The organism is Dokdonella sp. GW821-FHT11D02 (assembly GCF_058808595.1).
In genome coordinates, this window is record NZ_CM179520.1 from 687,370 (window position 1) to 745,040 (window position 57,671).

Sequence of the window (57,671 nt, forward strand, 5' to 3'; positions counted from 1 at the left end):
TCGCGGCCGGCAACGTGCTGCGCGTGCTGCGCGAAGCCGAGGCGACTGCGAAGCGCCTGCAGGCGAGCGAGCGGCCGTCGTCGGCGACGATCGAAGCGCTCGACGGCGCCGCCAAGAAGTCGCCGTGAGAGCACGCGGATGAAGCGAACGATCGCCGTCTCGTTGGTGCTGACCGCCGGCTTCGCGAGCGCAGCGCTCGCCGCCGAGCCCGCCTACGACATCGTGATCCGCCACGGTCGCGTGCTCGACGGCGCCGGCAATCCGTTCGTGCGCGCCGATGTCGCGATCAAGGACGGCCACATCGCGCGCATCGGCCAGTTCGATGGTGAAGGCAAGCGCGAGATCGATGCGCGCGGCAAGTACGTCGCGCCGGGCCTGATCGACATGATGGATCAGTCGAGCGAGGTGCTGCTCAAGAATGGTGCGGCCGAGAACAAGCTGCGCATGGGCGTGACCAGCGTGATCGCCGGCGAGGGCGGCACGCCGGTCGAGGCCGCCGAGATTCCCGACTACTTTGCGCGGCTCGAACGGCAAGGCATCGCGGTCAACTTCGGCACCTACTACAGCGCCGCGCAGGCACGCGTGAAGGTGATGGGCGAGGGCGCCGGCCGCCCGACGCCGGCGCAGTTGGACGCGATGAAGGCGCTGGTCGCGACCGCGATGAAGAACGGCGCGTTCGGCATCGCCAGCGCCTTGATCTATCCGCCCGACGCGTTCCAGAGTACCGACGACTTGATCGCACTGGCCAAGGTCGCCGGCGCCTGCGGCGGCTACTACGCCACGCACATGCGCGATGAGAGCGCCAAGCTGTTGGACGCACTCGACGAAGCGATCGCGATCGGCGAGCAGGGCGGCGTCAAGGTCGAGATCTTCCACATGAAGGCCGCCTACGCGCCGGGCTGGGGCACCCTGATGCCGCAGGCGGTGGCGAAGATCGAGGCGGCGCGCGCGCGCGGCCTCGACATCGCCGGCGATCTGTATCCCTACACCGCCGGCGGCACCGGCCTCGACATCACCGTGCCCAACCATCTGTTCGCGGCCGGCCCCAAAGCGGCTTGGAAGAAGCTGCGCGATCGCACCGTGCGCGCCCAGCTCAAACGCGAAGTCGCGGCCGGCTCGCTGCCCGGCTGGTCGAACCTGGTCGAGGCCGCCGGCGGTTGGGAGCACGTCGTGCTCGCCAACGCCTTCGTGCCGAAGTACGCGCGCTTCCACGGCAAGAATTTCGTGGAGATCGGCCGCGCGCTCGGCAAGGAACCGGCCGACGCGGCCTGGGACATCCTGCTCGACGCGCTGCCGAATCGCGCGATGGCCTTGTTCTTCATGATGAGCGAAGCCGACATCGAAACCGCGTTGAAGCAGCCCTGGACCAGCATCGGCACCGACGCCGCCGCGGCGCAGACGTTCGGCGAAGTCGACGCGCTCGGCCTGCCGCATCCGCGCGCCTACGGCACCTTCCCGCGCGTGCTCGCCGAATACGTGCGCAAGCGCCGCGTGCTCACGCTCGAAGAGGCGGTGCGCAAGATGAGTTCGTGGCCGGCCGCCCGCATGGGCTTGGCCGATCGCGGCGAATTGCGCGAGGGATTGCGCGCCGACGTGATCGTGTTCGATCTCGAACGCGTGCAGGACCGCGCCGACTGGTCGCAGCCGACCGCGCCGCCCGAAGGCATCGACAGCGTGATCGTCAACGGCGAGCTCGCGATCGACGACGGCAAATACACCGGGGCGAAGAGCGGCAAGGTGCTGCGGCACGCTTGTCTGCTTTGAGGCGACTCTCGCTCGATCGTTCGTGAGCGGAGGCATCGGAAGGTCGCTGCAAGTTTCCCCTCACCGGCGCGCGGAGCGCGCCGGCCTCTCCCGCGAGCGGGAGAGGCGACGGCGAAGTCGCTATCGAGCTGCTGCGCGAATGACGCTCAGTGCAGGGTCTTGTAGACCTCTGGATCGAACGCATCGACGGCGATGACTTCGTCGCGCGCGTCACGTGCCTCGTTCAAGAGATCGTACTCGGCGCCGCTGATGACGCCGGCAGCGGCGCCGAGGTCGTCGAGCAGGTAGCCGGGCGCGCGGTCGAGCCGGCCGGCGCGCACCGCGTCGCGCAGTTTGGTTTCGATCGGCACCGCGCGCACCGCCTTGTCGAGCGCGGCTTCGAGCGCGCCGAGGCCGGGTTCGGTCGGCGGCGGTACGAACACGTCGGCGGTGAGAGTGCGGCGCGCCTCGCGGTCTTCGAGGATGTCGCGCGCGACTTCCGCGCCGAGCCGGTCCGACGGCGGCCGGAAGCGCGCGCCGAGCGGGAAGATCGCGAGCTTCATCAAGAGCGCGATCCAACGCACGGGCAGGTTGTCGAGCACGCCGAGCAAAGCTTCCTGCACGCGATACAGGCACAGCTCGGTCGACCAGCGCACCAGCGCGTAGTTCGGGCGTGTCTTCGGTTCGTCGTGGTAGCGCTTGAGCGCGCAGCTGGCGAGGTAGAGGTAGGCGAGCGCGTCGGCGAGGCGGCCGGAGAGTTTCTCGCGCCGCTTGAGCGAACCGCCGAGCGTGCCCATCGCGGTGTCGGACAGGATCGTGAACGCGGCGGAGAAGCGCGACAGATGCTGGTAGTAGCGGCGCGTATCGGGCGTCGCCGGCGCTTCAGCCAGGCGTGCGCCGGTCCAGGCCAAGAGCTTGGTCCGCGTCGCGCGCGTCACGAACAGATTCAGATGGCCGAAAATGGCGCGATCGAATGCGGCCAGATCGTCGTCGGCGACCGCTTGGATTTCCTTCTGCACGAACGGATGGCAGCGGATCGCGCCCTGGCCGTAGACGATCATCGTGCGCGTGAGGATGTTCGCGCCTTCCACCGTGATGCCGATCGGCACCGCGTCCCAGGCGCGCGCGAGCGCATTGCGCGGGCCGCGCTGGATCGCGCTGCCGGCGCGGATGTCCATCGCGTCGGCGATGACCTGGCGCATGCTGTCGGTCAGATAGGCTTTGCAGATGTTGCCGATCACCGCGGGCTTTTCGCCGGCGTCGAGCGCGCCGCAGGTCAAGCCGCGCGCCGAGGTCATCAGATAGGTCAGGCCGGCGATGCGCGCGAGCGGTTCTTCGATGCCTTCGAAGCGGCCGATCGGCGTGTCGAACTGCTCGCGCACGGTGGCGTAGGCGCCGCAGATGCGCGTGGCGAGCTGGGCCGCGCCGATCGACAGCGCCGGCAACGAGATCGAGCGGCCGGCGGCGAGCGATTCCATCAGCATGCGCCAGCCGCGGCCGATCTGCTCGCGCCCGCCGACGACGGCTTCGTCGAGCGGTACGAACACGTCCTTGCCGACGATCGGGCCGTTCATGAAGGGCACGCCCATCGGATCGTGGCGCAGGCCGATCTCGACGCCCGGCGTCGCACGCGGAATCAGCGCGCAAGTGATGCCGCGATCGACGCGGTCACCGATCAGCTTCTGCGGATCTTTCAGACGGAACGCGAGGCCGATCAGACTCGCCACCGGCGCCAAGGTGATGTAGCGCTTCTTCCAATTCAGACGCAGGCCGACCACTTCGACGCCGTCGATGACGCGCTTCTCGACGACGCCCTCCGACTGCGTCGCCGCGGCATCCGAGCCGGCTTCGGGGCCGGTCAGCGCGAAGCACGGAATTTCTTCGCCGCGCGCGAGCCGCTCGAGATATTTTTTCTTCTGCTCGTCGGTACCGTAGTGAAGCAAGAGTTCACCCGGGCCGAGCGAGTTGGGCACCATCACGGTGACGGCCGCCGTCACCGAGCGGCTCGCGATGCGCGTGACCACGCGCGAATGCGCCAGTGCCGAGAAACCCAAGCCGCCGTGTTCCTTCGGGATGATCATGCCGAGGAAGCGTTCGCGCTTGATGAAGTCCCAGATTTCCGGCGGCAGATCGCGCTGCTGGTAGACCTGCCAATCGTCGAGACGGCGGCAAAGTTCTTCCACAGGGCCGTCGAGAAAGGCTTGTTCGTCGGCGCTGAGCGGACGCGGCTGGAACGCGAGCAGTTTGTTCCAGTCCGGCATGCCGCCGAACAAGTCGCCGTCCCACCATACCGTGCCGGCTTCGAGCGCGATGCGTTCGGTGTCGCCCAGGCGCGGCAGCACCTTGGAGAACTTCGGCATCACCCAGCGCGAAACCAGCGCGCGCCGCAGCGGCGGCAGCCCGAACACCAGCGCCAACAGCGCCAGCACCAGGGCGGTCGCGACGAACAGATGCGGCGAAGCGACGCCGACCACGCGCCAGCCGAGCAGCCAGACACCGGCGGCGGCGATCCAGGCGAGGAAGCCGAGGCCGCGGAATGCGAGCGCTGCGAACACCAGCAGGGCAACAAGGAAGGTGATCAGCATGGCGCCTCCTCTGCGTGCAGACGCGCCGATTATGCCTGCGCGTCGGGAACGGAAACGAAACGCGAGCGCGCGATGAGCGCTCGCCACCGCCGTCGCGACGGCGGACCACCCCTCGCGCTTGCGCAAGGGCACAATGGTGACCCCCGCACGTTGGCGCAACGGTGAAGAACCCGCAATGAACGACATGTCATTTTTCCTGCGGCGGCTCTTCGCCGGCCTGCTGGTACTGGCTGCTCCGCTCGCCTCGGCGCAGCGCGATGCACGTCAGGCCTTCGATCTCGCGCTGATGCAGGCACCGACCGCGGTCGTCGTCGACGGCAAGACGCGGCTCGTCTACGAACTGCACCTGACCAACTTCGCCGCCGAGCCGCTGCGGATCGAGCGCGTGGAGGTGCTGGCCGAAGGCACCTCGTCGGCGCTGTTCGAACTGCAGGGCAAGGCGCTCGCGGCCGCGCTCGGCCGTCCCGGCGCGGTGAGCAAGGACGGCGCGCTGATCGCGCCGGGTCTGCGCGCGGTGGTCTACTTCGACTTCGCGCTGGACGATGCGCGCTTGCGTCCGCTGCGCCATCGCATCGCATTCGCGCCCGCCGCGGGCGGTGCGACGACACAGGTCGAAGGCGGCGAAGTGGTGCCGCGCGAGCCGGCCGCGCTGGCACTCGGTGCGCCGCTGCGCGGCGGGCCGTGGATCGCCATCTACAGTTCCGAGTGGGAACGCGGCCATCGCCGCGTGCTGTACGCGATCGACGGCCGCGTGCGCATTCCGGGCCGCCATGCGATCGATTGGGTCAAGCTGGACGCACACGGCAAGCAGTTCGCGCATGACGGCAAGCAGACCAAGGACTGGTTCGGCTACGGCGCCGATGTGCTCGCGGTGGCCGACGCCACCGTCGCCGCACTGCGCGACGACGTGGCGGAACCGCCGCGCGTGTCGATCGACAATCCGCGCGTGCCGATCGCCGACGCCAGCGGCAACTACGTCGCGCTCGATCTGGGCGATGGCCGCTACGCGTTCTACGAGCATCTGAAACCAGGCAGCATCCAGGTCAAAGCGGGCGAGCGCGTGCGTCGCGGCCAGACGATCGGCGCGCTCGGCTACACCGGCGAGTCGAGCGGACCGCATCTGCATTTCCACCTCGCCGACGCGCCCGCCACGCTGGCCGCCGAAGGCCTGCCGTATGCGATCGAGGCTTGGCGCGCGCTCGGTGGATACGAGCGCTTCGAGGCCTTCGATCAGGGGCAGCCTTGGTCGAAGGCGTTGGTTGAAGCGCCGAAGCTTGCGTTTCCGGCGCCGCTGGCGGTGGTCGAGTTTCCGCCCGCCAAACGCTGAGCGCGGCGTTCGCACAAGCGCAGCCGCATCCGATGACGTCAGACTCTTCGATCTCCCCGTCTTCGATGACCGCAGCTCCGACCGCGGCACGTTCGCTGCTCGGCGCGCCGGCCGCCGTAGTCGAAGACGGCCGCCTGCGCGCCGGGCGTTACGAAGGCCCGATTCGCCGCGTCAACATCGGCCGCCGCCGCGATCGCTTTCGTTTGAAGGAGTGGCACTACACCGCGCTGACGACCGACACGCACTTCTTCGCCTTCGCGATCGTGCAGCTCGGCTACGCCGCGAACGTGTTCGCCTACCTCGTGGATCGCGCTCGCCCGCAGTCGTTTCTGAAGATGGAGCGGCTGCTTCCGCTCGGTCGCGGTGTCGTCATCGCGCCGAGTTCGATCGAGGGCGAAACGCGTTACCAGCACGGCAGCGAAGCCATCCGCATTCGCTATCGCGCCGACGGCTTTCAGGTCGAACTCGATCTCGGTCTCGGCGGCAATCGCCTCGTCGGCGCGTTCGACTGCACCGCCGGCCCTAGCCTTTCGATCGTGCATGCGTTGTCCGCGACACGCGCGGCCTATACGCACAAATCGGCGGTCTATCGCGCAGCGGGCGAACTCCGCTGCGGCGATCGCGCGATCCTGCCCGCGACCGGCGCGCTCGCCTCGATCGACTGGACCCGCTCGCTCGCCAATCGCACGACGGTCTGGCAATGGGCTTCGTTCTCAACTCAGGCGCCGGACGCCGAACCGATCGGCCTCAATCTGTCCGCGCGGGTCTACGACGACGCGCACGGCGACTCCGACGAGAACGCTTGGTTCGACGGAGCGCAGGTGCGCGCGCTCGGCGGCGTCGCGTTCGAGCTGCCGAGCGATCCCGCCACGATGCCCTGGCGCATTCGCAGCCGGCGCGCGGACGAAGTCGATCTGGTCTTCACGCCGCTCGGTGCGCGCAGCCAGGCACTCGACTTGATTCTGCTCAAGAGCCGCTTCGTGCAGCCGTACGGGCACTTTCGCGGCCGCGTGCTCGATCGTGCGGTCGAAAATGCGTTCGGCGTGGTCGAAGATCACCACAGTTTGTGGTGAGGCGGAAATCTGCGGCAAACGAGCGGGCCGGCGCTACACTGGCACGATCCGATGCCTGCACCGGGTGCGGGCGCCCCGTCCATCGCTGGTAGATCTCGACCCATGAAAGAAAAGAGCGACATCGTCCAAAACTGGCTGCCGCGCTACACCGGCTCACCGTTGGACGCGTTCGGCGAACACATCTTGTTGACCAACTTCGGCCATTACGTCGAGCTGTTCGCGCAATGGAACGACGTGCCGGTGCAAGGCCGTGACCGGCCGATGCCGAACGCGACCGCCGACGGCATCACCATGATCAACTTCGGCATGGGCAGTCCGAACGCGGCCACCGTGATGGATTTGCTATCGGCGATCGCGCCGAAAGCGGCGCTGTTCCTCGGCAAATGCGGCGGCCTGAAGAAGAAGAACCAGCTCGGCGATCTGGTGCTGCCGATCGCCGCGATCCGCGGCGAGGGCACCTCCAACGACTATCTCCTGCCGGAAGTGCCGGCGCTGCCCGCCTTCCAGCTGCAGCGCGCGGTGTCGACGATGATCCGCGATCTCGGCCACGACTATTGGACCGGCACCGTCTACACCACCAACCGGCGCGTGTGGGAACACGACACCGCGTTCAAGGACTACCTGCGCAAGACGCGCTGCATGGCGATCGACATGGAAACGGCGACGATATTTTCCGCCGGTTTCGCCAACCACATTCCGACCGGCGCACTGCTTCTGGTGTCGGATCAACCGATGATTCCCGAGGGCGTGAAGACCGAGGCGAGCGACCGCGCGATCACCGCGAATTTCGTCGAAGCGCACATCCGCGTCGGCGTCGAGGCGCTCAAGCTCGTGCGTCGCAACGGGCGCAGCGTGAAGCATTTGCGCTTCGAAGAAGATCTCGACTTGGATTGAGCGGAGGATGACGACGTTGCGCTCGCTGTCGATTCTCGGTTTGATCGCTGGCTTCGGGCTGGCGCAGGCGCAGGACATGCCGCCGGTCGCCGACGACGTCGGTATCGTCATGCGGGTAGAAACGACGACCGATCCGCTGTTCCGGATCGGGACACAAGCCGTCCTCGCGTTCGATGTCACACGATACGGACCGCTGCAGCGTGGGACCTACAGCATCGCCGCGCGCGAGCAGGTCGATGCGCTGACCTACGAACGAAATGTCTGGCTGTCGCCTTTTCCCGGTGCGGACTGCCGACTGATCGACATCAGCGGCGAAACTTCGCCGCCGTTGAGCGCGTATTCCCTGTTGGGCGGCGAAACGGCAGTCGGTGAAACAGCGGTTTGTCGCGTCATCCTGCGCGTCGTCGGTCCAGCGCCCGGCGGCGTGTTCTTGTTCGAAGCGCATGGGCATATGACGGCTCAGGGCTCCTTGCCCGATCCGAATACGAGCAACAACGACGCGGTCCTGTCCGTCAGCGCTGCGGTCATTCCGCCGAGGCCGGTGCCGGCGCTGACGTCGATCGCCATCTGGTTGTTGGCGGCAGCGACTTGCCTGGTCGCGCTGCATCGACTTCACCCGTCGTTCTTGAATAGGCGCGCGAAAGCGTGGTGAGCCAGCGAAATCGTTTCGCGATTTCAGAAATCGATGCCGCTTCGGGCGTCTCGGCGGCGCGCTAGTAGCGCAACAGCGCACGCAACGGCAGCTCCTCGCCCCAGCGCGCCCTGCCGGGCAGCGCCGTCAATTCGATCAGCACAGCGGCGCCGATCGCGCGCATGCCGAGCTTGTCGACCAGCGAACGCGCCGCGGCGAGCGTGCCGCCGGTGGCGAGCACGTCGTCGACGATCAGGGCGCGTTCGCCGTTGCCCGGCGCATCGGCGCGCGCCTCGAGCCGGTCGCTTCCGTATTCGAGCTGGTACGCGGCCGAAACCACCGGCGGCGGCAGCTTGCCCGGCTTGCGCAGTGGTACGAAACCGCAGCGCAGGCGGTCGGCCAGCGCGGCGCCGAAGATGAAGCCGCGCGACTCGATCGCGCAAACGACTTGCACCTGCGCCTCGCGCCAGGGTTCGGCGAGCAGGTCGATGCAGTGCGCGAAGCCGTTCGCATCGGCGAGCAGCGGAGTGATGTCGCGGAAGGTGATGCCGGGTTGCGGGAAATCCGGCACCGCGCGGATCAGCTCGAACAGACGCTGCGTGACCTCGTTGGCGCCGCTGGCGACGGCGCTCATCTCAGTAGCGCGCCACCGTCGGATCGACTTCGCGCGCCCACGCGTCGATGCCGCCTTCGACGTTCCACAGATTGGTGAAGCCGTGCTCGCGAAAATGCTCGGCCGCATTGCGGCTGGAGACGCCGTGGTGGCAGATGAAGGCGAGCGCGGTGTCTTTCGGCAGCGCAGTCAGGCGCGCATGCGTATCGGGCGTCAGCACGTCGGCGCTGGCGATCGCGGCGAAGGCGCGCTCGTGATCGGGACGCACGTCGATCAAGCGGATGTCGCCGGCCTCGAGCCGCTGCTTCAGCGCCTGCACGCTGAGCGGCTTCAAGGCCTGCGGCGCCTGCGGCAGGAAGATCGCCAGGCCTTCGCCGTGCGGCGTGCTGGTCCAGTCGATGGTGGCGCCGCGCGCGCGCTGCGCGCTGGCAACGTCGAAGCGGACCTCCAGGCCGTTGGCTTCGACGACGATGTCGTTGTCGCCGGCCTCGCGCAGTTGGAACTGCGGATTGAAGCGGCCGTCGACGACCAGGAACAGCTTCGCATCGCCGGCATCGGCGAGCGCGGCGCGGACGCGCTCGACCGCGGTGTCGGAGATGGTCAGGGTCGGCGGCGTGCGGTCCGGCGCGGGCACGCCGAGCACGCGGTGCAGTTCTCCCGAGTCGAACATCGACTGGATGATGTCGGCGCCGCCGACCAGCTCGCCGTCGACGTACAGCTGCGGAATCGTCGGCCACTGGCCGAATTCCTTGATGCCGGCGCGGATCTCCTCGTCGGCCAGGACGTCGACGGTGGCGTAGTCGTCGAGCAGCGCGTTCAGCCGATCCGTCGCGGCGGCGGAGAAGCCGCATTGCGGCGCATGGCGCGAGCCTTTCATGAACAGGACGACGCGGTGGCTGGCGAGCAGCGCTTCGATGCGCGCGCGCGTGGCGGAGCTGAGCGACATGGCGGAATCCGAACCTTGGGAAAACGCGCATGATACGCCGCGCACGCGCGCTGCGCTGTCCTCGACGGGTTTGCTCAAACCAAGGGCCTGAGCCACCTACTCGGCGTAACGCCTGCGAACGCGGACATCCCTTGCAAGCGCCGCTCGATTCCCGCTCGCGGCGGGAATAGCGGCTGAGGCCAGAACTTTAAGCCGCCGCCGGCAACGCTTCCGGCAAGGACAGCTCGGCCCGTGCCAGCGCGATCGAACGCTGCCGTTCGGTCCAGTGCAAGAGCTCGAGCGCGCCGTCGTGATGTTCGACCAGGGCGGTGCAATGTTCGACCCAGTCGCCGTCGTTGATGTAGAGCACGCCGTCGCGATCGAGGATGCGGCCGTAGTGGATGTGCCCGCAGATGTGGCCGTCGAAGCCGTCGCGGCGCGCCTGCTCGGCGACGCGCGTTTCGAAGTCCTCGATGAAGCGCCGCGCACGCCCGATCGCCTGCTTGATGTGGATCGACAGCGGCAGATAGGCGAGACCGAAGCGCCGGCGCAGCGCGTTGAAGCGCCGGCTGACCGAACAGATGAAGCCCTGCAGCGCGTCGCCGAGCTTGAGCAGCCAGGCCGGCGCGGCGTGTCCGCTGTCGAATTCGTCGCCGTGGCTGACGCGATAGCGGCGGCCGTCGGCGGCGACGTGCACCGCGTTCAAGGCGATCTCGATGCCGCCCAGACGCTGGCCGGCGAAGCGGCGCAACGCGGCGTCGTGATTGCCCGGGATGTAGGTCACCTTGGTGCCGCGCGCGGCGATCGCGAAGATCTCGGCCAACACCGCGCCGTGTTCGTCACGCCAGTACGGACGCTTCTCCATGTTCTCGAGATCGACGATGTCGCCGACGAGATAGAGTCGTTCGCACTGCGTGGAACGCAGGAAATCGAGCAGATAACCGGCTTGGCAATCGGCCAGGCCGAGATGGACATCCGAGATGAAAACGCTGCGAAATTGGGCTCGCGTCATCATGCGTCTCCGCAGGAAACCGGCGTAAGCCTAGGATCGGCCGATCGCCGTTGCGTTGCCGCGGCGTTGCAAGGTCGTGACATGGCATGTCGCGGACACATCCTCGCGCCATGCAATACGCGCGTCACCTGGAGCGGTTAGCGTCGACCCTTAGACCTCGAAGCGGTCTGCCGGTGCGAGCCACGGAGCGGTTCGCTCGAGGTTCGGCGAGGTGTTCGCCGAACCTGCGGATGCGAGTCCCGATCGAGCTTGGACGCGCCGACCGCTCCGACCCATCCCGCGACTCCAGCGAAGCCAGCCCGATGTCGACACCGAACCTGCGCGACAAACTCGACCAGAAGATTTTCGACGCGATCTATTCGCGCAGCCTCGTCTACAACACCTGCTGGGAAGATCCGGCGGTCGATCGCAAGGCGCTCGCGCTGAGCGAAGAAGACAGCGTGCTGGTGATCACCAGCGCCGGCTGCAACGCGCTCGACTACGCGCTGCAAGGCCCGCGCGTGATCCACGCGGTCGACGCCAATCCGCGCCAGAACGCACTGCTCGAACTGAAGATCGCCGGCATCCGCAAACTCGGCTTCGACGACTACTTCGCGATCTTCGGCGAAGGCTTCCACGCGCAGTTCGCCGAGCTGTACCGCCGCGAGTTGCGCGCGGAGCTGTCGCCGTTCGCGCAGGAGTGGTGGGACAAGCACAGCAACTGGTTCACCAGCCGGCGCGGCAGTTTCTATTTTCACGGCTTGTCCGGCCTGGTCGCGCGCGGCGTGCGCGCCTATTTCGCGACGCGGCCGCGCTTGCGAGTGGCGATGTCCGACTTGCTCGGCGCGCGCAATGTCGCCGAGCAACAAGCGATCTACGACGCTCGCATCGCGCCGCAGCTGTGGAGCAAGCCGGTCAACTGGGTCATCTCGCGCCAGTTCGTGATGAGCCTGCTCGGCGTGCCGTATCCGCAACGCAAGCTGGTCGAAGCGCAGCACGACGGCGGCGTGTCCGGCTTCATCCGCCACGCCGTGCAGTACGTGTTCCGCCAGCTGCCGTTGGCCGACAACTACTTCTGGCACGTCTACATGACCGGCCGCTACCGCCGCGACTGCTGCCCCGAATACCTCAAGCAGGCGAACTTCGAGCGCCTGAAGAACGGCTTGGTCGACCGCATCGTGCCGCACACGACCACGGTGACCGAGTTCCTGCTCGCGCACGATGAACCGATCTCGCGCTTCGTGCTGCTCGACCACATGGACTGGATGAGTTCCTACCATCCGCAGGCGCTGGTCGAGGAGTGGGAAGCGATCCGCCAGCGCGCGGCGCCCGGCGCACGCATTCTGTTGCGCAGCGCGCAGGCGCGTCCGGCCTATCTGGATGCGATCCGCATCGGCCCCGAGAACCAGCCGCTGCGCGAAGCGTTCCGCTTCATGGATCACGTTGCCGACGCGCTGCAACCGCAGGATCGCGTGCACACCTACGCCGGATTCGTGATCGCCGATGTCCCGGCTTGAGGCGCTGCGCAACGACGCTGCGGTGCTCGCGCGCCTGGTGCGCGGCATGCCGCGCGCCGCGTCACACGCCGACGCGCTCGGCGCGTTCTACGGACCGCAGTCGCAGCACTACGACCGTTTCCGCGAACGCCTGCTCGCCGGCCGCGCCGAGCTGATCGCGACGCTGCCCTTGCCCGATCGCGCGCACGTGGTCGAGCTCGGCGGCGGCACCGGCCGCAATGCGGAATTCTTCGGCGATCGTCTCGCACGCATCGAACGCTTCGAGATCGTCGACCTGTGTCGGCCGTTGCTGGCGCAAGCGCGCGAGCGCGCGCGCCGAATCCCGCAACTGCACGCGGTCGAAGCCGACGCGACCAGCTATCGGCCGGCGCAACCGGTCGACTGTGTCTTCCTGTCTTACGCATTGACGATGATTCCGGATTGGCGCGGCGCGATCGCCAATGCCATCGCGATGCTCAAACCCGGCGGCGTGCTCGGTGTGGTCGATTTCTACGTCGCACCCAAGCGCGCCGAATTCGCCGACGGCGCGCGCCATTCGGCGTTGACGCGCACGTTCTGGCCGGCTTGGTTCCGCCACGACGGCGTGCGGCTCGATGCCGAACACCTGTCGACGTTGCGGCGTTCTCTGCCGCAACACGAGCTGGTCGAAGCGCGCGCGCCGGTGCCGTATCTGCCGCTGGGGCGCGTGCCGTACTACCGCTTCATCGGGCACAAGCGCGCATAGCGACATCGCGGCACTGACGCGGCGATTCGTCTCTTCCGACTACAGGAAGTTCGCGCGCATTCATCGACCGCCGAGCGGTGCATCGCTGCGCCGCAAAGACAGCGCACCGATCAGCACCGCCAACACCGCATAGGCCGCCGTGAACTGCCAAGCGACTTCGCGCGCGCTGCCCGCGAGCGTCCATGGAAGATAGATGCCGCCGCTCGGCTCGACCGAATGGATGATGCCGAACGCGGTCAGCACGGCGCCGAGCAGGAGGATCAGCGCGGCGTGGCGCAGGCGCGCGTCGATCAGCGCGACGACGAAGCTGGCCCAGATCATCGAGGTGATGATGAAGCCGTTGCCGAGCGTGACCAGCACCGCGAGTTCGGGAAGACCGTGGCCGCTCTGCGTCATCAACGTGCCGAAGCGGTCCGGCGCGACCACGTTCGGATCGCCGAGCTTGATCGCGAGCAGCCGCGCGATCGGTGGAAAGAAGCCGAACACGACCGCGGCGGCGTAGCGTTGCGGCGTCGCCTCGAACGCCTGCGTGGTGATGTTGATCGCGACGAACACCAGGATCGGCGCGAGGATCGCCAGCGGCAGCAGTTCGACCAGGTTGGAGACGTAGCCGAAGATGCCGCCGAGGCCGATGAACAGTCCGGTCGCCAGCGCGTACGCGCTGCGCGCGCCCATCGCCTTGTAGGCCGGCTGGCCGATGTAGGGCGTGGTCTGCGCGACGCCGCCGCAGACACCGGCGACGAGGGTGGAGAACGCTTCGGTCAGGAGGATGTCGCGCGTCGGGTAGTCGTCGCCGGCGGCGCGCGCGCTCTCGTTCACGTTGATGCCGCCGACCACCATCAAGAGACCGAACGGTAACAGCAGCGGCAGGTAGGGCATCGTCAATGGCAGGCCGTCGAGGAAGCCGAGGTTCGGCCACGGCAGCGCGAAGCGCCATTGCCACGCGTGCGGCGGCTGGTAGCCCGAGCCGAGCGCGCCGGTCGGACCGAGACCGAAGTAGAGCAGGGCGCCGACCAGCACCGCGACGAGCACGCCGGGCAAGCCGAACGGCAGGCGCCCGCGTGCGACCAGTGCGTACAGCACGATGCCGAGACCGGCGAAGCCGACCACCGGCACGCGCAGGATTTCCACCAGCGGCAGAAAGCCCATCAGCACCAGCGCGATACCGGCGATCGAACCGAGCAAGCCGGCGCGCGGCACGTGCCGCTGCACCGCGGCGCCGAAGAACGACAGCACGAATTTCAACACGCCCATCACGACCAGCGCAGCCATGCCGAGCTGCCAAGTCGCGATCGCGGCAGCGTGCTCGTCGAGCCCGGCCTGCTTGTACGCGACGAAGGCCGGACCGAGCACGAGCAGGGCGATGCCGATGCTGGTCGGCGCATCCAGGCCGAGCGGCATCGCGGTGACGTCGGTACGTCCTTCGCGCCGCGCCAGCCGCCGCGCCATCCAGGTGTAGATCGCATTGCCGACCAGGACGCCGAGCGCGGTGCCGGGAAACATGCGCTGGAACACGATCTCGGCCGGGAACTTGAACACCCCGATCAAGGCGCCGGCGATGAAGGCGAGGATCGACAGATTGTCGACCACCAGGCCGAGGAAGCCGTTGACGTCGCCGGAGTTGAACTTGCGCGTCGCCGTGGTCGAAGTCATGCGTGCTCGCCTGTCTGGTAGCTTTTATGAGAAGTGCAGCCATGGATAGCTGCGGGTAGACGATCCGCAGGCAACGTCCTTGCTGGCAAAGCAGTGACTCGCAAGATTGCAGCGATCACGGACGATCGCATAGATACATCAAAAGTGCGGCCACGGATGGCCGCGGGTAGACCTTCCGCAGTCATTCCCTAGGCACCCAGGAAATGACTCGCAAGGTTGCAGCGATCAAGGACGATCGCATGAGTACATCAGAAGTGCGGCCATGGATGGCCATGGGTAGACCTTCCGCAGTCATTGCCCGGCCACCAAGGGAATGACTCGCAAGGTTGCAGCAATCAAGGGCGATCGCATGAGTACATCAAAAGTGCGGCCATGGATGGCCGCTGGTAGACGCGCCGCAGTCATCGCCTTTGCCGGCGAAGTAGCAATTAGCAAGGTTGCAGCGATCATGGACGATCGCACTCAGAACGACACGTCGGCAGGCTGCGTCACACGCAACACCGACTGATCACCGCTCGCACGCTTCCACGCCGCGCGAATCGCCTCGACGTCGGCGCGATGCTGCGGCGTGTCCGGATACAGCAGCAGGATCACCTTCGAACGCAGGCGCTCGGGTTGCGTCGCACCGCGGTCGCGCCACTGGCCGTAGATGTCGTAGACGCTGAGGCCATCGGGAAAGCGCGTGGAGACTTCGCGATCGAGAAACTCGCGCCACTGTGCTTCGCTGGTGCCGGCGCTCGCGTCGTCGGCCGGGCCGGTGCCGAAATAGAGCTCGGTGCGCACCCAGCCTGTGGCGGCGGCCGGATGCGCCGGATCGCCGTGCAAGGTCGCGCTGGATTTCGGTGCGGGCGTCGTGCAGGCGGCGAGGCCGAGCAGTACGGCGAAGAGGACGGCGTTGCGTGGTTTCATCGGCCGATTCTAGGCGTTGGCGATGCGTGGCGGAATGGACGTCCGGCCGGCCAAGCGGCCATGAGCTTATGCGCTTTCGGCGCGCCGTCCGCCGCGCCCGGCAGCACACGTCTCACCGAGCCGCGGCAATGCCTCGCGCAAGCTCGCGCAGCGGCGCATGCGGTGATCGCGCCAACATCGGTTCGAGATGATCGAGGTAGGCGGGCGTCGCTGTCGCGATGGAGCGCCGCAGCCAAGGCAGCGCCTCGTCGATGCGGCCTTGTTCGACCAGCACCGAGGCATGGCTGGCCTGGCCGCGAAAGTCGCCGCCTTCGGCCGAGCGCCGGTAGCAGTCGAACGCGGCCGCGCGATCGACCGGCGTCTCCCAGCCGTATTCGTGGTATTGACCCAGGAAGTGCAGCGCACGTGCGTGACCGAGCGCAGCCGCGCGCTGAAACCAGGCGAAGGCGGCGGCGCGGTCGCGCGCGACGCCGCGGCCGTGCGCGAGCTGATGCGCGTGGTTGTAGATCGCCCAGGCGCAATCGCGTTGCGCCGCGTGCCGATACCAGACGGCGGCGAGCGCGTGGTCGACCGGCGTGCCGAGGCCGTTCTCGTGGCAGCGGCCGATCATGTTCATCGCCGATGCCAGACCGGCTTCGGCCGCGATCGAAAACCAATGCAGCGCTTCGTGCGGATCCGCGGCGCAGCCGACGCCGTTGATCAGCAGTTGTCCGTACAAGAGCTGCGCGGCGGCGTCATCGGCCAGCGCGAGCGCACGCAAGCGCAGCGCAGCGGCGGCCGGATCCTCGCGCAGCTGCTGCACGATCTGCGCGTGCCGTGCGCACGCGGTCTCGTCGACCTCGAGCGGCGAGGGCGTTTCGTCGAGGACGTGATTCATGGCGCGCAATGCGGCGCGAGGGCGATGACGCGCGACGAGTCAGTAGCGGAAGTCGGCGGTCAGCATCCAGGTGCGCTCGGCCGCCGGCACGGCGTAGTGGTAGTAGACCTTGTCGTAGTAGCGCTTGGCGAACAGGTTTTGCAGGTTCAAGCGCAGGCCGAAGTTCGGCAACACCTGCCATTTGCCCATCGCATCGAAGCGCCAGTAGTCGGGGATATGGCGCGTCGGCGTGCCGTAGTAGCCCACCTGCTCGTCGCGGTAGTAGGCGCCGCCGCCGACCACCAGGTCGGGACGAATCTGATAAGTCGACCACAGGCTGAAGGTATTGCGCGGCGTATCGACCAACTGGCGGCCGACGCCGGCGTCGTAGTCGTTACCCTTGACCAGCTTGCCGTCGAGATAGGAATAGCCGGCGATCAGGTTCCAGGCTTCGGTAATCGAGCCGTTCGCGCTCAGCTCGACACCGCGTACGCGTGTCTTGCCCACTTGTGCGAGCACGTCGGGCGCAATTTCCACCGAGGCGTTCTCATGCGTCTCGCTGAACACGCTGCCGCTGAGCAGGAGCCGGCGCGAGAACAGCTCCCATTTCGTACCCAATTCGATGCTGCGGGTCTTTTCCGGATTCAAGCCGGAGCGGCTGCCGCTGACGCCGTCGACGTCGCTGGAGACGAGGCTGGCCGGCACGGCCGAGGTGCTGGTCATCAGGTAGATCGAGCCGCTGTCGGCCGGCTTGAAGATCAAGCTGGCCTGGTAGTTGAACAGGGTGTGGTCGTCGGAGATGTTCTTGCTCGGATCGCCCGGTGCGCGTGCCTTGATCTTGTAGTCGTCCCAACGCAGGCCGAAGTTGGCCTTCCAGCGCGGGCTGAAGGTCAGGGTATCGAATGCGTACAAGGCGGCGCTGCGCGTCGTGTAGTAGGTCTTGGCCGGATTGAGCGTGACGCTGCCGGTCCACGGATCGCGCGGGTTGGGGCGATACAGATCGGTGCAGATGTGCTGTTCGCGGCGGGACACGTATTGCGGATCGCCCGGCAGGTAGCAGTTCTCGTTGTCGAACGGGCCGCCGCCGTCGGGCTGCGTGATCAGCAAGCCGTTCCAGTTGCCGTCGCCGGCCTGCTGGAGGTGCTCTTGCGCGACCTCGGCACCGACGTTCACGTCGTGCTGCACGGAGCCCGTGTCCCACCGGCCGAACACGTCGGTTTGGCCGATGTAGGTCTGGTCCTTCGCCCAGCGCGCGAGCGGCAGCCGATAGACCGAGCCGTTGAGGGCATTGCCGGCGGCATCGTCGGGATTGGTGACGACGTAGTTGTTGACGTTGCGGTTGCTGCGCAACTGCGTGCGCCAGGTGTAGCCGTTGTCGAAGTCGCGCTCGAAACGCGCCGACACGCTGTCGGTGCGATTCTCGCGGAAATCGCGCGCGAGCAGGCCGTAGAAATTCTTCGGGTCGACCGCATGCGTTTCGGTGATCGGAGTGCCGGTGTTCAAGTCGATCGGTACGCCGAAATCCGGCGTGCCGTGGTCTTCGAGGTGGTAGTAGCTGAGGATCAGCCGGCTCGGTGAGCCGAGGCCGAACGTGATGGTCGGCGCGAAGCCGGTTTTCTCTGCACGTATCGCATTACGGCCCGGCACGCCGCCGCCCATGTTCATGAGGTTGAAGCGTGCGGCGACGCCGTCGCCGAGTTTCAGGTTCGCATCCGCGGCCACGCGATATTGCTCGGCCGTGCCATACGTCGTCGAAAAATCGACGAACGATTCCGCTCTTGCCGTCTTGGAGACCAGATTGATGCTGCCCCCGCCGTTGCTGCGCCCGGCCATCGACGAGTCGGGGCCTTTGATCACCTCGACTTGTTCGGTGTTGAAGATGTCGCGCGTCTGCACGCCGACGTCGCGCATGCCGTCTAGGTAGACGTTCGCGGTCGAATTGAAGCCGCGGATCGACGGTCGGTCGCCGACCGGATTGCCGCCTTCGCCGGCGCCGAAGGTGATGCCGGGTACGTTGCGCAAGGCGTCCTGCAACGAGTTCGCGGCCGTGTCCAGCAGCAGCGAATGCGGCAGCACAGTCACCGACTGCGCGGTATCGAGCAGGGGTGCGGTGAACTTGGCCGACGCCGGTTCCATCGTCTGACCGTGCACATCGACTTTCTCGAGCTGGGTCGCGCGCGATTTCTCGGCCGGCGGCTCGGTGTTCGATTCCGGCGGCGCATCCTGCGCCATCGCGCAGCTGCCGCTGAGGGCCAGGGCAAAGCCGATGGCACGGGTAAGAGCGTTTTGCGGCGCGTCGAGCGCCAGGCGAGTGGAAGCCAGCATGAGAATTCCCCAAGGAGACGGCGCGTCGACGAGCGACCGCGGTGGCAAGACACCGTCCGCCGATCATATTCGACATTGATTCTCATTCGCAATTAGAGGGCGTGCACGAACTTCGGCGAGGCCTGGGCCGAAATCGGAAAAAAAGCGAACGCGAGCGGCGGCGCCGGTATCGGCCGCAGCGGGTCAGGACAAGAGGGGGAAGGGTGAGACGTGCGCCTCACCGAATGACTACAACGGAGCTTGGCTCAGGACAGCACGTTCGGGCGCTTGGCGCCGACGAAGCGCTTGGCCCAGTAGCCTTCGTTCAATTCGCTCACGCTGATGCGCTTGCCGGTCGACGGCGCGTGGATGAAGCGGCCCTCGCCGAGGTAGATGCCGACGTGCGAGATGCGCTTGCCTTTGACGCGGAAGAACACCAGGTCGCCGGTCTTCATTTCGTCGCGGCCGATCTGGGTGCCGGTCAGGTATTGGCTGGCCGAGTTCTGCGGCAGTTCTTTGCCGAGCGCGTGCTTGTAGACGTAACGCACGAAGCCGCTGCAATCGAAGCCGGTCGACGGCTCGCTGCCGCCGCGGCGGTAGCGGATGTCGCGCAGGGTCATGGCGAAATCGGCGAGCAGGTGGCGCAGGCCGCCGCTCTTGGGCGTCTTCGCTTCGACCGCCTCGATCTTCGGTGCGAGCGCCGCGGGAGCGAGGGTGGAGGCCGGCGCCAGCTCAGTGAGCGGGGCGGCCGTGGTCAGCGCAGCGAGAGGGTTCATTTCCCAGTTGCTGAGGTCGACGTCGACCATCGGACTGGCAATGGCGAAACTGCAGGGGGTAGCCAAAACAGCGAGCAAAAACAAAGACTTCATCCGCTGGATTGGCATGAGGCAGGCTCCCCGTTACGGCTTTGATTGGAGTCGCCAGCCGTACCGGCGAGCGCGCGAAGGGCGGACCTTAGCAAAGGATTTTTGCGAAGTTGTTTGGCTGGCGTTAAGAAAAGTCGACGTTCCGAGAAAAGCGCGCTGTGATGCGGGGACTATCGATGCTGCGCTGCGGCGACGTGCGATGATCCGCGTTCAAGCGCCTTCCGACCTGCCCGATCAGGAGTCCGTTCGATGCCGTCGATCCAGAGCTTCCGCCCGCCCTCCCGCTTGCTGCTCGGCCCCGGTCCCTCGCCGGTGCCGCAGCGCATCCTCGACGCGCTGGCGCGGCCGACGATCGGCCATCTCGACCCGGCCTTCATCGGCATGATGGATGAGCTGAAGGAACTCCTGCGCTACGCCTTCCGCACCGAGCATGCGCTGACCCTGCCGATTTCCGCGCCCGGCTCGGCCGGCATGGAAGCGGCCTTCGTCAATCTGATCGAGCCGGGCGACACCGTCGTCGTCTGCCGCAACGGCGTGTTCGGCGGCCGCATGCGCGAGAACGTCGTACGCCTCGGCGCGACCGCAGTGATGGTCGACGATGCGTTCGGCCGGCCGATCGACCTCGGCAAGGCCGAGGCCGCGTTGAAGGCGAATCCGGGTGCGAAGGCGCTCGCCTTCGTGCACGCCGAAACCTCGACCGGCGCGGTCTCCGACGCGGCCGCGTTGTGCCGTCTCGCGCGTGAACACGGCGCGCTCAGCATCGTCGACTCGGTCACAGGCCTCGGCGGCATCGCGGTCGAAGTCGACGCCTGGGGCGCCGATGCGATCTATTCGGGTTCGCAGAAATGCCTGGCCGCGCCGCCCGGGCTCGCGCCGCTGTCCTTCAGCGACGCCGCCGTCGCCGCGCTGAAGGCGCGCAAGACGCCGGTGCAGAGCTGGTTCCTCGACCTCGGCCTGGTCATCAACTATTGGCAGGGCGCCGGCGCGCGCGCCTACCACCACACCGCGCCGATCAACATGCTGTACGCCTTGCACGAGGCGCTGGTGATGCTGCAGGAAGAAGGCCTCGAAGCGGCCTGGGCACGCCATCGCGCCAACCATCTGCGCCTGCGCGACGGTCTCGCCGCGCTCGATCTGGAACTGTTCGTCGAAGAACCCGCGCGCCTGCCGCAGCTGAATGCGGTCAGCGTGCCCGACGGCGTTGACGAGGCCCTGGTGCGCCGCCGCCTGCTCGCCGACTACGGCATCGAAATCGGCGCCGGCTTGGGCGAACTCGCCGGCAAGATCTGGCGCATCGGTCTGATGGGCGCGGGCAGCCGGCCGGAGAATGTCGATCGTGTGCTCGAAGCGCTCGGGGCGATTCTCGAGCGCAAGGCGGCCTAGCGGCATCCGCGTTCGCTAAGGCGTGGTCTCGACGGGCAGCCACGCGTAGCCGCCATTCGCGCGTTCGAGCCGACCGAGGCCGGGAAACGCGACGTGCGCCGCCGCGATCAGCAAGCGCTCGTCTGCCGCCGCGGCAAAGACCTGCTCACGCGCAGCGCGCGCCCGCGCAGGAGCGCTGTCGTAGCGGATCGTCACCGCAGGATCGGCGAACTGCACGCCGGCGACGTGCAGCAGATCACCGATCAAGAGCAAGCTCCGCCCCTCGCTGTCGACGCGAAACGCGCTGTGTCCGGGCGTGTGTCCGGCCGTCGCCAGCGCGCGGATGCCGGGTGCGAAGGTGTCGCCGGCGTGGAAGGTCCGCAGCCGGCCGGACGCGCGATAAGGTTCGAGCGCGGCGCGCGCGCCGTCGAAAGCGGCCTGCACGCTGGCGTCGACTTTGCCGGCATTGCGTCGATCGAGCCAGAACGCCGCTTCCGTTTCGTCGACGTACACGACCGCGTTAACGAACGCGGCGCGGCCGGCGCGCGCAATGCCGCCGACGTGATCGGGATGCAGATGGGTGAGCAAGATCGTGTCGATCGCCTCGCTGGCGTAGCCGGCCGCGTGCAGACGCTGCGGAAGCCGGCCGAGTTCGGGTCCCTGCAGCTCACCGGCGCCGGCGTCGACCAGGATGCGGCGCGTGCCGGTGTCGATCAGGTACGCGTTGACCGGCGTCGCGATCGTCTCGGGCAACTGGGTGCGCTCGAGTGACGCATCTGCATTCGAGTCGGGGTGACCGATCAGCAAGCGGGCGGCCGGCAGATCGAACAGCCCGTCGCACAGCGCGACGACGGTGAATGCGCCGAGCTTCATCGTGTAGTAGTCGCAGGGCGCGGATGTCGGCGTGGATCCGGCGTGCGCTGGTGCCGCGTCGGCCGCGGCGCAAAGGCCGCTCGTCAGGGCGAGCAAGGACGCGATGAGAGGTCGGTGTGAGGATCGGGTCGGACACATGGCGAGAGGCTTGCGAGGAGGGGACGCAAGCATCGGTCGCGGCGCGCAGCGCGAACACTGACGGATTTGAACCCGCGCCCGTTCAATTCTGTTCGGGCGCGTGCGGCTCCGCGTCGCCGAGCATCGCGACGGCGAGATCGGCCAGCGCGCGCAGGCGATCCATGCGCCGCAGATCGCGGTGATAGCCCATCCACAAATCGCGCTCCGGCGGCGCTGCATCCAGCTCGATCCGACGCAGCCCCGGCGTCCGATCGCCGAGCGCGCACGGCAGCACGGCGATGCCGAGACCGAGCGCGCACAGCCGCGCCTGCAGGTCGCGGCTGTTGCTGCGCAGGGCGACCTGCGCCTGCGGCAGTCGATCCTGCAGCCAGATCGTGTCGGGATAGTCGTAATGCGTGGTGTCCATCAGCACGAGACGGCAATCGCTGCCGTCGCTGGTCATAGGAGTGGCAGCTCCCTCGCCCGCGTACACGGCGTAGCGGATGCGCAGCAGGCGGCGCTGCACGATGTCGGCGCCGACGAACGGCACCACGCGGAACGCGATGTCCGCTTCGCGCCGGCTCAAGTCGAACGGGCGCGCGTCCGCGCTCAGTTCCGGCACGAGGCGCGGATGGCGGCGGCCGAGTTCGCGCAAGACCGGAGCCAGCACCGAGCTTGCAAACCAGTCGGGTGAGGCGATGCGCAGCACGCCGTCGAGGCTGTCGTCGTCGCCGGCGAGCCGTCGCTGCAGCGAGAGTGCGCCCGCTTCCATCGCTTCGGCCTGCTGCAGCACGGAGGCGCCCGCGTCGGTCAACAGAAGACCTTCGTTGTGGCGCTGAAACAAGGTCTGGCCGACCGCGGCTTCGAGCGCGCGCAATCGGCGCCCGATGGTCGGGTGGCTCAGCTGCAAGGCGCGCGCCGCGCCGCCGAGCGAACCGCTGCGGGCGACCGCGAGGAAGATACGGATGTCGCTCCATTCCATCGGCGGTCGCGTCGGGTCGTGCTACGGCTCGTCGAGGACGATCCGCGAAGCAGGCACGGTCGCGGAGATCAAGCCACGCGGCGTTTGCTGCCGGCCTTCTCGGCCGCACGCACCAACTCGCGTTCGATCGCCGCGAACGCCTGCTCGAGCACGGCCGGTTCCGGCAGCATCGTCACGCGGAAGTGATTGCGCGCCTGGATATTGAAGCTCGAGCCCGGCACCAAGATGATGTTCTCGCGTTCGAGCAGGCTCAGTGCGAAGGCTTCGTCGTCGAAGCCCGGCATGCGCTCGGCATCGACACCGGGGAACGCGTACAGCGCCGCGTGCGGCGTGACCATCTTCAAGAACTCGCTGCGCGCGACGCCGCGCAGGATCGCCGCACGCGCCTCGTACAGGCGGCCGCCGGGCTGGGTCAGCTTGCCGATTTCGTTCGGACCTTCCAGCGCGGGCTTGATCGCCCACTGCGCGGTCACGTTGCTGCATAAGCGCAAGGAAGCGAGCAGGTCGAGCGCGTGCAGCAGCGGTTTGATGCGTCGTTCCGCGCCGGTCAGCGAAAGCCAGCCGACGCGATAGCCGCACGCCAAATGCACCTTCGACAAGCCGCCGTAGCTGATGCACGGCACCTCGCCGGCGAGCGGCGCGAGCGGATCGAACTTGGCGCCGTCGTAGAGCACGCTGTCGTAGATCTCGTCGCACAAGAGCACCAAGCCGTGGCGCGCTGCGATCTCGACCAGCGCCTGCAGCACCGCGCGCGGATACACAGCGCCAGTCGGATTGTTCGGATTGATCACCACCAGCGCCTTGGTGCGCGGCGTGACCAGCGCGGCGATCTCGTCCGGATCGGGCTGATGCTCACGCTCGGGCGGGCAGTGGTAGTGCACCGGCACGCCGCCGTTCAAGCGCGTGGCCGCGGTCCACAACGGATAGTCCGGCGCCGGCACCAACACTTCATCGCCGGGATCGAGCAGGGCGGACAAGCTGAGACCGATCAACTCGCTGACGCCGTTGCCGAGGAAGACGCGTTCGGCCGCCGCGGCGGCGCCGTTGCGGCGATGCTGCGAAGCGATCGCCTCACGCGCTTCAAGCAAACCCTGCTGATGGCAGTACGCCTCGCTCTGCGGCAGCTTCTCGGCGATCGCATCGCGCAAGTGCTGCGGCACGCGAAAACCGAACAGGCCCGGGTTGCCGATGTTCAGGCGCAGGATCTGCCGGCCTTCGGCTTCGAGCTCGTGCGCGCGTCGGCTCAAGGGCCCGCGGATGTCGTAGCGCACCTGGTCCAGGCGGGCGCTGACCGCCACCGTCTGCTTCATCGAAAGTCCCGCGTTTGACGTAGTGAATGATCTTGACCGGCGATCCTAGCAGCGCCGCTGCGGCGCTGCATCAATCCGCCCGCGCACAGGACGAATCGTCATCACGCCGACAGGCGGCGGCCCGATCGCGGCTAGAATCGCGCCGATGCAGACCCCGAGCGAAGACGAGCACCGCCTCATCCACATCGGCTGGCGCGCGCTGCCGTCCGCCGAACCGATCTACCCGCCGCATTTCCCGGCCCGCGTCGTGGCGCAGCATCGCGCCGGCTACCAGCTGCACGACGGCGAAGCGGTGTTCAACGCGCAGCCGGCGGCGAAGTTCCTCAAGCGCGATCTGGACGCGACCGCGCGGCCGGCGGTCGGCGATTTCGTCGTCGTCACGCCGGCCTCGCCGCCGGTGATTGAACGCATCCTGCCGCGGCGCACCGAACTCAAGCGCGGCGCCGCCGGCGAAAGCCACAAGCAGCAGATCATCGCGACCAATGTCGATGCGGTGTTCGTGCTCAGCGGCCTCGACGGCGACTTCAATCCGGCGCGCATCGAACGCTATCTGCTCCTGATCCAGGGGAGCGGCGCCGAGCCGGTGGTGGTGTTGACCAAGGCCGACCAGAGCGCCGATGCCGAAGCGGCCCTAGCCGAGTTGCGCCAGCGCTTGCCGCTCGCGGTCGAGATGTTCGCGCTCAACGCCAAGTCGCCCGAGGCCGTCGCGCCGCTGCTACGCTGGCTCGGCCCCGGCAGCACCGCGGTGCTGGTCGGCTCCTCTGGCGCCGGCAAATCGACCCTGACCAACACCCTGCTCGGCGAGACGCGCCAGGCCACCGGTGAGGTGCGCGAGCACGACAGCCGCGGCCGTCACACCACCACCCATCGCGCCTTGCTGCCACTGCCGAGCGGCGGCTGTTTGATCGACACGCCCGGCATGCGCGAACTGAAGCTGACCGGCGACGAGGAACTCGACGAAGGCCAGTTCGCCGACATCGACGAACTCGCGCAAAGCTGCCGTTTCGGCGACTGCACCCACATGAGCGAACCCGGCTGCGCCGTGCAAGCCGCACTCGCCGACGGCCGCCTCGATCCGGCGCGCTGGCAGAACTATCTGAAGCTGCGTGACGAACTCGCCGCCGCCGCCGATACGCTCGAAGCGCAACTGCGCCGCAAGAGCGAAGCGCGCGTGTTGACCAAGGCGCTCGGCAAGCGCCTCGGCGAGAAGTACGGCAAGCGTTGAGGCGGGTTCTGCGCGGGCGGTGAATCGAAGAGACGGCGGGGATCATTCCCGACCTTCCTGCGCCGCTGCGCGTTCGCGCGAGGCTCGGAACGAGTCCGTACCGTTCGCGGCCGGACACAACGGTGCTCGCATGGGTCAGCGATAAGCGCTACTCGGCCGCCGCCCACACCGCGGTACTGCGCGGCGTGTCCGCGCGATAGTCCGAGTACGCGCGCTCGAAGAATTCGCGCCCCAGCGCTTCGGCCGCTGCGATCGGATTGCGCGGATCGTGCACGACTTCGCCGCGGCGATTGCCGACGCCGTGCACGACACCGACGAAAGACGAGTGCGTGTAGCGCGCGAACTCCTGCAGCTGATGCACGATGCCGAAGGCGACGCCGGGATAACTCTCCTCCGACGCCACGCACAGACCGAGCCGCTTGTGCTGCATCCCGGCCAGCACCTCGTCGTGACGCGGATGGCTCGCCACGTAGTACTCGAACGAGCGATCCAGAAACGCCTTGGTCTGCGCCGACATGCCGTACCAATACACCGGCGTGCAGAACACCACGCCGTCGGCCGGCAGGAAGCGGTCAAGGAACAGTTCTGCGTAACCGTCCTCCGGCGCTTTCGCGTGCGGGTTGCGCGTGTCGTGCAGCAGATGCGCGATGCAGTCGTCGAGAAAGCGCAATTCGGCATGGGTGCCAACCGCCTCGGCACCGCGCCGCACCGCCTCGGCCAGTGCCGCACTGTTGCCGTCGCGGCGCGGGCTGCCGACCAGGATGAGCAAATTCCGTTTGTTGTCGTGATAGGTGTCTGCGGATGCCACGATCGTTCTCCGATGCTGGAATGAAGCGATCTTCGAGGCCGATCGGCCGCATTGGCAAACGAGCAGAATTTCGCCAAGATGAAATAGATTCATCCAGGAGCTAGCGCATGTTCGAACGCCTTCCGCTGACCGCTTTGCGTACGTTCGAGTCCGCCGCGCGCCAGCGCAGCTTCAAACTCGCCGCGGCCGAACTGCACGTGACACCGACCGCCGTCTCGCATCAAGTGCGCCGGCTCGAACACGAACTCGGCGTGCGCCTGTTCCAACGCCTGCCGCGCCGAGTCGAGCTGACCGCGCAGGGCCGCCAGCTGCACGAGCGACTAAGCAATGCCTTGCTCGACATCGCCGACACGCTCGCCGCGATCCGCTCGACGCCGGCCACCGGCACGCTCACCGTCACGACGACGTACTCGTTCGCGGCGCTGTGGCTGGTGCCGCGGCTGCATCGCTTTCGCGCGGCGCATCCCGACATCCAGGTGCGCGTCGAAGGACGCCCCGAAGTCGTCGATCTGCAAGTCGAACGCGGCATCGACCTCGCGATCCGCTACGGCTCGGGCCCGACGCCCGGCTTGGTCGCGCCGTGGACATTGCAGGAGAGCTTCGGCGTGTACGGCTCGCCCGCCCTCGTCGCGACGGCATCGAAGCGCGCGCCGACCTTGATCTCGGTGGCGTGGCAGGACTCGACGCTGTACGAGGACGGTTGGCGGCAGTGGTGCGAGTTGGCTGGGGTTGATTGGCTAAGCCGCGCTTCGTTGCTGGAGTACAAGGAGGAGCATTACGCCTTGCAGGCGGCGATTGCGGGGGAGGGGCTGGTGTTGGCGAGTTCGGTGATGGTTACGGGGAGCGTGCAGGCCGGTTTGTTGCGGCCGTATCGCGAAGATCTCTGTGTTGCTGGCGGCTACTATCGTGCTTTGTGCTTGCCGGGACGCGAGCGGCACGCCTCGGCGCGTGTGTTTCTTGAGTGGTTGCTGGAGGAAGTGGAGCGGCGGGAAGAAGTGCCGGTGCGGGCGGGCATCTGAATGCCGCGCGCGACTCGGCAGCGGGCCGCGCAAGGCTGCGTGCATGCTGATCACCGCTGACGCTCTCCGTCGCCGTTGGAGGCGGCGAAAACCCCTATTTTTATACGGGATGACGCGCTATTCGCCTATGACCAACACGGCGATGACTCGACGTACACTCGCGAAAAAAAACATAGCCTCCAGGTCGATACGATACGTAGGCATTGCCCGTGAGCCGAAAGAATCTGGCCAGGTGTATGAGGGGTGAGAGTAGCGCCAAAGGCGCAATGAAAAGACTGCAATCGTTCCGTCGCGACAGTGAAGTTTTCACCGTATAGGTTTTTGATGCAGCGTTAGAGCTAATTATTCTTCGGGGATCTTATGTTCTCTAGAGCTATCCGCGTCCTCATTTTGTTGCTCTCGTGCCAATGGCTCGATGCTCAGGCAACCGATACCGCCAATTTGACCTGGTACACAACGCATTGGTACGGCGGTGGTGGCTTTTATAAGCCGACGGAAGATCCTATTAGCCCGATGGTTTTGTACGGAAATGATTACAACGCCGCGATGGTAGCCAGTGTCGGTTATCCGGCTGTGTGCAATTTTTTTGCAGACGAATGGGTTACCAACGAACAATCAGAGGGCCTTTGCACCGGATTCTTCAGCACGCCGAAGGATCCTCCCTGCAAGATTCCATTCTTAAATGCTTACATGGTTCACTTGAATCCACCAGGGTGTTGGGCCGAATCAGGAATTGGGACGGCAACGTACATTAAGTGTGGCGATCCGGCCCTCGCGTTTTATGGGATGGGCCAGGAATGCCCTCTGGAACAGGATAAGGACTCCTGCGAAAACCCCAATCACCCGCCGGATGCGTGCTCCACTCCCACCACCGGAAACCCAATTTTCATAGGCTCCGGTAAGAAGATTGAATCGACGACGGACTACGCGGGAACTCCGGATCTGACGTTTGTTCGCACTTACCGCTCCAGTCGCGTCGTCAGCGGCGTGACCGGCTTCGCTGGTGGAACCTTCAGCAATTTTCACTTGCGACTGGTCAGCAATACGACCTTGGATCGCCTGTACGCGTATCGCGGCGACGGCTCTGTGTTCAAGTTCGACATCGTCGGTGGAACAGTGCAGCCCGACCCCGATGTCGCCGACCGCATCACGCCGATCGTCGATGGAAATGGCAAGCCCAACGGCTGGAACTACTATCGAGCCTTCAACGAAGATATCGAAACTTACGATCGCGGTGGCCGGCTCATATCGATCCTGCGTCGCAACGGGCAATTGGTTCGGTTGACTTATCGAGGCGGCGCCGGAGAGATCTACCCCGGCGGGGCGCCCAACTGCGCGACCACCCCTCCCGATTTCGTGATCAACGGAACCTATGCGCCGTGGTGCGTGACCGATGCGCACGGGCGCCAGCTCAACTTCAACTACGACACGGAAGGGCGAATGACCCGTCTGGTCGATCCGGCCGGTCAGGTTACGACGTACGACTACAACGGCCCCAGCGCGGCGTTCCCAAATACTGCCGGCTCTACCTTGGCGCTGTTGACGAAGGTGACGTATCCGGATTCGTCGTTTCGCACTTATCACTACGACGAGCCCGCGAACAGCCCATCGGGAACGCACGGTCTGCTCACCGGCATCAGCGACGAGAACGGCGCTCGCTACGCCACGTTTCGCTACAGCGTGAACGGCTACGCGGCGGACACGCTTCACGCGGGCAATGCCAATCGCTATCAACTGAGCAACGCCGGTGGAAGCAGCATCACCGTCATCGGTCCGCTCGGCCTGGCCCGCACCTACGGTTTCGAAACCCTTTGGAGCACGCAGCGCAACACTACGGCGGTTCAGTCGTTGCCGGGTGGCGGCACTGTTTCGCAAACGCTCGGCTACGACGCGAACAGCAACGTCACGAGTAGGCTGGACTTCAACGGCAATACGACGAGCTATCAATACGACCTCGCTCGAAATTTGGAGATCAATCGGGTCGAAGCGTCGAGCACGGCGGGCGCCGGATCGCCCAAGCGCACGATCGAAACCCAGTGGCATTCGAACTTCCGCGTGCCTCTCTCGCGCACGATCAAGAACGTCAGCAACATCCTCGAAGCCAAGACGACCTGGACCTACAACACCCGCGGCCAACAAACCGCCCGCTGCGAGCACGACCCCGTCGACGCAGCCGCGATGAACTACACCTGCAGCGCCACCGCCGCCCCGCCGGCCGGCGCCAAGGTCCGCCGCACCGTCACGACGTACTGCGAACAAGCCGACCTCACCGCCGGCACCTGCCCGCTGCTCGGTCTGGTGCGCTCGGTCAACGGCCCGCGCCCGGCCAGCGACACCGGTATGAGCGCCGGCCAAGACGACCTCACCACCTACACCTATTACCAGACCGACGACACCACCTGCGCCAGCAACGGCGCCTGCCCGCATCGCAAGGGCGATCTGTGGAAGGTGACCAACGCGCTCGGCCAAGTCACCACCTACGTCACCTACGACAAGAACGGCCGCGTCACGCGCACGCAGGATGCGAACAGCACCGTCACCGACTTCGTCTACCACGTGCGCGGCTGGCTGACCGACCGCATCGTGCGCGTGAACGCGAGCGGCTCGCCCGGCGTGGGCGATGCGACCACCCACATCGACTACGACGCGGTCGGCAACGTCAGGAAGGTGACTCAGCCCGACGGCGCCTTCCTCGCCTACACCTACGACGACGCGCACCGGCTGACCAAGATCGCCGACAACCAGAACAACACGATCGACTACTGCCCCGGCGGCGTCGGCAATGCGCAGTGCTTGGACGCCGCCGGCAACCGCCGCGTCGAGCAGGTCAAAGACCCGTCCGGCGCGATCAAGCGCAGCCTCGGCCGCACGTACAACCAGCTCAGCCAGCTGATCCGCCTCAGCAACGCCGCCGGCGCCGCGGTCGAGCAGTCGCAAGGCCTCAGCGACACCGGCGTCGCCGACGGCTACGACGGCAACGGCAACCGCGTGCTGAGTCAGGACGGTCTCGGGTACACCACCAAGCAGCGCTACGACGGCCTCAACCGCCTGGTCGAGACGCTGCAGAACTACGGCGGCGTCGACACTGCCACCGCCAATACCAGCACCGGCTACGCCTACGACTCGCGCGACAACCTGCGCCAAGTCACTGACCCGGACAACCTCAACACCGTCTACGACTACGACGGCCTCAACAACCTGACCGGCCTGCACAGCCCCGACACCGGCGACAGCAGCTACACCTACGACCTCGCCGGCAACCGCAAGAGCCAGACCGACGCACGCGGCGTCACCAGCAGCTACACCTACGACGCACTCAACCGCCTCACCGCCATCGCCTATCCGACCACCAGCCTCAACGTCGGCTACGCCTACGATCAGGCCAACGCGACCACCGGCTGCGCGACCTCCTATCCGCTCGGCCGCCTGACCAAAATGACGGACGCCTCGGGCAGCACGACCTATTGCTACGACCGCCGCGGCAACATCACGCGCAAACAGTTCACCAGCGGAACCGTATTTACGACGAGCTATACCTACACGACGTCCGACCGGCTCGCCTCGATCACGTATCCCGGCGGCGCCATCGTGGCCTACACGCGTGACGCGCTCGGCCGCATAACCGGCGTGACCTGGAAGGCGAACGCAACCGCCACGGCGACAACCATCGTCAGCAACGCGAGCTACTACCCGTTCGGTCCGTTGAATGTGCTGACTTTCGGTAACGGCCGCACCCTAACCAAGAGCTACGACCAGAACTACGCGATCGACGCCGTGCAGAGCTCGAACGCGAACGGCCTGGCGCTGGACTTCGGCGTCGACGTGATGGGCAACATCGTCAGCGCGAAGCCGCCCGGCTCATCGAGCCCGACCCTGTACACCTACGATCCCTTGTATCGGCTGAAGACGGTCGCACCGAGCCCGCCGGCGACCGGCACGATCGAGGCCTACACCTACAACAAGACCGGCGACCGCCTCAGTGCCCAGCTCGGCAGCAATCCCGCCGTCAGCTATGGCTACGGCGCGACCTCGCACCGTCTCGCCAGCGTCGGCGGCGTCGCGCGCACCTACGATGCGAATGGCAACACGCAGACCGGCATCGCATCCAATCTGAACATGACGTACGACGCGCGCAATCGCCTCAGTGGGGCAACGAAGGGGACGATGGTTGCGAGCTACAAGTACAACGGTCGCGGCGAGCGTGCGATCAAGTCGCTCACCTACAGTGGGCTTGGTGAGGCCCCGACGCTCTATGTGTATGACGAGGGCGGCCAATTGCTCGGGGAATACTCCGTCGGTTCCCCGTTGGCCGAGTACGTCTATATCGAGAACGTGCCGATCGCCGTCATCAAGGACGGAGCGATGGTGTACTTGGAAACCGATCATCTCGGCACGCCGCGGCAAGTGTTCGATCCGGCAACCAATGCAGCGAAGTGGGCTTGGAGCTTCTTCGGCAATGCGTTTGGGGCGGATGTGCCGATTCAGAGTCCTGGAGGTGGGGCGGTGTATGCGATGAGTTTGAGATTCCCAGGGCAGTATTACGACGCCGAAACTGGATTATCTTACAACTATTTTCGAGATTATGAGTCTGCAACGGGAAGATATATTGAAAGTGATCCCATTGGGCTAACAGCTGGGTATAGTACATTCACATACGTAAAATCCAATCCAACGAGATATTTTGATCCTTTGGGGCTGATATATGGGTGCCCCTCGGACAAAGTCCCCGTAATGATTGATCCTCACGGAAATGGAAGTGGAACCTTCCAGTGCGTGCCTAATCCTGGCGCGCCAATACCACCCCCTACCTGTGCGCCGGGATATTCTCCACAGCGGATAGGGCCGCCCCTTGCGTATTCCGATAGCTGGCCAATGTGGATGTGTGTTCCGCCACCACAGACGTCTTATGCTAGCTGCATTGAAAAATGCATTGGTAAATTTAATCCATGGTGGACAACTCCTCTTACGGGAGGAATTGGAGTTGTCGGCGGTACAGTCACCACCGGCACTGTCGCGACCGCGTCACTTTGGGGTGGGGCTGCCGCTTCATCATGGGGCGTGGCATCCAGTCTTGGATGTGCAATCTCATGCGGGGGCGACTCTTGCGGGTACGACAATCTTTAGTGTCTTGGCCGTCGAAATATTCGATAGATAGATAGTTATTTATATTTATGAGAGAAAAACAAAGAGCTTTTGACTATTTTTTGGTCGGAGTTACTTCGTTTGCGTGTTTCATTATTTTTTTAATATTTAATATGAGTTTACAGTTTACTATATTCCTAGTTATGTCATTATTATTTTTTTATCTTGGCGCTAAGCAACTGAAGAAATAAAATAATGGTAAGAATAAAGAATAATGTCTGGACATATTCTAAATAGATCAAATAAGCGTAGTCAGAGTAACTTTCTTTAGAGAAGCGCTAGGCACGATCGATATAGGGGCTCGCTGCGGTCGTCGCAGCCTAGCGCCGTGCTCGGCGCTTCAAGGCCAAGCCCTTCGGGCGCGCTACGCGCGGCCTTGACCCGCCTGCGCGCGGCGCTGGAAGGGGACGCCCACAGCGATCCCTTCCGGGCCGCGGGCGAACGGAGAAAGGCCATGCACGATGAACTCACTCTGCAAATCCAAGACCTGCGCTACGCGCTCTCGCGACACGTGCCAGCGATGAAGCGCCAGGTCCGCATCGAAACCGGCTACGGCTCGGTCGAGTTCTACGGCACGCAGGCGCGCAAGATCGCCGCGCTGTGCGAAGAACTTCTGCGGCGGCGGCTACAACGCGCCGAACGGCAAAGCGGGTTGCCACGCTAGCGCATCACAATCGCACCAGGCGCCTCCATGCCGCCTGGTGCTTTTTTGGCTTCGACCCAGGATAAAGAAAAAGGTACTCTGACCCCGATACGGCCATGGCGATCATCGCCGATAGTTGCCGGAAAAGTTTCTCTGGCTCCGTTATGGCCCGTATTATGATTACAAAGTTGACTGCGGTGCTTTATGCGTAACGTATTGATTTTAATTATTCTTATAATCTCTATGAGCTCCTATGCCGATGATCGGCATGTGCCACTTCCGTTTGAAATTGACGGAGGACGAGCGGCTCTTGAGGCGTTGGGGAAGAAAAATCGACTTAAGGGTGGCTTTGCCATTCAAGCGGTGAATGAGAACGTGATGGTTCTATACCGTAGCGCCGGCTCGGGGCGGGCCCTCGTGGACATTTACGTCTACGGCTGTGTGCCTTCATGGTGTAGCCTTATTGCACTAAGAAGAAGCCTTCCTGTTGACGTGAAGATGCACGAACCTTTGAATGCAGAAATTTTGCGCGATGGCTACGTTCTTTCTGTGCGTTCTGGGGGCGGTATTGAGCAGTTTCGAGTAGCAATTCCTGGCGACAAATATAAGTAACTGAAATGGTTGTGCGTCGTCCGATAAGTATGGTGTAGGTATGGTTGGCTTTATCGAAGGAATGGAGTGCGTTAAGTAGTTTGTTGTGGGAGATGGGGGTCATGGCGTTATTGCAGTATCGCGTGCTATCTTTTAAGGTTGCATTTGTCGGTATTGCAATTGGATTTCTTTTGTATTTACCAAACTTTATAGGCTGCGAATTACTCGGTATAATTGGATTTTGGATCGGATTTCTTTCTGTTGTATCAGGAATGCTTATTCGTTTGGTGTCATTAATTTTAATTAAGTGATTAATTTTATGTGGGATGGAAACGGAGTCGGAGAGATGCGATACGCGGGCCGCGCGGTTGCGCAGCGTCCTAGTTCCGCTTCGATGGACGCTTGAAGGCGAGTACTGCCGAGCGTGCGCCGCCGTAGCACGTAAGCGCGTATCCCCGAAAGCCGGTCGAGGCTGAGCGCCTCCTCGAAGGGAATGCTGTAGGCGACGCGGCGTTCGTCTTCGCCCTTACCAACTGCAAGGCGAATAGCACCCGTCCATTCACCTCGCTCAAGCCAACGCCTATCGTATCCCCGCCGGCGCATCGATGACCCACAACGTCGTACTTCCGCTCGCATCAGGATCCGTCGGCGACGACTCGAACGCGATCTTGCTGCCATCGGCCGACCAGCCCGGAGCGCCGTCGAGGCCGCAGCTCGACGTGACTTGCGCGGTGGGTCCGCCGGTCGCGCGCACGACGAACAGATTCGCGACTTCGATCTCCTCGCCGCCGCCCGAATAGACGATGTACTCGCCGCTCGGCGACCACGAGGGATCGGTGGCTTCGCTTTCGTGGGTCACGCGGAACGCACCGCCGCCGTTCGTGTCGATCGTGTACACGTCCGGGTTGTCTTTGCCGATGGTCTTGCGCTGAAACACGATCTTGTCGCCGCGCGGCGACCATTGCGGTTGCGCGTCGTTGAAGCCTTGCGTCAGTTGCTGCAGGTAGCCGTCGCCGATGCGCACCTTCCACAGCTCGCCCGGCGAATTCGCAGGGGTTTGCGCGTGCGATTCGAACACGATCCATTGACTGCCGTCGGCGAGAACCGGCGAAACGGATGGCTCCCAGGCAGCGTATCCGCGCCGGTCGGTGATGCGCCTCGGCGGGGTTCCTCCGGCGGCCGAAACGAGATAGATCTCGTCGCGATCGTTGGAGACGTCGGAGGAGTAGGCCACTTCATTGGTCGTCGCGTTCCAGCATTGTCCCGGCAGGTTCACGCTCTGCGCATTGGTGGGGCTCAGCGTGCGCGCGCTGCCGCCGGCGAGGGGGACGGATTTCACGATGCCCTTGCCGGTGTTGTAGCGCGTTGTGAAGTTGGTGAACGCAAGCGTGGTGCCGTCGGGCGAGAAGCACGGGTTCTGCAGGCTGCCGGTGACGCCGGTCACCGGAATCTGTCGGGCCGTGTCGAAGCGGCAGGTGGGCGCGGCGGTCTGCTGCGCGTTCGCCAGCGACAGGCCGGTGCTGGCGACGACAGTCAGTAAAAGGGTTCCCTTCTTCATTCTCAGGCTCTCCTAGGATGCAAATCGATGGGCGCCGGTGCGGTGGACGCCGGCGAGAGGCTTACTGCGGGATCGACCATTCGGCGCGGCGGCCGCGTCGGCGGTGGGCCGGATCGGTGCGATCGTCTGGCTGTGCGTTGGGCTCGCTATGCGACTCGTGTGCAACGATTCGGGAAATCTCGACGCATACGAATCGACGGCGCGAGCCCACGGATCGGAGTCTCCAGGCGTAGTGCGGAATCGCCACCGGGATTCGCCGTCAGGCGCCGATCGCTGACACGCCAATGGGTGATGCGCGTCGCACTATTCGCTTTCGTGCGGAAGCTTCTCCGTCCCCGCGTGTTGGGGAGAGCTGTCGCGCGGAGGATCGAAGCGTTGCGCTTCGATTTCCCTCACCCGCGCCTGCGGCGCGACTTCGCCATCCCAGCTCCGTATCCGTTCGCGCATCCTGCGCTCACCCTCAGCCGCTCGTAGCGGCTCTGACCTCTCCCGCTCGCGGGAGAGGTCAGAGCGAGAGAGCTTGATGGGGAAAGAGCGAGCTGTTGCGTGGGATCAATGGAAGAAGGAATCCGCCTCTAGCGAAGGCAGCCGGATTAGCGAAGCACCATCCAACCGTCGGATTTCGCAGGCACGCCATCGAACCCGTCCTTGAAGATCACGTCGTCGGGCTGCTGCACCTCGAACGCCCCGATATCCGCCGCCGCGCCGGAAACGCGCACGAAGCCTTCGCCGCGCTGGTCGACCGCGAGCTTGGCCACATTGTTGCCGGCATCGATCGCGGGACTGTTCAAGCCCAGCGCGAGTGTGGGTGTCGGGCCGCCGTTCGCGGCCATCGGCAGCAGCTGCGGATCGGCGTTGAGGGTGTCCGTCGGCATCGCCAGCGTGCTGCCGACGGCCTGGGCCAGGTTGTTCGCGCCGGTGATCGCCACGGCGCCGTCGGCGTCGATGTCGGCGGCGAGGGTGGCGCCGTCGCCGGCGGCATTGTTGGAGACGATCGAACTCTGGATGTCCAGAATGCCGCTGCTGTCGTAGATACCGTCGAGGCGGAACATCAAACCGCCGCCGCCTGCGCCGGCGTTGTTGAACGCTACCGTGCTGTTGGAAAGATACAGCGGCCGCGAGGTCGCGATGCCGCCGCCGTGCGCGGCGGAGTTGCCGGCAATCGTGCTGTTGGTGATCGTCAGCTTGGTGTCCTGCGGCGGCGGTGGATCGCCGTAGGGGCTGAACACGGCTTTGAAGATGCCGCCGCCGTCGCCGTCGGCGCGGTTGTTTTCGATGGTCGAGCCGGTGATGGTGGCGACGCCGTGCACGTAGATGCCGCCGCCCGGCGCGTCCTGGCCCTCGTCGGTCGCCTCGACCGAGTTGTCCGAAATGGTGCTGTTGATCAGGGTCAGATTGCCGCGCGCATAGATGCCGCCGCCGAGCGTGGCGTAACCGTCGTCGCTGGCCAGATGCGAGGTGACGCGATTGCCCGACACGGTGCTGTTGATCAGAACGGCGGTGTCGCTGGCGTAGAAGCCGCCGCCGATCGCGGTACTGGAGGGACCGGTTCCCTCACTGACCGAATCGGTGATGCTGCTGTCGGTCAAGAGCACGGTGCTGGCGTCGAGCGCGCCGCCGAACACGATCGGTACCGTGCCCCTGGCGTAGCAGTTGGTCACCGTGACGCGATTCAAAGCCACCGTGCCGCCGGTTGCGTGCACGCAGCCGGCTAGGCCGCCGGTATAGGTGCCGTCGGCGATGGTCAGATCGTTGATCGTGAAGGTGCCCTTGTCGCTGGAGAAGCCGCCGACCACCAGCACCTGCGATTGGGTGGCGGCGGTGATGGTCAGCGCGCCGCGGCCCGGCCCCTGCAAGGTCAGATCGTAGAGCGGATGTTCGCCGAGCACGCTGGTGTCGAGCGCGCCCTGCGTCAGCGTGATCGTGCTGCAGGCGAGCTGGCTGAGATCGACAGTGTCGCCTTCGACGGCGCCGGCCAGCACGTTGCGCAAGGTGCCGGGATCGGCATCGTCGGCGCAGCTGGTGACCGGCAAGACGCCGGCCGGGCGCGAAGGTTTGGCTCTCGGCGCTGCGGCGGGCAACGCTTGGCCGGTCGCGACGGCATGGCGCTGCTGCAGACGCAGCGCGTAGCGATCGGATAGGGCGGACGCGTCGTGCGAGTGTGCGGCCGCCAACAGCAGCGCGAGCGATGCGGCGAGCGGGGTCAGGCGCGGAGCGAAGGGTTGCGGTCGAGCGTTCTTCATCATCGATTCCCAATGGGACAGGGGGCGCGCCTCCTCCAAGGCAGCGCTCGATCCTAGCAACTGCTCTGTTATCTTCCCATGCGAAACGTCCTGCCCGAGACGCGAGGGAGATCCGGCTTGGTCACGCAGTCCGCACACGCCGAGCTTTACGGCGCGCTCGATCACCGCCTGGTCGCCGCCACACGCGGCATCCGTCTGCTCGCTTCCGTCAGCTGGCCCGCCGCCGCCGAACTCGACTTCGTCGCCGCCTGGAAACGCGGCCAGGCCAAGCTGCCGCAGATCGTCTATCCGGCCTGCGATTTCGACGACACGCGCGCGTCGCTGGCCGATGTCGCGCGCGCCGCCGATCCGGCGCATCCGCTCGGCGACTACGTGCGGCGCACGGCGGAATCGTGGCGTGTCGCCACCGAATTGCTCGACGCGATGGGCACGCCGCGCATCACCGAACACTCCGCCGCGCTGTTCGGCCGCCCGGACGACCGCGTGCCCGGCGCGACCCTGACCAATGTCGACGCCGCGCGCCACTTCATCGAGATCGCCGACGAATACTCCAGCGACGCGCCGCTGGAAGAAGTCTCCAGCGAGGTGCCGGCCGAGGTCTTGCAGGCCGACCTGCAGCACGAGCTCGACGCGTTCTTCGGCGCCGACGTGGTGCGCGTCGAAACCGATCCGGACCTGATCGCGAAAGCCGCCGCCGGCGCCACCCGCATCCGTTTGCGCTCGGCCACCAGCTTCAGCGACTACGACCGCGACCAGCTGCTCAATCACGAAGCCTTCGTGCATTCGCTGACCGCGTTGAACGGTCGCGCGCAGCCGCATCTGAAGTCGCTGGCGCGCTCCTCGCCGCGCATCACCGCGACGCAGGAAGGGCTGGCGGTGTTCGCCGAGCTGATGTCCGGCTCGATCGACATCGCGCGCATGAAGCGCATTTCCCTGCGCATTCTCGGCATCGACATGGCGCTGCGCGGCGCCGACTTCATCGAAGTGTTCCGCTTCTTCCTCGACTCGGGCCAGAACGAGGTCGACAGCTTCACCTCGGCACAGCGCGTGTTCCGCGGCGCGCCGCTCGGCGGCGGCGCCGCGTTCACCAAGGACGCGGTGTATCTGCACGGCCTGCTCTCGGTACACACCTTCTTCCGCTGGGCGCTCAAGCACCAGCGCATGTCGTTGTGCCGCAACCTCTTCGCCGGCAAGCTCGCTCTGCGCGACGTGCTCGCGCTGGAACCCTACTTCGACGACGGCACCATCGCGCCGCCGCGCTGGCTGCCGCCGTGGGTGCAGCACGCGCACGGCCTCGCCGGCATCCTCGCCTTCTCGCTGTTCGCCAATCGCATCCGCGTCGATCGCGTCGAGGCCGAGGATCTGGTGCTGGGGCTGTGAGCGCGGAGCCCGACCCGGCCGGCGCTTTGTCAGGGTTCGCGCGCCCGAAAACGTAGGGAAGGGAAAGAGCCCAAGTCGGCGGCGATGTTCGATCGCCGGCGGCGGAGGCCCCTACCCCGGAGGCGAGACGATGAAGCATTGGATGGTGGCGTCGGGCATATGGCTCGGCATGACGGCGGTCGCAGCGACGCAGGCCGCGCAAGGCGAGCCGTACGATCCGCTCGAGGTGGCGGCGGCGGCGCTGCAGCCGGCGGCGGCGCCGGTGGCGCTGCGGCGCGTCGAATCGGCGCCGCTGGCGGCGGGGCCGGACAACACCTGCGATCCGAACGGCCTGTGTCTGCGCGTGACCGTGAGCCGCGATCTCGATCCGGCCGCCTGCGGCGAGGAAGTCGCGATGGACGTCACCGCCGGCGACCAGGTCAACTTCTGCTACACCGTCAGCAACAACTCCGACACCGCATTCGAATACCAGACGGCGTCCGACAACGTCGGCCGTGCCGAGCGCCAGCTCTTCCTCGCGTTCAAGCACCGGATCGAGCCGCATTCGACCTATCGTTTCAACCGCATCGAGACGATGCGCGAGACGATGCGCGCAACCACGACCTGGACCGCCGCGGCGGCCGTGCCCGAGTACAGCTACGACGACACGACGCCGTTCGAGTGGCTCGACATCGTCGGCGCCGGCGCCGACCTAGACATCGGTGACTCAGCGCAGACCTCGGTCGAGATGCCGTTCCCGGTCAATTTTTACGGCGTTCCCTCCCGCTATCTCACGGTTTCCAGCGGCGCCATCGCGTTCGGCTCGATGCACTCGCCCTACCTGCCTTGGTCCTGGCCTCTGCCGATTGCCTGCATCATCAACTACGCCGGCGTCTGCCCGATGATCGCGCCGTTCGGGCAGGGCTTCGCCGATTCGTACGGCGGCGGCGTCTATGTACGCACGCTCGGCGCCGAGCCGAACCGGCGTTTCGTGGTCGAATGGTACGACCTGCCGTTTTTGTCCCTGGCCGACGGCCAAATCCGCCCGACCGCCGGCGGCGTCACCTACGAACTCGTCTTCGAGGAAGGCAGCGACGAGATCCTGTTCCAGTATCTGGACACGAGCTTCGACGAGCCCGCGCATCCGGACTACGACGACGGCGCCCTGGCCGTGATCGGAGTGAACTTCGGCGGTTGGCCGAACGAGGCACGCGTCGCCACGGCGTACTCGCAAACGACGCCCTCGCTGCACGACGGTCTGGCGATTCGCTGGACACCGAGTGCCGTCGCCAGCAGCCGTACGACGGCCCGCGCGACGGTGAACGTATGGACTCCGAGCGCGGTCGTCAGTGCCGAGTCGATCGTGGCGACGGTGCCTTCGCAAGGCGCCACGACGCACCCCCTGGTCCTGTCGAACTTCACCTTCGCGCCCGGCTTTGAAGGCGCCTTGCGCTGGTCGTTCGGCCTGCCCGATTCCGGCGCGCATCTGCCGTCGTCGCCGCGCTCGTCGCAGAGCCACGACGTTGCGGCGACCGAGCTGCCTTCGTCGGCGACGCTCCAATTCCTGCGTGCCCGTCGCGAGGAAAACGCCCGCCTGGCCGCTTCCGGCAGCCCTCTTCGTTATCCGCAGCCGCAGCCGCGATCGGCCGCGGCGGAAGAGCGTGCCTCGACCTTGGGCGCGGAAGGGATTCCGGCCTATGTCGCGATCGAAACCTTGAAGGCTACGACCGACGAATTGACGGTGGCGCAGCTCGGGCGCTGGAATTTCGCGACGCCGCAGACGGTCGATGCGGTCAGCGACACCGTCACCTCGCAAAGCTGGCTCGGCGGGCAGTACCAGCTCGATTTCATGGGCGACGACTACACCACCGTGTACGCGATGAACGGTCCGGACCTGATGGCCTACAACACCAGCTCCGGCACCGGCGTGGCGACGACGCGCTTCGACTTGCCCGATCAGATCAACATCAACCACATCAGGAGCTTCAACTACCTGGCCTCGGAGGGCGTCTTCTATTCTCTGCTGTGCCACGGGGGTTCCGGTTGCCGCGTGTACAAACTCGATCCGCGCACCGGTTCGGTGCAGGAAGGCCCACGCCAGGGCGGCATCCAGGGCATGACGGTCGTCTGCCAGGCCTTGGCGGCGACAGGCGAGTTGTACGGCGTGAATCTGGTGCCCGGCGGACAATTGCTCGCGATCGATCGCGTGACCGGCCTGGCGCGCGTCGTCGGCGACATGCACGTACTGAACGACACGCGCACCTTGAACGGCTGGTCGATGGACTTCGACGATTCCACCGGCCAGCTGTACCTGACGGCGTTGGACTCGCAGAACCTCACATCGGTGCTGCATACGGTCGACACCGTCACCGGCCTGACGCAGGAAATCGGACGCTATCGATGGGTGGCAGGAGAAGGCGCGGACATGCGGGCGATAGAGGGCCTCGCGATCGCCCGAAACGCGCCGTTCGCGCCGTGTACCGACCTCGCCGCGACGCCTTGGTTGAGCGTCGAGCCTTCGAGCGGATTGCTCACCGGCGGCGCGGTGGACATCGACGTCCGTCTCGACGCCAATGGACTGGCCGACGGCATCTACACGGCGAACCTCTGCCTCAACACCAACGATCCCGATCGGCGCCACATCCTGATTCCGACCACGCTGGTGGTCGGCGACGCCGGCGCGGAGGCGATCTTCCGCAACGGCTTCGATTGACCGGGCGCCCGCTCAGAAGCCGTTGAGTCCGACGAAGCGCGGCCGCGGCCGCGCCGGGTCGAGCTGGGCCAAGCCGGACTCGGCGCGTGCGCGCCGCGCCGCGTCGAGGGCGGGACGGCCCAGGCTGCGAGCGAGTTCGTCGGTCAGCAGATCGGTCTGCCAGACCTGCGGCTTGGCCTCCTCGCCGAGTGCGGCCACCAGTTCCGCGCGCTTGGCGAGCAAGCGCTCGACCGCGGTGGCATCGCGCGTCTCCGTTGCCTCGGCCCAGAGCCGGTGGATTTCGCTGCGCAGAGCGTAGGGTTTGTCCGCGCCCTGCACCGCGCCGTAGTGCCGCGCCGCCTCGGCCAGGTGCGTGCGCGCCTGCGCCGGGTCGCCGGCGGCCAGAAGCGCGCGGCCGAGGCTGTCCTCGGTCGCGCCGAGCAGCAGGGTCGAATGCTGGCCCAGTTGGTCGGCCAGGGCGCGCGCGTCGCGCAGCGACTGCTGCAGCGATTGTTTAGCCGCGTCGATCTCGCCCCGTTGCAGCTGCGCCTCGGCTGTCAATTGCTCGGCACGCAGGCGTTGCGTGACGGTACGCCGCGCGGAAGGGAGAACGCGCTCCGCCTCCTCGCGCAACAGAACCAGCGCCTCTTCGAAGCGGCCTTCGTACAAGGATAGGCGCGCGCGCGCCAGCACCAGCCCCCACTGCGCCGCCGGACTCCACGGCTCGCTACCGCTGGCCGCTTTCGCGACCGCCTCCAGTTCCTCCCGCGCCTGCGTGTAACGACCGTCGGCCAGATAGCACAGGGCCATCGTCTCGTGCATGCGCGCGACGGAGTTGTGCGAGGGCGTGTTCAACGAATCGTAGCGCTGCACCAGCGGCTCCAGCACGGCGATCGCGGCGCGCGTCTCGCCGAGCATGGAATAGGTGTAGGCGAGGTTGGCCCGCGCCGCCATTCGATCGATCTCTCCGGCGACGGCCCGGTCCGCATCGATGCGCAGCAGTTGTTGGTACCGGGCCAGCGCATCGCGGTGGTTGCCGCGCTGGTTGGCCAGGCCGCCGAGGTTGTTCAGTACGCGCAGATAGTCGTCGCTGCCGCGGTCGCCGGCTTCGCCGAATTCCGTCAATGCGGTACCGAGGTCGGTCTGAGCGCGATCGAGTTGTCCGAGTCGAATGAACGATTCGCTGCGCACCGTGAGCAAATACGGAAACCAGCGGTGCTCGCCGCCGACGGTCCTGCCGGCCAAGGACAGCGACGCGTCGATCGAATCGGCCGCCGCCTGGTAGCGGCCGAGTTCCTGCAAGGCCTGGGCGGAAGCGACCACGCCGAGCAGATAGTCGACGGCGTATTGCTGACGCACCGGCGCAAGCGCCGCCACCGCCTTTTGCGCCGCGTCATGCGCGAGCTCGGCCTGACCCAGATCGAGCAGCACGCCGGCGATCTGCGTCTGCAGCGCGGCACGCGTGGGCGCATCGAGGTCGTCGCGTCGGTCGAGCTTGCCGCGCGCGCGATCGAGCAGCTCGACCGCGCCGAGCTTTTCGCCGCGCGTGCGGTCCGGATCGCCTTCGCGAAACGCCTCGCGCAGGAATTCGAGCAGGCTGGCCGAGCGCCGCTGCTGCTGCTCGACCAGCACGCGCTGCGCGCGCTCGCTCAGCGCGCGGTTCACCGCCACTACGCTGGTCGCGACCAGGCCGAACGCGAGCACCGCGATCGCGGCGGCGGCAGCCGCGTTGCGCCGCACCAGCTTGAGCGCGCGATAGGCGAACGAGCCGCGGTGCGCGGCGACCGGCAGTCCGCGGCTCCAGCGATCTAGGTCGTCGGCCAGCGCCTGCGCCGAGTCGTAGCGTTCCTGCGGATCGTCGGCGATCGCCTTGGCGACGATGCGCGCGAAATCGCCGCCGAGGCTGCGCCGCAAGCGCCGCGCGCGCTCGTTGCGCGCGCTGGCGATGCGCTCCGCCGCGCCCGGGTCGCGCTGCATCAGGGTCACGAACGCTCGATCGACGCGCGTCGGCGCATCCGCGCTGCTGCGCAACGTGCGCGCGCCGATGCCGGCCGCCAATTCGTACAGCACCAGACCCAGTTGATAGACGTCGCTCGCGGTGGTCGCGGCCTCGCCGCGCAGTTGTTCCGGCGAGGCGTAAGCCGGCGTCAAGGCGAGCGTCCGCGTCGCGCCCGCTGCGGGTTCCTTTGCATCCAACCATTTAGCGATGCCGAAATCGAGCAGCTTCGGCGCGCCGTCGGCGTCGATCAGGATGTTCGACGGTTTCAGGTCGCGATGCAGCACCAGGTTCTTGTGCGCGTAATGCACGGCGCGGCAGACGTGGGCGAACAGCCGCGCGCGCGCGGCGAGGTCGAGCCGCTGGCGGTCGCACCAGGCGTCGATGTGTTCGCCGTCGATATAGTCCATCGCGAACCAGGGCCAGCCCTGCTCGCTGACACCGGCATCGATCAGGCCGGCGATGTGCGGATGCACCAGGCGCGCGAGGATGTCCTGCTCGCGCCGAGCGCGTTCGCGCATCAGCGCGAGGTCGGTGCGCACCAGCTTCAGCGCGACCTCCTTGTGCACCTCGTCGATGCGCTCGGCCAGGTAGACCTCGCCCATGCCGCCGCTGCCGATCACGCGCAGCAGCCGGTAGCGGCCGATCACGTCGCCTGTGCGCGTCATCGCGGCAACCTCGGCCGGCTCTTCGGCGCGCTCGGCGTCGGCGCGACGCAGCATTTCGCGCAGGTGCTGCGCCAGCGCAGCGTCGTCGCGTTCGAGCGCGGCCAGGCGCGCTGCTCGCGTGGCGGCGTCGGCGTCGTACAGCGCGTGGAATTCTTCGCGCTGGCGGCGCAGGCGCGCGTAGTCCGCCTCGCTCATGCCGCGCTCATGAAATCGCGCAGCCACAGCTTGGCCAGCGCCCAATCGCGATACACCGTGCGTTCGTCGACTTCGAGCACGGCGGCTACCTCCGGCACGCTGAGCCCGGCGAAACAGCGCAGCTCGACCACCTGGGCGAGGCGGCGATCGACCTTCTCCAGATGATCGACGGCCGCATCGAAGCGATCGAGCCGGTCCGGTTCGGGGATCGGCAGCTGCAAGGCTTCGATCAAGTCCACGCGTTGCAGCTGGCCGCCGTGTTTCTCGCGCGCGGCGTGGCGCGCGCGGTCGACCAGCAGCTGCCGCATGATGCGCGCGGCCAGATTGAACAGATGCGCGCCGCTTTCGATCTGCAACTGCCGTTCTTCCAGCAAGCGCACGCAGACGTCGTGCACCAGCGCGGTCGGTTGCAGCGTCGGATGGCCCTTGCGCCCGTTCAGCGCCTGCGCCGCCATCGCGCGCAGGTCGGCGTACATCAGGGTGAGCAAGCGATCCAGTGCGGCGAGGTCGGCGTCGCCCTGCCAGCGCTCGATCAGGCGATCGACTTCGTGCGTACTCGTCATCGAGATCCGGCGAAACTTGGGGTGGACAGAGAGCGGCCGAGGCATTCTACTCGGCGCCTTCCCTCTGTCTGGATACGACCCCCATGCGCAGGCATCGACTGTCTCTTCCCGCGGCCTTGCTCGCGCTCGTTTCGACCACGGCGGCGGCAAGCGAATCGGCGCTGCAGACGATGCAGCCGCTACTGCCCGAGATGACCGCCTGGCGGCGCGATCTGCACCAGCATCCGGAGCTGTCCAACCGCGAGACGCGCACCGCCAAATTCGTCGCCGACGAGTTGAAGAAGCTCGGCTACGAGGTGCGCACCGGCGTCGCCAAAACCGGCGTGGTCGGCGTGCTCAAAGGCGGCAAGCCGGGACCGAAGCTGGCGATCCGCGCCGACATGGACGCGCTGCCGGTGACCGAAGAAGTCGAGCTGCCGTTCGCCTCGAAAGCGAAGGGCGAGTATCTCGGTAAGCCGGTCGGCGTCATGCACGCCTGCGGCCACGACGCGCACATGGCGATGACGCTCGGCGTGGCGGCGGCGCTGGCGAAGCTGCGCAAGGACTTGCCCGGCGAGGTCATGCTGATCTTCCAGCCAGCCGAGGAAGGCGCGCCTCCGGGCGAGGAGGGCGGCGCGCCGCTGATGGTCAAGGACGGCGTGTTCAAGGACTTCAAGCCGGACGCCGTGTTCGGCATGCACGTGGTCAGCGCGCTGCCGGTCGGCATCGTGGCGGTGCGCGCGGGCGGCGCGATGGCCAGTTCCGACACCTTCCACATCACCGTGCGCGGCCGTCAGAGCCACGGCGCGACGCCGTGGAAGGGCATCGATCCGATCGTCACCGCGGCCGAGATCGTGACCGCGTCGCAGACCATCGTCAGTCGCCAACTCGACATCAACAAGGAGCCGGCGGTGGTCACCTTCGGCATCTTCGACGGCGGCCAGCGCTTCAACATCGTGCCGGACAAGGCCGAACTGCACGGCACCGTGCGCGCGTTCGACGACGGCATGCGCCAGCAGGCGCTGGCGAGCCTGAAGAACATCGCCGAGCACGTCGCCGCCGCGCACGGCGCCACGGTCGAGGCGCAGATTCCGCTCTCGGCCGACAGCAGCAATCCGGTCAACTACAACGATCCGGCGCTGACCGCGCGCGTGCGCGCCAGCCTCGAACGCGCGCTCGGCAAAGAGCACGTGCAGGAAGCACAGCGCTGGACCGCGTCGGAAGACTTCCCGCATCTGGGTCGCTCGATCAAGGCGCCGAGCGTGTACTTCTTCGTCGGCGCGACACCGGCCGGACAGGACCCGGTGGCGGCGCCGTCGAATCATTCGCCGAAGTTCTTCCTCGACGAAGGCGCACTCGGCAGCGGCAGTGCGGCGATGCTGCAGGCCGCGCTCGACTTCCTCGGTTACGGCTCGGCCGCGCCGGGCTGAGCGGCGCGCACGAACTTTTCCAGCCGCGGCAGCGCGTAGTCGCAGCTGCGCTCGACGATGGTGTCGAGCTGCTTCCAGTCGAACAGACCGATGCCGCTGACCGGCATGCGCAAGTAAAGATCGGCGCGCGAGGCGCGTGCGCGCACGCCGCTTTCGCTGGTCAAGACGGCGCTGGCGAACAGGATGTCGATCAGCGTCACCGGCGGCCGCACCGCCTGGTTCAGCAGCGCCTCCTGGTCCGGTCCTTCGATGCCGGTGGCGAGCAAGCTGCCGTCGGTGCTGACGTCGGAGGCGATGATCGGGCCGCGGCCGAGTTGCAGCATCACGTCGGTCGGCAGGCTGTTGGTGACGGCGCCGTCGACCAGGAGTTCGCCGTGATAGGCCACCGGTGGTGCGAAGCCGGGCACCGACATGCTGGTGCCGACCCACACGGCCAAGGGGCCGCTGTCGTGCACCATCGTGGTCGCGCGCGACAGGTTCGTGCTGACCGCGAAGTAGGGCAGGCGCAGTTCCTCGATCAGCCGTTCGCCGAAGATCTCGCGCAGACGCTTTAAGAACTTGCGCGCACGGATCAGCGACACGCGCGGCAGCACGTAGTCGTTCAAATAGTTGTGCTCGACGAAGGTCTCGCGCGCGATGCGCAGCATGTCGTCGCTGTCGGCGCCGCAGGCGCGCAGCGCGGCGAAGAACGCACCCATGCTGGTGCCGCCGACCAGATCGATCGGAATCTTCAGCTGCTCCAGCGCGCGCATCAGGCCGACGTGGGCGAACGCGCGCGCGCCGCCGCCGCCGAGCACCAGACCCAGGCCGCGCCCGCTGAGCTGGCGCGCGAGGCTGGCGTAGTCGTCGCGCTGCGCGTTGCGCGGCTGCGGCCGCACGAAAAAGTGCGCTCGCGCGCCGCTGAGCCGGCGCCAACCCTGCACGTCGCCGGCACCGGCGCCTTCGGCACGCAAGATCAACAGCTCCACCGGCGCGCGCAGATGCAGTTGGCGCAGGCGTTCGAGCAGGGCGCCGTCGCGCGCCGGCTCCGCGCTGTCGATCGCGACCAGGATGCGATCGGCCTGGCGCAGGCAGCGTTCGGCCCAGTAGGGATCGTCTTCGCGCGCGAGCAGGAGCAAGTTGTGACCGGAATTCTCCAGCCGCTCGATCCAGGCCATACGCTGCGCGTCGAACTCGATCGCGCGCAGCGGCGTATGCGCGGCGCCGGCGCCGAACACCGCGTCGATGGTGTCGGCGCCGATCAATTCGGTCGGCGCGCCGGCTTCGCCGAGCGCGGTCTGTAAAAGCTGCGCCGGGCCGCTCAGGTCGAGGCCGCCGCCGGCGATCAGCGCGAAGGTCTGGCCGCCGCGCGCAGTGTCGAGCGCGGTCTGCCGCTGCGTGCGGCGCATGCGCCGCACGATCGTGCGCGTGGCCGCCAAAAGCACGCTCGGATAGGCCTGCAGGAATTGCAGCAGCGGTGCACGCGGCAGGCGCAGCAGCAGGCTGTCGCGCAGCGCGAACACTTCGGCGCTGTGCGCTTCGCCCGACAGCAAGCCGATCTCGCCGATCGGTTCCAGCCGCCCGATGTCGCCGGCGATGTCGCCGCCGGGCAGCTGCGCACGCAAGCGGCCGAGCGCGACCAGGTACAGATGCTCGGCTGGTTGGCCGATCGCGAACAGCACCTCGCCGCCACGCAACTCCAAAGGCTCGCACAAGGCGGCCAGATCCTGCAGCGCGCTCGCCGGCAGTCCGGCGAAGAGAGGGCATTGAGCGAGTACCGCGCTGGCGTCCATGGAACTCCGCTTCGGTCCGCGGCAGCGCGGCGTCGCCACGACGCCCGGCCCGAACCGTATGGCGCCTTCCAGATTCGGGTGCCGCGGCGGCGCTTTCAAGGGGCGCGTCGCGCCGCGTTCGTGCCGCGATGATCCGCGCCGCCGCGATCTTGCGCGTTAGGACAAGAGCGGACACAGCACCGCCGTCACGCAGGGATCGATCGCCGCCTCATGAACCCGCTTCTCTTCATCTCGACACGCGGCCTCCTCGCCGTGCTCGCCCTGTTCTGCTGCAATGCCGCGCAGGCGGTCTGCTACGTCAACGCGAATGCGGCCGGCGCGAATACCGGTGCGAGCTGGACCGATGCCTACCTCGACCTGCAAGCGGCCGTGCGCGATGCGTCCTGCGCGGAGAGCTGGGTCGCCGCCGGGACTTACAAACCCGGTAGCGCACGCGCCGACAGCTTCCGCCTGCGCCCCGGCAGCGCGCTCTACGGCGGCTTCGCCGGCGGCGAAACCGCGCGCGAACAGCGCGATCCGCTCGCGCATGAGACGGTGCTCTCCGGCGACATCGGCAGTGCCGGCACGGCCGACAACAGCTACCACGTGGTCGTGCTCGACGGAACCACCGCGGCCGGCGCGATCACCGCCAGCACCGTGCTCGACGGCTTCACCCTCCGCGACGGCAACGCGAATGGGCTCTTCCCCGACACGCTCGGCGGCGGTCTCTACTGCACCGGCGCGGCCAGCGGGCGCCGCTGCGATCCGACCCTGGCGCGGCTGCGCTTCCTCGCCAACGCGGCCGCGTACGGCGGTGCGATCGCATTGCGCGCCGATGGCGCCGGCAGCGCCAGTCCGGCGTTGTCCGACCTGGTTTTCAGCGGCAACAGCGCCAGCCGCTACGGCGGCGCGATCTACGTCTGGGCCGAATTGAACGGCGTCGCCAGCCCGCGCATCGAGCGCGCGACCTTCGACGGCAACCGCGCCGACAAGGGTGGCGCCATCTACAACACCAGCGGCAGCCAGGGCGGCACGGCCAACGCAACCATCGTCAACGCGAGCTTCCACGCCAACGACGCCAGCCTCGGCACCAGCATCGGCAACGGCGGCGCGATCTACAACGCCGGCGTCGGCGGCCGCAGCGCGCTGACGCTGACCAATGTGACCTTCAACGCCAACACCGCGAACGGTGCGAATCACATCGGCGGCGCGATGGTCAACGAAGGCGCCGGCGCCACGCCTCTCATCGTCAACGCGATCTTCTGGGGCGACCAGGCGAATGCGCTGCCGGAGTTCTACAACAGCGTCGGCGCGCAGCCGACCATAGCCAGCAGCTTGGTGCAAGGCGGTTGTCCGAGCGGGGCGCTCTGCACCGACGTGCGCGATCTCGATCCTATGCTCGGCGCGCCGGCCGACCACGGCGGTTTCGGCGCGACCCAGCTGCCCGGCGCGGGCAGCCCGGCGATCGACGCCGGCGACGACGCGCGCTGCCCGGCGCTCGACCAGCGCGGCACGCCGCGGCCGATCGGCGCGCACTGCGACATCGGCGCGGTCGAGATCGTGCCGCCGCACGTCTGCTACGTCGACCGCGCGGCAAGCGGCGCCAACGACGGTTTCGCCTGGAGCAGTGCCTACACCGACCTGCAATCGGCGCTGCACGAGCCGAACTGCAGCGAAGTCTGGGTCGCGCGCGGCGTCTACAAACCGACCGCCGGCAGCGATCGCTCGATCAGCTTCAACATTCGCCCCGGTCTGCCGCTCTACGGCGGTTTCGCCGGCGGCGAAAGCGCGCGCGAGCAGGCCGATCCCGGTGCGAACCGCAGCGTGTTGTCGGGCGACATCGACCATGACGACACGGTCGACGCCGACGGCATCGTGCGCGACGCCGCGCAGATCGCCGGCGCCAACAGCTACCACGTCGTCCTGATGGACGGCACCACGGCCGCTGGACCGATCGGCAACGACACCGTGCTGGACGGCTTCGTCATCAGCGGCGGCACCGGCCGGCAGTATTCGATCTACAACGGCTCGGTCGGCGGCGGCCTCTACTGCAACGGCATCGGCAACAGCAACGGCCACGAATGCAGTCCGACTTTGTCGCGCCTTTGGTTCAGCGGCAATCGCGCGGACTGGGGCGCGGCCTTGCTGGTCGACGGCGGCAATGGCCAAGGCAGCAGCGGCGGTCGTGCCGCACCGCTGTTGAGCCGCAGCACCTTCAGCGGCAACCTCGCGCGCAACGCCGGCGGCGCGGCCTACCTCTCGGCCAGCGCGATGCGGCTGACGCAATCGACCTTCAACGGCAACCGCGTCAGCAACGGCGGCGGCGGAGCGCTGCGGGTCGTGCAGGGCAGCCCGAGCTTCGATCAGCTGACCTTCGCCGGCAACCTCGCCGCCGGTCCCGGCGGCGCGATTTCGTCCAATACCGCCACCTTCACTCTGAACCGTTCGATCCTCTGGGGCGACAGCGGCAGCAACGGCGAGCTCTCGATCGTGGGCGGCAGTCTCGCGCTGTCCGACAGCCTCGTGCAGGGCGGCTGCCCGGCGAACGCCAACTGCAGCGGCGTGATCGCGACCGATCCGCAGCTCGGCGCGTTGCAGGACAACGGCGGCGCCGCGCCGACCCAATTGCCGGGGATCGGCGGCGCCGCGCTCGATGCGCTCGACGCCGGCGTTTGCGGCAACGCGCCGTACGACACCGATCAACGCGGCGTCGCGCGCCCGCAAGGTCCGGCCTGCGATCTCGGTGCGGTCGAGCTGCGCCAGGCGCAGTTCGTCGTCGCTGTCTCCGGGTCCGGCGCGGTCAGCGCCGACATCGACGCGAGCGCGCCACCGGCCAGCGGCGCCATCGTCGATTGCGACGAGCAAGGTGTTGGCTGCATCGCCGGCTACGCGATCGAACCCGCCGCGACCACGGTCGTGCTGACGCTGACGCCGGCGGCACATGCGCATCTCGACAGCGTCTCCGACACCTGCGGCGCCGATCAGACTTCGATCGGCGTGCGCGACGGCGACACCTACACGATCGCGCCGCTGACCGCCGACTGCGCCGTGCTGGCGGTGTTTGCGCCTGACACGCATTCGATCGGCGGCCGCGTCGATGGCCTACTCGGCAGCGGCCTCGCCTTACAGCTCAACGGCGGCGAAACGCTGTCGATTGCGAGCGACGGTAGCTTCGCGTTTCCGAGTGCGCTCCAATTCGGCGCGAGCTACGAGGTCACCATCGCCGGCCAGCCGACCTCACCGTGGCAGACCTGCAGCATCGAGCGCGGCAGCGGCACCGTCGGCGATACCGACGTCGACGACATCGCGGTCACATGCACGACCAATCGCTACGCGATCGGCGGCCGCGTCGACGGCCTGACCGGCAGCGGCCTCGTGCTGCGCCTGAACGCGGACGAGAGCCGGCCGATCGCGGCCGACGGCGCGTTCGTGTTCGCGACATCGCTGGCCAGCGGCAGCGCCTACACGGTCGACATCGCGCAGATGCCGCAAGGACAAAGCTGCACGCTCGAACACGCCACCGGCAACGTCGCCGGCAGCGACATCGGCGACATCCAAGTACGCTGCGCCGCGTTGCCGGCACGCTTGGTGCTGACGCTGGATGATGGCCGCGACTACGCGCGCTACGGCCGCGTCGTCGATTACACGCTGCGCCTGCGCAACGACGGCTTCAGCGACGCGATCGACATTCCGCTCGACGTCACGCTGTCACCCGCCTTCGACGCCGCGTTCGCGCATTGGCAATGCTTCGGCGGCGAGGCCGGCGCGACCTGCGCAGCGTCCGGCGACGGTGCTTTGAGCGATCGCGTGAGCTTGCCGCCGGGACGCAGCCTGACGTGGCTGATCAGCGTACCGGTGCGCTCCGACAGCGACGAAGCCGAAGCGACCTTCGCGCTCGCGCTCGGCGGCACCGCGCCGCAGACGCTGTCGGACAGCAATTATCTGGTGCTGCTGCGCGACGGCTTCGACCAGCCCTATGGCGACGGCACGCAAGTGCTCGGCGTCGAGGCCGAGGCGCTGCTCGCCGGCACGGCCGGCCACGCGTTCGCGTTGCCGCCACCGAGCGGGCAGCGTCTCGACGACGTTCTGATCGTGCGCGGAAAGAACGCCGAGTTGCGCGTGCAGCGCACACCGTTCGATGCGGCGAATTCATTGCTGCGGTTGTCGTATCGAGACGATGACAATCGCGAGCGCGTTACGCCGTGGACGCTCGCCGCCGATACCGTCGCGCTCACCGGTTCGCGTGCGCAAGGAGTGAGCGTGTGGCGGCTCGACGGCGCGCAGAAAGAAGCGATGTTGCAGTCCGACGATCCAGAGTAGCCGGGGGGATGCCGCCCCGCATCGGCGCTGCCGGTGCGGGGCGGTTTTTTATCCGGAATTGAGCACTGCGCGTCGGCTTCGTGCGGCACTTCGCATTTTTCGATCGACGACACGATTCTTCATTCTGTCGACGTATTCATCGGCTAGCGTCCGCCCGGTCCGCACCGTAGGCGGGCAAGACGCAGTATGGGGTTGCATCGAGTCGCACTCGCATCGGTATTCCACAGCGGACGCCAACGATACCCATGTCCATCAAGGAGCAGATGATGAAACGCACGATTCGCTCGACAATCGCAATTTCCCTCGCACTGGCCGGCTCGTCATTCGCCACTGCCGCCACCTACGTGGCTCCGGGAGGCGCGCTGTCGCTTTCCGGTCCGGTCACTTATCAGGTGTCGGTCAGTGGAAATCCGAGCCAAGATTATTCGTATACGTGCGACACCACGATCAATGCAGCTTTCTACACGGAAAATCTGTCGCAAGTGTTCTACATCCAGCCGCAAACGTTGGCGGTGGACGACTCCTGCAAAGACGGCATCAACGGACCGGTCATCGACAGCACCGACAGCAGCTGGAATGGCAACTTTTTCAATTCCGGCACGACCGTCTACAGCAATATGACCGTAGGCAACCTGGTCATCAAGAAGAAGAGCGGAGGCTTCGGCCCGAGGCCGCCGTACGCGGTTTGTCAGGGAGCGTTGAATGGCCTCACCTGGTCCGGGAGCAATGTGTCGACGGGCGCTGCCGCCACCAAGATTCTGATTCCCACGACGAGCCTGTCCGGCACGCTGGGTTCGTTCTCCGCAACGTGCATCGTCAGCGGCACGCTCTACGTATCGCCGTTCCAGAGCTTCACCAACTGATCGCGGCTTTCGTCCGGGCAGCGCCTGCTGCCCGGGCGGATTCGTAGCTCGCGCGAGATTCTGCGCCGACGTACTGAAGTCGCCTGCGGCGAGAAAGAATTTGCCGGCGATGCATCCCGCCGTCGATGCGCTGAAACTCCAATCCAGGCTCTCGCTGGCGCGATCCGAGATCGCTACAGCCGCGGGTGGCAGCGCAATCAGTTGGCAGCCGCGGGATCTTGCGCGTCGAGCAGACGCCGAAACGCCGACGCCGCCGGATAAGCGCGTTCGAGCCGCTCTCCGTATTCGCGCCGCAGCGCGTCCGCGCGTGCACCTTCGCCGGCCTCGCGCAACGCATGCGCGTACGCCATGGCATAGCGCGCGGTGCGCGGATGCTCGGCGCCGACGTCGCGCAGCGTGAGTGCGTAGGCGGTCTCTTCGAAGCGCAGCGCGGCGGCGCGGTCGCCGCGTGCGCGTGCGATGGCCGCACGCACGCCGGCGGCGCGTGCGTGGATTTCCGGTTCGATGCGATCGCCGACCGCGTCGACTTGGTCGAGCAGGGTTTCCGCTTCGGCGTAACGGCGATTCGCTACGTACCAATCGGCCAGCGGCAGGCGTGCATATGCCAGTTCGATCGTATCCGCGTGCGCGGCGCCGCGTGCGGCGATGACCGCTTCGAGCAGGCTGCGCGCTTCGGCATCGGCCTGGCCGGCTTCGATCAGAGCCATCGCCAGATCCACACGCATGACCGGCAGGCGGTCGTTGTCCTTGCCGGCCACGGCGGCTTGATGCGTCTCCAGCGCCTGGCGCAGCAGCGGCACCGCGGCGTCGAATTCGCCGAGCAGGTATTTCAGCAAGCCGGCATTGAACAGGACCTGCGCGTACTGCGTGCTCTGCGCGCCGCTGCGGCGCAGGACGATCGGCGTGCCTTCCGCCAGCACGGCGCCGGCTTCCTCGAACAGTCCGTTTTCGGCCAGCGTTTCGGCGAACACGACCAGATCGGTGGCGTAGGCCGCGCTGTCGGCGCCGAACAGCGTGCGCGTCAGCGCGATGCGTTCGCGCTTGATCGCCAGTCCCTTGGCGTAGTCGCCGTGGTAGTACAGCACCGATTCGTAGTCGCGCAGCGCCAGCCGGTAGTCGTTGCTGCGCGTCGCGCCGGCGTCGGCGTACAAGGCCAGCGCGCGTTCGCACAGCGGCAAGGCCTTGGCCTGCTCGCCGGCATTCGACGTCAGGCGGCAGATGTCGAGCAGGCTGCGCGCGATCACGAGCGGCGCGGCCTGGGCGCGTTCGCGCAAACTCAGCGCTTGCTGCGCGGCGGCCATCGCCTGCGGTCCTTTGCCGGCGGCGTCGAGCGCTTGCGCCAGCGTGCCGTAGGACTCGGCCAGCAGCAGCGCGTCGTCGCCGGCGTGACGTTGGGTCAGCTCGAGCGCGCGTTGCGCGGCGTGCTCGGCCTCTTCGGACGATCCGCGCACGCGCAGGATCGCGCTCGCTTTCGCGCGCAGGCTGCGTGCCGCCGCGAGCGGGTCGGCCACCGCCGGATCGAGGTCGAGCTGCGCCGCCTCTTCCAGCAGCGGTGCGCCGGCGCTGCCCTCGTTGATGCCGCGATAGGCGTTGCCGAGCGCTTCGAGCAGGCGCGCACGCACGCGCGGCTGCTCGGCCAGTTCCTCGTCCACGCGCGCACGGCTCTGGTCGAGCACCTCGCGTGCGCTGAAATCGTGCCGGCCCGATTGGGTCGGATCGGCCAGCGCGAACGCAGAGATCAGGAACTCGGTGGTGCGGCCGGCGACTTGCGCTTGCAGGCGCGCCTCGCGCTCGGCGCGCACGGTGCGCCAGGTGAAGCCGGCGACGACGACAAACAGCACCGCGGCGACGCCGAGCGCCCAGCGATTGCGCCAGACGAAGCGCTGCGCGCGATAGCTCCAGCGGCCGCGCCGCGCCGACACCGGCTGCGCGGCGAGGAAGCGTTCGAGATCGGCCGCCAGTTCGTGCACCGAGGCGTAGCGCTGCGCCGGTTCGCGCCGCAGCGCCTTCAGCGCGATCGCGTCGATGTCGATCGGGATGCGCCGCCCGCGCGCAGGCGCGGTGTCGACGGTTCGCGGCGTGCGTTCGCGCAGACGCTGCTGTTGGCTCGGCGGCGTGATCGCACCGGAGACGATCGCGTTCGAGCGCGCGTGATCGGTGGCCAGATGATCGAACGGACGCACACCGGCGACCAGTTCGTACAGCACCACGCCGAGCGAGTAGACGTCGGTGGCGGTGCCGAGCGGCGCGCCCTCGATCTGCTCCGGGCTGGCGTAGGCGAGGGTCATCGCCTGCGTCGCCGGCGCGGCGCTGCTGTCGTCGAGCAGGCGCGCGATGCCGAAGTCGAGCAGTTTCGGCTCGCCCTGCGCATCGACCAGGATGTTCGCCGGCTTCAAGTCGCGATGGATGACCAGGCGTTCGTGCGCGTAGGAAACCGCGGCGCAGACCTTCAGGAACAAGGCGACGCGCGCGCGCAGGTCGAGCGCGTGCGTGTCGCACCAGCGGTCGATGCGTTCGCCCTCGACGTATTCCATCGCCAGGAACGGCTCGCCGTCGGCATCGCGGCCGGCGTCGACCAGATGGGCGATGTTGCGATGGTTGAGCGAGGCGAGGATGCGCTGCTCTTCGTTGAAGCGCTGCTGTTGCGAGAGAGCGCCGGCGCGCAGGCGTTTGAGCGCCACGCGCTGGCGCGCGCCGCCCAGATGCCGCTCGGCCAGCCAGACCACGCCCATGCCGCCTTCGCCGAGGCGTTCGAGCAGACGGTAGCTGCCCGGTGCGTCGGCCTCGATGCGCCGTTCCGCGGTGAGGCGTTCGGCGACCACGGCGACGCGCTCGGCCAGCCCGTCGTCGGCGGTGTCCTCGGCCGTCGCCAGCAGCCATTCCACTTCTTTGCGCAGCGCCTCGTCGCCGGCGCAGAGCGCCGCGAGCCGCGCCGCACGCTCGCTGCGCGCCAGCTCCAACACCTCGTGCGCGATCGCCTGCGCCTGCGCGTAGCGGCGATCTTGCGGCTGCATCAGGCCAGCTCGCGCTGCAGCCAGGCGCGCGCCATGCGCCAGTCGCGCACCACGGTCGGCCGCGCGACTTCGAGCAGGTCGGCGATCTGTTCCAGTTCGAGGCCGGCGAAGAACTTGAGATCGATCACGCGCGCCTGGCGCGGACTGATCTCGGCCAGGCGCTCGAGCAGCTGGTCGAGTCCGATCAGATCGACGCCGTTGGCGACTTCGAGGTCGATTTCCTCGATCGAGACGCGCTCTTCCGAGCTAGGGCGCTTGCGCGCCTGGCGCCGCCGCGCGTGATCGACCAGCACGCGCCGCATCGCGCGCGCGGCGATCGCGGCGAAGTGCGCGCGGTTCTCGAAGCGGGTGTCGCCATGACCGATCAGGCGCACGAACGCCTCGTTGACCAGGGCGGTGGTCTGCAGCGTGTGGCCGGCGCGCTCGCGCGCGAGTTCGCGCGAGGCGAGCGCCTTCAATTCCTCGTAGATCAGCGGCGTCAGACGTTCGAGCGCCGCGTCTTCGCCCTGCGACCAGCGCAGCAGCAGGCGCGTCACGTCGCTGTCGGCGGAAGCGGTCATCGTCGGTTCCTGTGGCCGGCGCGAGCATAGCAAGCGCCCGCCGTATCGAACGGCGACGGGTTCAACGCCATTTGGCGCGAGCGCGCTGGTCTTCCGGCGACAGGCGGTCCTTGTCGCGGCCCTCGATGGAAAAGTCCATGGTGAAGCGCATCGTCGAAACCACCGGTATGCCGTTGCGCTGGGCCGGCTCGAACTCCCATTCGCGCACCGCGATGGCGAGGTGGCGGCCGAACGGCTCGCGGTCGGCCTGCACGATGCGGATGTCCTTGGTGTGACCGTCGATGCCGATGCTGAACTCGACCTCGGCGCGGCTCATCTTGCCGTTGAGCACCTGGGTGATCGGATAGAGAGGCGTTTTGCCGCGGCGCAGGCGCGCCGGCGTGTCGTATTGATCGGAAGCGGGGCCGACGATCGAGCCCGGTTCCATCCAGCGGTTGGCGCGCTGGCCGGTCGGCGCGGAGGCGCAGGCGGCGGTCAGCGCGACCAGCACGAGAGTGAGCAAAGCCGCGGCGGCGCGGCGCGACAGGCATCGATACATCGGACTTTCTCCCTGGATAAACGCAGCATTCCCGTACCGCGCGGCGATACTGCCATACGCGGCCGCGCTTGCGCGCGGGCGTCCATCGCACTGGCGCTGCTGTCGCCGCAGGCCGTATCGAAACGTCGGAATCGGGGTTCGGGGCGAGTGCTATAGTCGCCGGCGATTCCGCACGCGGAGCGTGCGCTCTCCTCCTCGTAGTCACCATGCCGACGATCGAAGAACTCAAACAAGCCGCTCTCGCCTACCACCGCAAAGA

The 57,671-nt window shown here is 66.8% G+C and carries 41 protein-coding genes (2 of these 41 only partly in view); 20 read left to right on the forward strand and 21 right to left on the reverse strand.

All coding sequences use genetic code 11. The features are described from left to right. On the forward strand, positions 1–128 hold the end of the coding sequence (locus tag AC3QL3_RS02805) for a dipeptidase (RefSeq protein ID WP_492896761.1). 1,213 nt of this gene lie to the left of the window's left edge; 128 of the gene's 1,341 nt are visible here — the last part of the coding sequence; the start codon falls outside the window, past its left edge; the stop codon is at positions 126–128. Positions 129–138: 10 nt separating this feature from the next. Further along, the gene (locus tag AC3QL3_RS02810; RefSeq protein WP_492896762.1) at positions 139–1,764 is read left to right on the forward strand and encodes an N-acyl-D-amino-acid deacylase family protein; all 1,626 of its coding nucleotides are present in this window, start codon (positions 139–141) and stop codon (positions 1,762–1,764) included. Between the two features lie 146 nt (positions 1,765–1,910). Here AC3QL3_RS02810 and AC3QL3_RS02815 read toward each other — a convergent pair whose 3' ends face one another. Beyond that, positions 1,911–4,328 (reverse strand): acyl-CoA dehydrogenase, encoded by a 2,418-nt coding sequence (locus AC3QL3_RS02815; protein WP_492896763.1) that lies wholly within the window; start codon positions 4,326–4,328, stop codon positions 1,911–1,913. Positions 4,329–4,503: 175 nt separating this feature from the next. On the opposite strand from AC3QL3_RS02815, the gene AC3QL3_RS02820 reads away from it, so the two are divergent. The 4 genes from AC3QL3_RS02820 (at position 4,504) to AC3QL3_RS02835 (ending at position 8,274) form a co-directional block, all read left to right on the forward strand. Continuing rightward, a complete protein-coding gene (locus tag AC3QL3_RS02820; protein ID WP_492896764.1) occupies positions 4,504–5,655 on the forward strand; it encodes a M23 family metallopeptidase in 1,152 nt (383 codons plus the stop codon). 65 nt (positions 5,656–5,720) lie between these two features. Continuing rightward, the gene (locus AC3QL3_RS02825) at positions 5,721–6,728 is read left to right on the forward strand and encodes a DUF2804 domain-containing protein (RefSeq protein ID WP_492896765.1); all 1,008 of its coding nucleotides are present in this window, start codon (positions 5,721–5,723) and stop codon (positions 6,726–6,728) included. A 102-nt stretch (positions 6,729–6,830) separates the two neighbouring features. Further along, entirely contained in the window at positions 6,831–7,622 is a 792-nt protein-coding gene (locus tag AC3QL3_RS02830; RefSeq protein WP_492896767.1) for an AMP nucleosidase, read from the forward strand. Between the two features lie 7 nt (positions 7,623–7,629). Further along, positions 7,630–8,274 (forward strand): hypothetical protein, encoded by a 645-nt coding sequence (locus AC3QL3_RS02835; protein WP_492896768.1) that lies wholly within the window; start codon positions 7,630–7,632, stop codon positions 8,272–8,274. Positions 8,275–8,335: 61 nt separating this feature from the next. Here the strand turns inward: AC3QL3_RS02835 and AC3QL3_RS02840 are convergent, their stop codons facing one another. From AC3QL3_RS02840 to AC3QL3_RS02850, 3 genes are all read right to left on the reverse strand, one after another. Continuing rightward, complete coding sequence (locus tag AC3QL3_RS02840) at positions 8,336–8,887, reverse strand: adenine phosphoribosyltransferase (RefSeq protein ID WP_492896769.1); 552 nt, start codon at positions 8,885–8,887, stop codon at positions 8,336–8,338. 1 nt (position 8,888) lies between these two features. After that, positions 8,889–9,812 carry a Grx4 family monothiol glutaredoxin gene (gene grxD / locus AC3QL3_RS02845; RefSeq protein ID WP_492898838.1) on the reverse strand — a complete coding sequence of 308 codons (924 nt, stop codon included), beginning with the start codon at positions 9,810–9,812 and terminating at the stop codon, positions 8,889–8,891. Between the two features lie 187 nt (positions 9,813–9,999). After that, positions 10,000–10,803 (reverse strand): UDP-2,3-diacylglucosamine diphosphatase, encoded by an 804-nt coding sequence (locus AC3QL3_RS02850; RefSeq protein WP_492896770.1) that lies wholly within the window; start codon positions 10,801–10,803, stop codon positions 10,000–10,002. Between the two features lie 302 nt (positions 10,804–11,105). Between AC3QL3_RS02850 and AC3QL3_RS02855 the strand changes: the two genes are divergently transcribed. After that, entirely contained in the window at positions 11,106–12,299 is a 1,194-nt protein-coding gene (locus tag AC3QL3_RS02855; protein ID WP_492896771.1) for a BtaA family protein, read from the forward strand. After that, positions 12,286–13,023 (forward strand): class I SAM-dependent methyltransferase, encoded by a 738-nt coding sequence (locus tag AC3QL3_RS02860; RefSeq protein WP_492896772.1) that lies wholly within the window; start codon positions 12,286–12,288, stop codon positions 13,021–13,023. Before AC3QL3_RS02855 ends, AC3QL3_RS02860 begins: the two co-directional genes overlap by 14 nt. A gap of 60 nt (positions 13,024–13,083) precedes the next feature. On the opposite strand, the gene AC3QL3_RS02865 is transcribed toward AC3QL3_RS02860, so the two are convergent. The 5 genes from AC3QL3_RS02865 to AC3QL3_RS02885 form a co-directional block, all read right to left on the reverse strand. Further along, a complete protein-coding gene (locus AC3QL3_RS02865) occupies positions 13,084–14,676 on the reverse strand; it encodes a hypothetical protein (protein WP_492896774.1) in 1,593 nt (530 codons plus the stop codon). Between the two features lie 462 nt (positions 14,677–15,138). Next, a complete protein-coding gene (locus AC3QL3_RS02870; protein ID WP_492896775.1) occupies positions 15,139–15,585 on the reverse strand; it encodes a DUF3574 domain-containing protein in 447 nt (148 codons plus the stop codon). Positions 15,586–15,697: 112 nt separating this feature from the next. Continuing rightward, the gene (locus tag AC3QL3_RS02875; protein WP_492896777.1) at positions 15,698–16,462 is read right to left on the reverse strand and encodes a tetratricopeptide repeat protein; all 765 of its coding nucleotides are present in this window, start codon (positions 16,460–16,462) and stop codon (positions 15,698–15,700) included. Between the two features lie 39 nt (positions 16,463–16,501). Continuing rightward, the gene (locus AC3QL3_RS02880; protein WP_492896779.1) at positions 16,502–18,766 is read right to left on the reverse strand and encodes a TonB-dependent receptor; all 2,265 of its coding nucleotides are present in this window, start codon (positions 18,764–18,766) and stop codon (positions 16,502–16,504) included. Between the two features lie 245 nt (positions 18,767–19,011). Further along, a complete protein-coding gene (locus AC3QL3_RS02885; protein WP_492896780.1) occupies positions 19,012–19,521 on the reverse strand; it encodes a C40 family peptidase in 510 nt (169 codons plus the stop codon). A gap of 339 nt (positions 19,522–19,860) precedes the next feature. Here AC3QL3_RS02885 and AC3QL3_RS02890 point away from each other — a divergent pair, with 339 nt between their 5' ends. Then, positions 19,861–20,994 carry a pyridoxal-phosphate-dependent aminotransferase family protein gene (locus AC3QL3_RS02890; RefSeq protein ID WP_492896782.1) on the forward strand — a complete coding sequence of 378 codons (1,134 nt, stop codon included), beginning with the start codon at positions 19,861–19,863 and terminating at the stop codon, positions 20,992–20,994. Between the two features lie 15 nt (positions 20,995–21,009). Here AC3QL3_RS02890 and AC3QL3_RS02895 read toward each other — a convergent pair whose 3' ends face one another. The 3 genes from AC3QL3_RS02895 to AC3QL3_RS02905 form a co-directional block, all read right to left on the reverse strand. Beyond that, complete coding sequence (locus tag AC3QL3_RS02895) at positions 21,010–21,846, reverse strand: MBL fold metallo-hydrolase (protein ID WP_492896784.1); 837 nt, start codon at positions 21,844–21,846, stop codon at positions 21,010–21,012. Between the two features lie 220 nt (positions 21,847–22,066). Continuing rightward, a complete protein-coding gene (locus tag AC3QL3_RS02900; protein ID WP_492896785.1) occupies positions 22,067–22,945 on the reverse strand; it encodes a LysR family transcriptional regulator in 879 nt (292 codons plus the stop codon). Positions 22,946–23,013: 68 nt separating this feature from the next. Continuing rightward, positions 23,014–24,255: an aminotransferase class I/II-fold pyridoxal phosphate-dependent enzyme gene (locus AC3QL3_RS02905; protein WP_492896787.1), complete on the reverse strand. Its 1,242-nt coding sequence runs from the start codon at positions 24,253–24,255 to the stop codon at positions 23,014–23,016. 145 nt (positions 24,256–24,400) lie between these two features. Here AC3QL3_RS02905 and rsgA point away from each other — a divergent pair, with 145 nt between their 5' ends. Then, entirely contained in the window at positions 24,401–25,480 is a 1,080-nt protein-coding gene (gene rsgA / locus AC3QL3_RS02910; RefSeq protein ID WP_492896788.1) for a ribosome small subunit-dependent GTPase A, read from the forward strand. Positions 25,481–25,628: 148 nt separating this feature from the next. Here the strand turns inward: rsgA and AC3QL3_RS02915 are convergent, their stop codons facing one another. Beyond that, entirely contained in the window at positions 25,629–26,288 is a 660-nt protein-coding gene (locus AC3QL3_RS02915) for a flavodoxin family protein (RefSeq protein ID WP_492896789.1), read from the reverse strand. Between the two features lie 107 nt (positions 26,289–26,395). Here AC3QL3_RS02915 and AC3QL3_RS02920 point away from each other — a divergent pair, with 107 nt between their 5' ends. From AC3QL3_RS02920 to AC3QL3_RS02935, 4 genes are all read left to right on the forward strand, one after another. Continuing rightward, positions 26,396–27,307 carry a LysR substrate-binding domain-containing protein gene (locus AC3QL3_RS02920; RefSeq protein WP_492896790.1) on the forward strand — a complete coding sequence of 304 codons (912 nt, stop codon included), beginning with the start codon at positions 26,396–26,398 and terminating at the stop codon, positions 27,305–27,307. A gap of 360 nt (positions 27,308–27,667) precedes the next feature. Next, positions 27,668–32,431, forward strand: a complete 4,764-nt coding sequence (locus tag AC3QL3_RS02925; protein ID WP_492896792.1) for an RHS repeat-associated core domain-containing protein — start codon at positions 27,668–27,670, stop codon at positions 32,429–32,431. 394 nt (positions 32,432–32,825) lie between these two features. Next, on the forward strand, positions 32,826–33,113 hold the full coding sequence (locus AC3QL3_RS02930) for a hypothetical protein (protein ID WP_492896793.1): 288 nt from the start codon (positions 32,826–32,828) through the stop codon (positions 33,111–33,113). 222 nt (positions 33,114–33,335) lie between these two features. Further along, entirely contained in the window at positions 33,336–33,704 is a 369-nt protein-coding gene (locus AC3QL3_RS02935) for a hypothetical protein (protein ID WP_492896794.1), read from the forward strand. Positions 33,705–34,263: 559 nt separating this feature from the next. On the opposite strand, the gene AC3QL3_RS02940 is transcribed toward AC3QL3_RS02935, so the two are convergent. Beyond that, the gene (locus tag AC3QL3_RS02940; protein ID WP_492896795.1) at positions 34,264–35,241 is read right to left on the reverse strand and encodes a TolB family protein; all 978 of its coding nucleotides are present in this window, start codon (positions 35,239–35,241) and stop codon (positions 34,264–34,266) included. Positions 35,242–35,834: 593 nt separating this feature from the next. Further along, on the reverse strand, positions 35,835–37,484 hold the full coding sequence (locus AC3QL3_RS02945; protein ID WP_492896796.1) for a choice-of-anchor Q domain-containing protein: 1,650 nt from the start codon (positions 37,482–37,484) through the stop codon (positions 35,835–35,837). A 117-nt stretch (positions 37,485–37,601) separates the two neighbouring features. On the opposite strand from AC3QL3_RS02945, the gene AC3QL3_RS02950 reads away from it, so the two are divergent. Next, positions 37,602–38,864: a peptidase MATCAP family protein gene (locus AC3QL3_RS02950; RefSeq protein ID WP_492896797.1), complete on the forward strand. Its 1,263-nt coding sequence runs from the start codon at positions 37,602–37,604 to the stop codon at positions 38,862–38,864. A gap of 130 nt (positions 38,865–38,994) precedes the next feature. Next, entirely contained in the window at positions 38,995–41,556 is a 2,562-nt protein-coding gene (locus AC3QL3_RS02955) for a hypothetical protein (protein ID WP_492896798.1), read from the forward strand. A 12-nt stretch (positions 41,557–41,568) separates the two neighbouring features. On the opposite strand, the gene AC3QL3_RS02960 is transcribed toward AC3QL3_RS02955, so the two are convergent. Further along, positions 41,569–44,394: a protein kinase domain-containing protein gene (locus AC3QL3_RS02960; protein WP_492896800.1), complete on the reverse strand. Its 2,826-nt coding sequence runs from the start codon at positions 44,392–44,394 to the stop codon at positions 41,569–41,571. After that, positions 44,391–44,957, reverse strand: coding sequence for an ECF-type sigma factor (locus tag AC3QL3_RS02965; RefSeq protein WP_492896801.1), 567 nt, complete (start codon positions 44,955–44,957; stop codon positions 44,391–44,393). Before AC3QL3_RS02965 ends, AC3QL3_RS02960 begins: the two co-directional genes overlap by 4 nt. Positions 44,958–45,040: 83 nt before the next feature. Between AC3QL3_RS02965 and AC3QL3_RS02970 the strand changes: the two genes are divergently transcribed. Further along, positions 45,041–46,366: an amidohydrolase gene (locus tag AC3QL3_RS02970; protein WP_492896802.1), complete on the forward strand. Its 1,326-nt coding sequence runs from the start codon at positions 45,041–45,043 to the stop codon at positions 46,364–46,366. Here AC3QL3_RS02970 and AC3QL3_RS02975 read toward each other — a convergent pair. Then, positions 46,342–48,138: a patatin-like phospholipase family protein gene (locus AC3QL3_RS02975; RefSeq protein WP_492896803.1), complete on the reverse strand. Its 1,797-nt coding sequence runs from the start codon at positions 48,136–48,138 to the stop codon at positions 46,342–46,344. The genes AC3QL3_RS02970 and AC3QL3_RS02975 overlap by 25 nt on opposite strands. Positions 48,139–48,348: 210 nt before the next feature. Between AC3QL3_RS02975 and AC3QL3_RS02980 the strand changes: the two genes are divergently transcribed. Both AC3QL3_RS02980 and AC3QL3_RS02985 read left to right on the forward strand, forming a co-directional pair. Further along, positions 48,349–52,437 (forward strand): choice-of-anchor Q domain-containing protein, encoded by a 4,089-nt coding sequence (locus tag AC3QL3_RS02980; protein ID WP_492896804.1) that lies wholly within the window; start codon positions 48,349–48,351, stop codon positions 52,435–52,437. Positions 52,438–52,682: 245 nt separating this feature from the next. Continuing rightward, complete coding sequence (locus tag AC3QL3_RS02985) at positions 52,683–53,300, forward strand: hypothetical protein (RefSeq protein WP_492896805.1); 618 nt, start codon at positions 52,683–52,685, stop codon at positions 53,298–53,300. A gap of 197 nt (positions 53,301–53,497) precedes the next feature. Here AC3QL3_RS02985 and AC3QL3_RS02990 read toward each other — a convergent pair whose 3' ends face one another. The 3 genes from AC3QL3_RS02990 to AC3QL3_RS03000 form a co-directional block, all read right to left on the reverse strand. Continuing rightward, the gene (locus AC3QL3_RS02990; RefSeq protein WP_492896806.1) at positions 53,498–56,314 is read right to left on the reverse strand and encodes a serine/threonine-protein kinase; all 2,817 of its coding nucleotides are present in this window, start codon (positions 56,312–56,314) and stop codon (positions 53,498–53,500) included. Continuing rightward, positions 56,314–56,874: an ECF-type sigma factor gene (locus AC3QL3_RS02995; RefSeq protein ID WP_492896807.1), complete on the reverse strand. Its 561-nt coding sequence runs from the start codon at positions 56,872–56,874 to the stop codon at positions 56,314–56,316. Before AC3QL3_RS02995 ends, AC3QL3_RS02990 begins: the two co-directional genes overlap by 1 nt. 61 nt (positions 56,875–56,935) lie before the next feature. Next, complete coding sequence (locus AC3QL3_RS03000; RefSeq protein WP_492896808.1) at positions 56,936–57,412, reverse strand: TonB family protein; 477 nt, start codon at positions 57,410–57,412, stop codon at positions 56,936–56,938. Positions 57,413–57,618: 206 nt separating this feature from the next. Here AC3QL3_RS03000 and AC3QL3_RS03005 point away from each other — a divergent pair, with 206 nt between their 5' ends. Next, positions 57,619–57,671: the 5' end (the start) of an NADP-dependent malic enzyme gene (locus AC3QL3_RS03005; protein WP_492896809.1), read on the forward strand. Its footprint extends 2,248 nt past the window's final position; 53 of the gene's 2,301 nt are visible here — the first part of the coding sequence; it begins with the start codon at positions 57,619–57,621; its stop codon lies beyond the right edge, outside the window.

Coding starts and splice junctions, on each gene's coding strand:
- AC3QL3_RS02940 (WP_492896795.1), bottom strand. CDS start 35,241: ATGAAGAAGGGAACCCTTTTACTGACTGTCGTCGCCAGCACCGGCCTG.
- AC3QL3_RS02880 (WP_492896779.1), bottom strand. CDS start 18,766: ATGCTGGCTTCCACTCGCCTGGCGCTCGACGCGCCGCAAAACGCTCTT.
- AC3QL3_RS02870 (WP_492896775.1), bottom strand. CDS start 15,585: ATGAAACCACGCAACGCCGTCCTCTTCGCCGTACTGCTCGGCCTCGCC.
- AC3QL3_RS02885 (WP_492896780.1), bottom strand. CDS start 19,521: ATGAACCCTCTCGCTGCGCTGACCACGGCCGCCCCGCTCACTGAGCTG.
- AC3QL3_RS02985 (WP_492896805.1), top strand. CDS start 52,683: ATGTCCATCAAGGAGCAGATGATGAAACGCACGATTCGCTCGACAATC.
- AC3QL3_RS02860 (WP_492896772.1), top strand. CDS start 12,286: ATGTCCCGGCTTGAGGCGCTGCGCAACGACGCTGCGGTGCTCGCGCGC.
- AC3QL3_RS02820 (WP_492896764.1), top strand. CDS start 4,504: ATGAACGACATGTCATTTTTCCTGCGGCGGCTCTTCGCCGGCCTGCTG.
- rsgA (WP_492896788.1), top strand. CDS start 24,401: ATGCAGACCCCGAGCGAAGACGAGCACCGCCTCATCCACATCGGCTGG.
- AC3QL3_RS02905 (WP_492896787.1), bottom strand. CDS start 24,255: ATGAAGCAGACGGTGGCGGTCAGCGCCCGCCTGGACCAGGTGCGCTAC.
- AC3QL3_RS02970 (WP_492896802.1), top strand. CDS start 45,041: ATGCGCAGGCATCGACTGTCTCTTCCCGCGGCCTTGCTCGCGCTCGTT.
- AC3QL3_RS02875 (WP_492896777.1), bottom strand. CDS start 16,462: ATGAATCACGTCCTCGACGAAACGCCCTCGCCGCTCGAGGTCGACGAG.
- AC3QL3_RS02990 (WP_492896806.1), bottom strand. CDS start 56,314: ATGCAGCCGCAAGATCGCCGCTACGCGCAGGCGCAGGCGATCGCGCAC.
- grxD (WP_492898838.1), bottom strand. CDS start 9,812: ATGTCGCTCAGCTCCGCCACGCGCGCGCGCATCGAAGCGCTGCTCGCC.
- AC3QL3_RS02960 (WP_492896800.1), bottom strand. CDS start 44,394: ATGAGCGAGGCGGACTACGCGCGCCTGCGCCGCCAGCGCGAAGAATTC.
- AC3QL3_RS02855 (WP_492896771.1), top strand. CDS start 11,106: ATGTCGACACCGAACCTGCGCGACAAACTCGACCAGAAGATTTTCGAC.
- AC3QL3_RS02980 (WP_492896804.1), top strand. CDS start 48,349: ATGAACCCGCTTCTCTTCATCTCGACACGCGGCCTCCTCGCCGTGCTC.
- AC3QL3_RS02865 (WP_492896774.1), bottom strand. CDS start 14,676: ATGACTTCGACCACGGCGACGCGCAAGTTCAACTCCGGCGACGTCAAC.
- AC3QL3_RS02850 (WP_492896770.1), bottom strand. CDS start 10,803: ATGACGCGAGCCCAATTTCGCAGCGTTTTCATCTCGGATGTCCATCTC.
- AC3QL3_RS02825 (WP_492896765.1), top strand. CDS start 5,721: ATGACCGCAGCTCCGACCGCGGCACGTTCGCTGCTCGGCGCGCCGGCC.
- AC3QL3_RS02840 (WP_492896769.1), bottom strand. CDS start 8,887: ATGAGCGCCGTCGCCAGCGGCGCCAACGAGGTCACGCAGCGTCTGTTC.
- AC3QL3_RS02835 (WP_492896768.1), top strand. CDS start 7,630: ATGACGACGTTGCGCTCGCTGTCGATTCTCGGTTTGATCGCTGGCTTC.
- AC3QL3_RS02815 (WP_492896763.1), bottom strand. CDS start 4,328: ATGCTGATCACCTTCCTTGTTGCCCTGCTGGTGTTCGCAGCGCTCGCA.
- AC3QL3_RS02925 (WP_492896792.1), top strand. CDS start 27,668: ATGTTCTCTAGAGCTATCCGCGTCCTCATTTTGTTGCTCTCGTGCCAA.
- AC3QL3_RS02955 (WP_492896798.1), top strand. CDS start 38,995: ATGAAGCATTGGATGGTGGCGTCGGGCATATGGCTCGGCATGACGGCG.
- AC3QL3_RS02945 (WP_492896796.1), bottom strand. CDS start 37,484: ATGAAGAACGCTCGACCGCAACCCTTCGCTCCGCGCCTGACCCCGCTC.
- AC3QL3_RS02900 (WP_492896785.1), bottom strand. CDS start 22,945: ATGGAATGGAGCGACATCCGTATCTTCCTCGCGGTCGCCCGCAGCGGT.
- AC3QL3_RS02965 (WP_492896801.1), bottom strand. CDS start 44,957: ATGACGAGTACGCACGAAGTCGATCGCCTGATCGAGCGCTGGCAGGGC.
- AC3QL3_RS02895 (WP_492896784.1), bottom strand. CDS start 21,846: ATGAAGCTCGGCGCATTCACCGTCGTCGCGCTGTGCGACGGGCTGTTC.
- AC3QL3_RS02830 (WP_492896767.1), top strand. CDS start 6,831: ATGAAAGAAAAGAGCGACATCGTCCAAAACTGGCTGCCGCGCTACACC.
- AC3QL3_RS02920 (WP_492896790.1), top strand. CDS start 26,396: ATGTTCGAACGCCTTCCGCTGACCGCTTTGCGTACGTTCGAGTCCGCC.
- AC3QL3_RS02890 (WP_492896782.1), top strand. CDS start 19,861: ATGCCGTCGATCCAGAGCTTCCGCCCGCCCTCCCGCTTGCTGCTCGGC.
- AC3QL3_RS02975 (WP_492896803.1), bottom strand. CDS start 48,138: ATGGACGCCAGCGCGGTACTCGCTCAATGCCCTCTCTTCGCCGGACTG.
- AC3QL3_RS02810 (WP_492896762.1), top strand. CDS start 139: ATGAAGCGAACGATCGCCGTCTCGTTGGTGCTGACCGCCGGCTTCGCG.
- AC3QL3_RS02995 (WP_492896807.1), bottom strand. CDS start 56,874: ATGACCGCTTCCGCCGACAGCGACGTGACGCGCCTGCTGCTGCGCTGG.
- AC3QL3_RS02935 (WP_492896794.1), top strand. CDS start 33,336: ATGAGCTCCTATGCCGATGATCGGCATGTGCCACTTCCGTTTGAAATT.
- AC3QL3_RS03000 (WP_492896808.1), bottom strand. CDS start 57,412: ATGTATCGATGCCTGTCGCGCCGCGCCGCCGCGGCTTTGCTCACTCTC.